Raw genomic sequence first — 57509 nt, 5'->3', positions numbered from 1 at the left:
GCCGCCGTAGGAGTAGAGCAGGATGCCGGCATGTCCGTCGTAGGTGGCGTCGGAGAGATAGCCGTAGAGCGTGCGGGCCTGTGCGGCGGACCAACCCTGGCGCAGATAGGCGCCCTTGGACTTCGTGCGGTTGTAAAGACCGGTGTCGTAGGGGTCCTTGAGGGTGGTCTTGAGCCAGGGCCAGGAGGAGCGGGCGTCGGTGTACGGGACTCCGATGCCGCCGGTCACCGCCGTGACGTAGGCGTCGAGGAGAGCAGAGGCGTCCGAACGGGTGCCGTCCATCTGGGTGTTGAGGACGAGGCTGCCCTGGATCCGGTTGTAGAGGATCAGGACGCTGTGCAGGCTGTCGTAGGACGAACCGGCGACGCTGTTGCGGGCGTGCCAGGCGCCGTGGTTGGCGATCAGCGCGGTGAAGGCGGCCTCCGTCAGGTCGCTCCACTTGATGGCGACCGTCGACTTCAGCAGGGTCTTCGGCGGTCTGGGAAGCAGGGTCGAGGGGTCACTGCCGGTGGCGTCGGGGGCGCGGAACCAGTAGCGGGTGACGATGCCGAAGGTGCCTCCGCCGCCGCCCGTGTGGGCCCACCACAGGTCGCGGTGCGGGTCGTCGGCCTCGCGGGTGGCGACCACGGCACGGGCGGTGCCGGAGGCGTCGACCACGACGACCTCCACGGCGTGGAGGTGGTCGACGACGGCACCGTACTGGCGGCACATCGCGCCGTAGCCACCGCCGGTGACATGGCCGCCGACGCCGACGGTCGGGCAGGTCCCGCCGGGCAGGGACACGCCCCACTCCAGGTACAGGGTGCGGTAGACGTGGCCGAGTGTGGCGCCGCCCTCGACGAGGAAGGCGCGGCGGGCGGGGTCGTAGCGGACCGTGTCCATCTCGGACATGTCGACGAGTGTCCGTACGTCCGGGTCGTCGACGAGTCCGTCCAGGCAGTGCCCGCCGCCGCGCACCCCGATGCGCCTGCCGGCGTCGACCGCCTCCTGGACGACGGACACCACCTGCGCGGTGGTGTGGACGAGCCGTATCGAGTCGGGGGCGGCGGTGAATCTCGCGTTGTAGCCGCGGGAGGTGAGGTCGAGATAGCGGGCGTCCGACGGTCCTACGGTGACCGCGGCGGGAGTGGTGGTGACCGTGTTGTCGGCGGCCAGGGCGCGGGTGGGGACCACGGCCGCGCCGATCCCCACGGCGGTCGCGGTGCCGAGGAGGCCGCGCCGGGTGAGGCCGGCGGCCGGGCGCCGGTCGGGTTGTCGTTGTGTCACTGCTGTCTCCTTCGTCTTCTGGTGGCTGGACGAAAAACTGCCGCCCAGGAGGCCGGGAGCCTTCTGGGCGGCAGGAGTTGAGGGGGCGTCAGACGACGTCGTGTCCGCTGACCGTGGTCTCCGGGATCTCGTCGCGGACGTCCCAGTGCTCGACGATGAGTCCGCCTTCGAGCCGGAAGATCTCCACGACGACGGAGCCCCGGTCCGTCGCGGTGGCGCGGAAGTGGGTGTGCACGAAGACCAGGTCGCCCGAGCCCGCCGCGCGCTTGATCTCGAACCGTGCGTCGGGGAGCTGCTTGCGGAAGCCCTTGATGAACTCGACCAGCGGCTCCCGTCCGTCGGGCAGGTTCGGGTTGTGCTGGATGAGGTCCGCGGCCAGGTACTTGTCGGCCAGCTCGACCTCCCCCTGGTTCCAGACGGTCTCCAGGTATTCGCGCACGAAGTGCACCTGGTGGCTGCTCATGAGTTCTCCTTGGCTAACTGATGTGTACAGGTGTGGCGGGCTGCTCGGCGGCCTTGGCCGCCGACACCTGCCGGACGGACAGCAGATGGGCCAGCGCGGCGAGGACGAGCACGCCCAGGGCCGCGGCCGGGATGGGGCCCGCGCCCACGCCCGGCAGCAGGGAGCTGCCGATGAAGCTGCCGAGGCTCATCCCGAGGTAGAGCGCGGCGGCGTTGAGGGCGAGGATCAACCCCGGTTGCAGGGGCACCAGTTCGACCAGCCGGGCCTGTTGCGGGGCCTGGTAGAGCTGGCTGAAGAAGGCCCAGAACGCGAAGAAGACGAGCCCCGCACGGGAGTGCGGGGCGACCAGCAACAGGGCGAAGCCCACCGCGAGTCCGGTGACGGCGAGGCCCACGGTGCGGTCGCCGCCGATCCGTTCGGCGATCCTCGGCGCGGACGCGTTGCCCGCGACCCCGATGACGCCGAAGGCGAGCAGGGTCACGGAGATCAGTCCGGACGACGCGTCGAAGCGGTCCTTCAGATAGGCGCCCGCGATGCCGTAGACGGTGAACTGGGCGGCCATGAACAGCAGGGTCGTCGAGACGGTGGCCACGGTGGCTGGGGTGTGCAGCGCACCCCGGTAGGCCTGCACGGTGGGGGGTTCGCCGGCCGGGATCTCGGGGACGAACACGAACACCGTGACGAAGGCGATCGCGGAGAGCGCGGCCACGCCGAGCAGGGCCGGACGCCAGCCGAGGCTGCCGCCGAGGAACGAGGCCAGCGGCACCCCGAGCACGGCGGCGGCCGTCATCCCGCCGAAGACGGTGGCCAGCGCCCGCTGCCGGCGCTCCGGCGGGACGATGAGCGCGCCGGCCGCCGAGGCGCCGGGTCCGAAGACGGCGGCGCCCATCGCGGCGAGGACCCGAGTGACCGTGAGGAAGCCGTAGTTGGGGGCCACGGCCCCGAGCACGGCGCCGACGGTGAGCAGCCCGATGCCGACGAGGAGGACGCGCTTGCGGTTCCAGCGGCGCAGCAGGATGGGGGCGCTGGGCGCGAACACGGCGAAGGTCAGCGCGAAGACGGTGACGAGGATGCCCACCGAGGCGGGCTGGACGTGCAGATCGTCCCCGATCGGACCGTTGAGGCCGACGACCGCCAGCGAGATCGTCCCCAGGCTGAAGTAGCCGAGTGACAGCGACAGCAAGGCCGGTAAGGCGTTGCGGTTCGGCATCACGCCACCTCCTCTTCCGAACGGGAAAGTTGCATACGGCGACCGTAGGAGCGCCCTGAGCCCCCTCGCGCGCGTCGCGAGGAGGACCCCGGCACTGCCCGGGGTCCGGCCCCGCACTACGTCAGGTCGTGCCGAACGAGCGTGCGCGCAGCACCAGCGGCACCCTGCGGCCGGAGCTGATCAGCCAGTGCTCCACGCCGTTGACCAGCAGGAGCAGCAGGGAGGTGAGGGCCAGTACGGCGAGGGCCGGCAGGAGGGGTGCCACGGCGGCCGCGGCCAGGAGCACGAGGCCGCAGTAGAAGCGGGTGGCGGACGCGGCGCCGAACATCCGGCGGCGCGTGTAGCAGAACGTCAGCAGGATCAGGGCGGCGCCGACGGGCAGCAGTCCGGCGGCACCGGAGTGCGGGGTCCGCAGCGGCTCGTGGACGGTCCGTACGGCGCCGACGGAGACCAGCAACAGCCCTGCCACCAGGACGAGATGGCCGTAGCTGAGGACATCGCGGACGACGACGGCGGGGGTGGGGTGGGTGCGCAGGGCGTGGGCGACGGCCGAGGCGACGAGATGGAAGTAAAGCCACCACAGGGCGCAGCCGATGAGGAAGGCGAGGACGAGCGCGGTCAGACTGACCGGGTCGAGCGGGCCTTTGGCGACTCCGGCGCCGACGGAGAAGATGTTCTCGCCGAGGGCGATGATGATGAACAGGCCGAATCTTTCCGGGAGATGGTTGACGCCGAAGGCCAGCCGCCGCAGATGGCCGCTGAGCAGGACGGGTGCCGCGAGCTCGGCGACCACCGCGACCGCCCAGCACACCTCGCGCCAGGGGACGGGGAGGTTGGCGGCGGCGAACAGCACGAGCGCGAAGGCGAGTCCGGCCCGGTAGGGGTGGATGGTGTAGAGGGCGCACTCCCGGCGGATGGCCTCGCCGATGAGCAGGCGCAGGGCGAGGTAACTGCCCGCGTACAGCAGGGCCTGTTCCCGGTCGTCGAGGGCCTGCGGGGCGGCGACGGCCATGCCGTAGACGGCGAGCGCGGTCAGCATCAGGAACACCCGCTGCAGACTGGTCTCCTGTACGGCGTTCATCGCCATGACGACGTCCACCCAGGCCCACCACAGCGGGACGAGTACGAGCAGGCACTGTCCCAGCACGGGCCAGGTGGCGTGTCCGGCGAGCAGGTGCGCGATCTGGCCCACGCCGAACGCGAGGACCAGATCGAAGAAGAGCTCCGCCCAGGTGGCCCGGTCGCGCACCTGAACGGCCGGGACGGTCGTTGTCGTGGTTGCGTCGGTCATCGTCGTATCGGGACACGGGAGGGCCCGAGGAGCGCGGAATGTGTGAAGTGGGCGCCTACTGCGGCAGGTTGAGCGCCCGGTTGTCCGAACTCAGCGCCCGGAGAGCATCACCCGCACCGGCCCACCGGCCGTGTCGACGAGCCGGGTCCAGCCCGCTGCCAGGGTCAGCGTGCGATTCGGCACGGCCGTCCGCAGACGTTCCTGATGCAGTGGCCGCCCGTCCTGGACAACGCGCAGCACCGGCCGGTCGACCAGGGCCGAGGTCCGCAGGACGTACGGTCGGTCGTCGCCCGGGGCGACCCGGTTCGGGGCGATCCAGCGCAGGGGCGCCTCGACGAGCAGGGGAACGGTGGCGCGGGACCACTCGGCACCGGCGAGCAACTCCATAACACCGGCAGCGACTTGGGCCCCCTCGCGGGCGGCGGTGGCCGCGCCCTCCACGGGGTGCAGCACACTGCCGGCGGCGAACACCCCGGGCCGGGAGGTGCGCAGGTTCCCGTCGACGGCGGGCCCCCGGGTGCCATGGTCCAGGTCGAGGCGTCCCCGCCGGGCGAGTTCGTGCTCGGGCACGAAGTCACCGGTGAACACGACGGTGTCACAGACCAGTCGGACGCTACGGCCGTCCCGGTGCCGGACGCGGACGCCGGACAGCCGTCCGTGGCCGAGGAGTTCGCTGACCGTGGTGTCGGTGAGGAGCGGGATGCGGTGGCGGAGGCGGGCGTCGTGGGCCCGGGTGGCTGTCGTCTGGGGGACGGGCAACTCGGTGACCATGGCGACGACTTGGGCCCCGGCGGCCCGTACGGCGTCGGCGGCGGCGTAGGAGACGCTCTCCGCTCCGACCACGACGGCCCGGGTCCCGATCCGCTGCCCGTGGAGATGCACCGCCTGCTGCAACTCCCCTGTGGTGTACACCCCGTCGGGGCGCGTGCCCGGCACCAGCCGGGCCGCGCGCGGCCGTTCGCGGGCACCGGTGGCGAGCACGACGGCCTGCGCGCGGACGGTCTCCGGGCCCTGCGGACCCGCGGTGTCGAGGGCAAGGGGTCCCGACCAGTCGAGGGCCGTGGTCCCGGTACGGACAACGGCACCGGACCGTACGGCGGCGGTGTGGAGCAGGCGGGCGTACGCGGGTCCGGTGAGCGGATGCGTCCAGGTGCCGAAGCCGCCGTGGTGGGAGTGCCGGGGCACTCCCCCTGCGTGCTGTTCCCGGTCCAGGACTTCGACCCTGGCAACTCCGGCCGTGGCGAGGCGTGCGGCGGTGGCGAGTCCGGCGGGTCCCGCACCGACGACGAGGACGTCGACTTCGCGCGTCGGGCGGGTCACGCACCTGCCCCTTCGAACAACTCCCGTACGGCCGCGCCGCAGTAGAACCCCTGACAGCGCCCCGCCCGGGCCCGGGTCCGCCGCCGCAGTCCGTCGAGGTTGCGCGGTGGCACCGTACTGGCGAGCGCGTCCCGTATCTCGCCGCGTGAGACGCGCTCGCAGTGGCAGACGAGGGTGCCGTACTCCGGGTCGGCGGCGACGAGTCGGGCGTTCCGGTGGGGGCGCGGGTGGGTCTCACCGAGGTTCGGCATACGGACCGGTGCCAGGGCCCGCGACGGGCCGAGATCGAGGCCCGTGTCGGCCAGCAGCGCGGTGACATGGGAGGCGATGGCGAGGGATGCGGTCAGTCCGGTGGAGCGGATGCCGCCGACCGTGACGTAAGCCTGCTCGGGGTGGGCGGTGATGCGGTAGTCGTCCTGTTCGGTGGCGGCGCGCAGGCCGGCGTAGACGGCGGTTACCTCCTCGTCGAGGAGCGCGGGGAGGATGCGCGCGCCCAACTCCCGCAGCAGGGCGAGGCCTTCGGCGGTCGAACCGGTCGCGCGCTTGTCGTCCAGGTCCTCGGCGGTGGGCCCGAGGAGCAGGTTGCCGTAGACGGTCGGGGCGACGAGGACCCCTTTTCCGCGCGCCGTGGGGACGGGCAGGAGGATGTGGTGGAGCAGATCGCGGGCGAACCTGTCGAAGACGATGAGCTGGCCCCGGCGCGGGGTGACGGTGAAGTCGTGGTGCCCCAGGTGGCGGTCGAGGGTGTCGGCGTGCAGTCCGGCCGCGTTGACGAGCCGGCGGGTGCGGAGGGTTCCCCGGGCGGTGCTGAGGAGGTGCCCGCCCTCGCGGTAACTGACCCCGTTGACCGGCGAGTTGAGGTGCAGGTCGACGCCGTGCCGGACGGCCTGGGTCGCGTACGCCAGAGTCGTCGTCCAGGGGCAGATGACGCTCTCGCCGGGCACGTGCAGGGCGCCGAGCGCGCCCGGGCCGAGGTGCGGTTCGCGTTCGTAGAGTTCGGAAGGGTCGATCAGGCGGGCGTGGGCGTATTCATTTCGTGCGGCCTTCTCCGCCAAGTGCGGTAGCACGGCGAGTTGTTCCTCGTCCCAGGCGACGAGCAGCGCGCCCACCGGCTCGACGGCAATGCCCGACTCGGCGGCGTACGCGGCGAGTTGGCGTGCCCCCTCCCGGACGAGGCGTGCTTCCAGGGAGCCCGGTACCGCGTCGAAGCCGGTGTGCAGGATCGCGGTGTTCGCCTTCGAGGTGCCCTGGCCGACGTCGTCCTGTGCCTCGACGAGGGCCACGCGCAGGTGTGGACGGCGGGCGAGTTCGCGGGCGATCGCGCAGCCGACCACACCTGCGCCGACCACCGCCACGTCGTAACTCCCCGACGGCAGCGGTCCGTTGAGCGTGACCGTCATACGGGTGCCCGGTCGAGCAGGGCGGTGACCTCGGTGCGGAAGGCGGCGAGGCGTTCGGCCGCGTGGTCGGGGGTGATGCGTGGTTCGTAGACGGCGGCGGGTTTCCAGTCGGGGAGGGCGTCGGCGAGTGTCAGCCCCGGTTCCGCGCCGAGTCGGGCCAGGGCGCCCACGCCGAGGGCGGTCGCGTCGGGCAGCGCGGACACCTCGACGGGGCGTTGCAGGAGGTCGGCCTGGGTCTGCATGAGCAGGGCCGAGCGGGTCAGACCGCCGTCGACGCGCAGCACGTCCAGAGGCGTGCCGAGGTCGGTCGCGGCGGCTTCGGCGAGTTCGACGACCTGCGCGGCGAGGCCCTCGCAGAGGGCGCGTACGAGGTGTCCGGAGGTGGTGTCGAGGGCGAGTCCGGTGAGGGAGCCGCGCAGGTCGCCGCGCCACCAGGGGGCGGCGAGCCCGGCGAGGGCGGGGACGAAGGTGACACCGCCGTTGTCGGGGACGGTGCTTCCGACGCGGTCGAGGTCGGCGGGGCCGGTGATGACGCCGAGGTCGGTGAGCCAGCGGACGGCGGACGCGGCCGTGTACACCTGCCCGTCGAGGCAGTAACTGGTCCGCCCGCCGAGCCGCCACGCGACACAGCTCACCAGTCCGGAGTCCCCGCGCCGGGGGGTGTCACCGGTATGCGCGAGGAGGAACGCCCCGGTGCCGTAGGTGCACTTGGCGGCGCCGGGCGCGGTGACGCGCTGGGCGAGCAGCGCGGCCTGCTGGTCCACGACGAGTCCGGTGAGGGGTATCTCCGCGCCGAACGCGGTGGTCGTACCGATGAGTCGGGCGCAGTCGACGACTCCCGGGAGACGTTCGTCCACGAGTCCGTAGAGGTCGAGGGCGCGGGGCGACCAAGCGGCCTTGTCCAGGTCGAGGAGTTGGGTGCGGCCGGCGGTGGCGGCGTCGGTTACGTGGGTGCCGGTGAGGCGGTGGACGAGCCAGGAGTCGCTGGTGGTGACCATGCCGTCGCGGGTGAGGTGGCGGCGGATCCAGGCCATCTTGGGTGCGGCGAAATACGGGTCGAGCGGCAGACCGGTGATCCGGCGCAACTCGTCGGCGTGCTCGGCGAGTTCGGCGCAGACGCTCTCGGCCCGCCGGTCCTGCCAGACGATGGCGTCGGTGAGCGGCATCCCCGTGTCGGGGTCCCAGGCGAGGACCGTCTCGCCCTGGTTGGCGAGGCCCAGCGCCGTCACGGGTTCGTCGGCCTCGGCGAGCGCGCGACGCCCGGCGACGATCACCGACTCGTACAGTTCCTCGGGGTCGGCCTCGACCAGGCCGCCCGGCAGCCGACGGGTCCCCACCGAGACGAACCCGGTGCCGATCACTCCACGTTCGGGACAGATCACCAGGGCCTTCGTGCCGGATGTTCCCTGGTCGACGGCGAGTACCGGTCCCGTCATACCACCCCTCTCGTAGATCAACGCCCGACAGCCTGCCGCCGGGTCGCACACCGCGTCAAGCGTTTCTGATCATCGATCAACTCGTAGATATATCTGCCCAGTTGGGGATGACTCGCCTCCTCGGGTAGCAACTCGACGATTTCGGCGTGCCCTCGGGCGACGGCCGGGGGACCCGTGTCCTGATGCTCACCGAGTCACTCGTCCGAAAGCCGTGCTCACAGCCCCGGACCAGGTACGAACCCCCCGTCCGGATACGGCAGGATGAGTGGTCGCGTCGACGCGAGGCAACGTCTCGGCCGGCGCGACGGCAGTACCCGCAATGCCCGCACTTCGAGCAGGTGGACAACGTGACGACACTTCACATCCGGCCATCGGCGGCGCCCTTCGCCACCGTTTCCCTTCCCGGAGGTGACCGATGAACCGCACGCCGACCCTGGACGACTTCATGCTCGCCGGAATAGCGCTGGCCTCGGGCCTGTTGGCGGCGTTTCTGCTGCGGGTGCTGCTGCGCTGGCTCGGCAAGCACGCCGACCGTACGCGGTGGAGCGGCGACGACGTGATGGTGGACGCGCTGCGGACCGCGCTGCCGTGGTCGGCGATCGCCGGTGGCGCGGCGGTCGCGGGGGCGGCGCTGCCGTTGACGCACACGGTCCAGCACCAGGTCAACCAGAGCCTCAAGGTGCTGATCATCCTCGCCGTGACGGTGTCGGCGGCCCGGGTGATAGCGGGGCTCGTCCGGGCGGTCACCAACTCCCGCTCCGGGGTGGCCGGTTCGGCCACGATCTTCGTCAACATCACCCGGATACTGGTCCTGGCCATCGGCTTCCTGGTGATGCTCCAGACCCTGGGCATCTCGATAGCGCCGATGCTCACCGCCCTCGGCGTCGGCGGTCTCGCCGTGGCGCTCGCTCTTCAGGACACCCTCGCCAACCTGTTCGCGGGCATCCACATCCTCGCCTCCAAGACCGTCCAGCCCGGCGACTACATCAAGTTGAGCAGCGGCGAGGAGGGCTACGTCGAGGACATCAACTGGCGCCAGACGACCGTACGGGCGCTCTCCAACAACCTCGTCGTGATACCGAACGGCCAGCTCGCCAAGACGAACATGACCAACTTCATGCGTCCTGAGCAGGAGTTGACGATCCTGGTCCAGGTGGGCGTCGGCTACGACAGCGACCTGGAGCATGTCGAGGAGGTGACCATGGAGGTCATCGCCGAGGTCATGACCGACATCACCGGCGCGATCCCGGAGCACGAACCGGCCATCCGCTTCCACACGTTCGGCGACTCGCGGATCGGCTTCACGGTGATCCTGGGGGTGGGCGAGTTCAGCGACCAGTTCCGTATCAAGCACGAGTTCATCAAGCGCCTGCACAGGCGGTACCGGGAGGAGGGCATCCGCATTCCGGCACCGACCCGGACGGTGGCGCTCCAGCAGGGGTCCATCGCCATACCGCAGCAGCGGATCCCGGAGGACGAGCCGGGCGAAGTCCCCTCCACCCGGCTCGACTGACGGGTCAAGGCCGGCTCGGCCCGCCCTGATCGGTCAACTCCCTCACAGCGTCGCCGAGTTGTCGCGGTAGTGCCCGCCGGTCCGGCTGTGCGGGGCGGCGAGGGACGGGTTCACCGGCGTCACCGTCCAGTCCGGATGACCGGGCATGCGCGGCGTCGCCGTACCGTAGAGCCAGTCCCGCAGGAAGCCGGACAGGTTCTGGCCGGAGACCTTCGACGCGACGGCGATGTAGTCCTCCGTCGTCGCCGAGGAGTCGCGGTACCGGGCGAGGAAGGCGCGCTCCACGGCGTGGAAGGTGCCCTCGCCGATCAACTCACGCAGGGCGTACAGGACCAGGACACCGCCCAGGTAGCGCTGGTTGTCGAAGAGGTTGGCCTCGTTGGGGGCGGCGACCGGGCCGGAGTCGTGGCGCCACTGGTCGCCGCGCGCGTAGGTGTTCTTCATGCGGGCCTCCATCGTGGTGAGGCCGAGGGAGTCGGGCCAGCCGCGCTCGTAGCGGTAGAGCAGGCCGTAGAAGTCCGCGTGGCCCTCGTTCAGCCAGAGGTCGGCCCAGGTGGCGGGGCTGACGCTGTTGCCGAACCAGGAGTGGACCAGCTCGTGCATCATGTGCGAGCCGATCTTGCTCTCCTCCTGGAGCAGGAAGTTCGGCTTGTAGAGGGTGAGGGTCTGGGTCTCGAGTCCCGTGAAATCAAAGGCGGTCGGGCTGTCGGAGTTGCAGGGCAGCAGTCCGTACGTCTCGAACGGGAACGCCCCGAGCCGCTGCTCCAGCCAGTCCACCTGGCCCGGCGTCAGCGCGCGCGCCGGTTCCAGGGCGGCGGCGCGCGCGGTGGGCACGATGTCCCGCAGCGCCAGCCCGTGCGGGCCGCGGCGCTCCTTGACGACGTAGTCGCCGACGGTGAGCTGCACCAGCTCGGTCGCCATCGGCGAGCGCGAGCGGTAGCCGAACGCGGTCCGGTCGCCGTCCAGCCGCTCGGTGCAGACCAGTTGACCGTTCGCGACCCCGCGCAGCCCGTCCGGGACGGTGATCCGGAACGTGAAGTCGGCCTTGTCGCTGGGGTGGTCGTTGCAGGGGAAGACGGTGTGCGCCAGGTTCGGCTGACCGCACACCGCGAAACCGTCGGGGGTGAGGACCCAGCCGCCGGTGGGCGCGGCGGCGCGGGCCGGGTCGGCGGAGTACTCCACGCGGACGGTGACCCGGGCCTTGGCCGGGAGCGTCCTGGCGGGCGTGATCCGCAGCTTCGCGCCGGCCTGCTCGAAATCGGTTCTACGGCCCTGGACGCGGACCTCGTGGATGTCGAGGCCGAGGGCGTCGAGGGAGAACCGGGTCAGGGCCTCGGTGGTGCGCAGTTCTATCGTGACCGTGCCGTCGACGAGCTTCGTCGTCGCGTCGTAGGCGAGGTCGAGGTCGTAGGACCGGACGCGGTAGCCGTCGTTGCCGAGGCTCGGGTACACCGGGTCGCCGAGGGTCTCGGCGCCCTCGTCGCCCGTCTCCCGTCCGGTCGCGGTGTCGCCGTTCCCCCCTCCGATCACCGCGTCGCCGCTCCCCCGTCCGGCCGCGAAGGCCGGGGAACCCACGGTCAGTGCCGTGGCCGTACCGATGATCGCGGCCACCGGGGCCGTCACTCTGGTGCGATTTCTCATGATCCGCTTTCGCTCGGGCGGCCGGGTGGTCGGCTCCGGCCGTCGGTCAGTGAAGGTGATCCACCCGTTACTGACCACGGGATCGGCCGAACGGTTGCCCTTGATCGTCGGACTGGTGTTCGCGCAGTGCGGACGGACCGCTGTCGAGCGGTACCGCATCACGAGATATCTTGATGTCGAGCAATGTTGCAGACGTGGAGCGGAGCACCGGTGACTGACTCGACCATCATCTATACGCACACTGACGAGGCCCCGGCCCTGGCGACGTATTCCTTCCTGCCGGTGGTCCAGGCGTACGCCTCGCAGGCGGGTGTCGCCGTGACCACGCGGGACATCTCGCTGGCCGGGCGCATCATCGCCGTGTTCCCGGAGTACCTGACCGAGGACCAGCGGATCCCGGACGCCCTGCACGAGCTGGGCGAACTGGCGAAGACGCCCGAGGCCAACATCATCAAGCTGCCGAACATCTCGGCGTCCATCCCGCAGCTCAAGGCCGCCGTGGCCGAGCTGCAGGAGCAGGGCTACGCGCTGCCGAACTACCCGGACGACCCGAAGACCGACGAGGAGCGGGACATCCAGTCGCGCTACGACAAGATCAAGGGCTCGGCCGTGAACCCGGTCCTGCGCGAGGGCAACTCCGACCGGCGCGCCCCCGCCTCGGTCAAGAACTACGCGAAGACCCACCCGCACCGCATGGGCGCCTGGTCGGCCGACTCCAAGACCAATGTCGCGACCATGGGCGAGAACGACTTCCGCTCCACCGAGAAGTCCGTGACGATCGCCGAGGCCGGCTCGCTGAAGATCGAGCTGGTCGCCGAGGACGGCACCACCACGGTGCTGCGCGAGTCCGTACCCGTCCTGAAGGACGAGGTCGTCGACGCCTCCGTGCTGCACGTGGCCGAGCTGCGGGAGTTCCTCACCGCGCAGATCGCCCGCGCCAAGGCCGAAAACATCCTGTTCTCCGTGCACCTCAAGGCCACGATGATGAAGGTCTCCGACCCGATCATCTTCGGCCACGTGGTCCGCGCCTTCTTCCCGAAGACCTTCGAGCAGTACGGCGCCACGCTCGCGGCCGCCGGTCTCTCCCCGAACGACGGTCTCGGCGGCATCCTCAAGGGCCTGGCCGCGCTGCCCGAGGGCGACGCGATCAAGGCGTCCTTCGACGCGGAGATCGCCGAGGGCCCCGCGCTCGCGATGGTCGACTCCGACAAGGGCATCACCAACCTGCACGTGCCGTCCGACGTCATCGTCGACGCCTCGATGCCGGCCATGATCCGCACCTCCGGCCACATGTGGGGCCCGGACGGCGCGGAGGCGGACACCCTCGCGGTGCTCCCGGACTCCTCCTACTCCGGCGTCTACCAGGCCGTCCTCGACGACTGCCGCGCGAACGGCGCCTACGACCCGTCCACCATGGGCTCGGTGCCGAACGTCGGCCTGATGGCGCAGAAGGCCGAGGAGTACGGCTCCCACGACAAGACCTTCGAGGTCCCGGCGGCCGGTACGGTCCGCCTCGTCGACCAGGCCGGCACCGTCGTCCTGGAGCAGTCGGCCGCCAAGGGCGACATCTTCCGCGCCTGCCAGACCAAGGACGCCCCGATCAAGGACTGGGTGAAGCTGGCCGTCACGCGGGCCCGCGCCACCGGCAACCCGGCGGTGTTCTGGCTGGACGAGACCCGCGCGCACGACGCCCAGCTGATCAAGAAGATCGAGGCGTACCTGCCGGAGCACGACACCGAGGGCCTGGACATCCGTGTGCTCGCCCCGGTCGAGGCCACCAAGCTGTCGGTGGAGCGCATCCGCCGCGGCGAGGACACCATCTCGGTGACCGGCAACGTGCTGCGCGACTACCTCACCGACCTCTTCCCCATCCTGGAGCTGGGCACCAGCGCCAAGATGCTGTCGGTCGTCCCGCTGATGGCGGGCGGCGGTCTCTTCGAGACGGGCGCCGGCGGCTCCGCGCCGAAGCACGTGCAGCAGCTCGTCAAGGAGAACTACCTGCGCTGGGACTCGCTCGGTGAGTTCTTCGCGCTGGTTCCCTCCCTGGAGCAGTACGCGACGTTCACCGGCAACACCCGCGCCAAGGTCCTCGCCGACACCCTCGACCGCGCCACGGCGACCTTCCTCAACGAGGACAAGTCCCCGACCCGGCGCGTCGGCGGCATCGACAACCGCGGCAGCCACTTCTTCCTGTCCCTGTACTGGGCGCAGGAGTTGGCCGCGCAGACCGAGGACGCGGACCTCGCGAAGGCCTTCGCGCCGCTCGCCGAGACCCTCGCGGACGCCCAGCAGCAGATCGTCGAGGAGCTCGGCGCGGTGCAGGGCAGCCCGGCCGACATCGGCGGCTACTACCAGCCCGACCCGGCCAAGGCCGCGAAGATCATGCGCCCGTCGACGACGTGGAACGACGCGCTGGCATCCCTGAGCTGACGCACGAAGCCTGAAGGGACACCTGTCCCTCCGCCCCGGCCGGGGTCTTCTCCGGCCGGGGCGGCCGCGTTCCGGGGAACGGTCGGGCGCTCACCCGTGCCGGAACCTCAGCCGGCCGCCGACGCCGGGCAGAGCACCGCTCACCGGCCCCGACCGGCGCAGCTCACCAGTCCCGCACCGCGATCAGCTCTTCCACATCCGCATCGGCGAAGCCGTACGTCTTGGCCACGAACCAGAAGTCCTCGGCTATCTCCTCGCGGGCGACGGTCTCGATCTCGCTGTCGGCCGCCTCGAAGTCGTCCTGGAGCGCGTTGAACTCCTCGGTGGCGACCTCGGTGAGCGCGTACAGCGCGGGCAGGTCGGCGGGGCACTCGGTCTCGATGCGCTCGCACAGGCGCAGCAGGATCGTCGTGCCGAGGTCCACGACGTGGTCGGGGTAGTAGGCGTCCCGGTACAGCCCGCGCAGAAAGGCGTGCTCGGTGATCTGCTCGTTGCTGACGGGCATGGTGGTGCTCCCCCCGGTCCGTGATCGTCGCTGCGGATACCTTGATCCTGCACCACGCCACTGACAACGCCCCCGGGAGCCGCCCGTGTCCCCACCCTCCGCGCCGTCCTCGCCCTCCTCGCCGTCCTTCGAGCTGCTGCCCGGCGCCGCCGACTCGCCCGTGATCCTCCATGTGCCGCACTCCGCGCGGGAGATACCGGCCGACGTCCGCGCGGACCTCCTCCTGGACGACCCGGCGCTCGAGCGCGAACTGGACCACATCACCGACAGCCACACCGCCCGGATCGCCGCCGAGGCAGTACGCGCGTGTGCCGTCGCGCCGTGGCGGTTCGTCAACCGGCTCTCACGCCTGGTCGTCGATCCGGAACGCTTCCCGGACGAGCGGGAGGAGATGCTCTCCGTGGGCATGGGCGCGGTCTACACCCGCACCACGCACCACGCCGACCTACGGCCCGCCGACCACGACCCCGAGCCGCTGGTCGAGCGCTACTTCCGCCCGTACGCCCGCGCGATGACGGAGGCCGTCGCCGACCGGCTGGCCGCGACCGGCCGGGCCGTCCTCGTCGACCTGCACTCCTACCCCACCGCCGCGCTCCCCTACGAACTGCACGGCACCGACCCCCGCCCGGCCGTCTGCCTGGGCACCGACCCCTTCCACACCCCGCCCGCACTGCTGTCGGCGGCCCGGGAAGCGTTCGCGGAATGCGGGGAGACCGGGCTCGACAGCCCGTTCCGGGGGGTCTACGTCCCGCTGGAGTTCTACGGCACGGAGCCGGCCGTCGGCGCCCTGATGGTGGAGATCCGCCGGGACACCTACATGACGGAGCCCGGCGGCCCGGCCGACGGCCCCGGCGTGGCCCGGCTCGCCGCCGCGCTGGCGGCGCTGGTGACCACCGTGAGCGACTGACCTCCGGCTGGAGCAGCCCCGCAGGACAGGCGGCCGGAAGCGTACGAGGGTGGACGGCATGACCGAGGAGACCACCACGCTGACCGGCCAGGCCCCGCCCCCCGTCCGGGACTGGCCCCCGCTCGACCTGACCGGGACGGAGTTCGACCCGGTCCTCGCGGAACTGATGCGCGAGGGCCCGCTGAACCGGATCCGGCTGCCGCACGGCGAGGGCTGGGCGTGGCTGGCCACCCGCTACGACGACGTGAAGATGATCACCAACGATCCACGGTTCGGCCGCGCGGAGGTCACCACGCGTCAAGTGACGCGCATGGCCCCGCACTTCAAGCCGCGCCCGGGGTCACTGGCGTTCGCCGACCAGCCGGACCACAACCGGCTGCGCAAGGCGATCGCGGGCGCGTTCACGGTCGGCGCGATGAAGCGGCTGCGGCCCCGGGCGCAGTCACTGCTCGACGCGCTGGTGGACGGCGTCGTGGCGGACGGGCCCCCGGCCGATCTGATCGAGCGGGTCCTGGAGCCCTTCCCGATCACCGTGGTCAGCGAGGTCATGGGGGTGCCCGCCGAGGACCGGGACCAGGTGCACGCCTGGACGCGGCAGATCATCTCCACGTCCGGCGGCGCCGAGGCCGCCGACCGCGCCAAGAACGGCATGTACGCGTGGATCACCGACACCATCCGCGCCCGCGCCGACAGCGACGGCACCGATGTGTACTCCCTGCTCGGCAACGCCGTGGCCCGGGGCGACATCAGTGAGCCGGAGGCGGCCGGGGTGGCGGGCCCGCTGCAGATCGGCGGCGAGGCGGTCACCCACAACTGCGGCCAGATGCTCTACCTGATGCTCACCCGCCCCGAACTGCTGGAGCGACTGCGCGGCCAACCCGAGTGCAGGGACGCCGCGTTGGACGAACTCCTGCGCTACATCCCGCACCGCTCCTCGGTCGGCCTGGCCCGGATCGCCCTGGAGGACGTCGAGTTGCACGGTCTGCGCATCAGCGCGGGCGACCCGGTCTACGTCTCCTATCTCGCCGCGAACCGCGACCCGGCCGTGTTCCCGGACCCGGAGCGCATCGACGTCGACCGCGATCCCAACCCGCACCTGGCCCTCGGCAACGGCGCGCACTACTGCACCGGCGCCGTACTGGCCCGGCTCCAGACCGAACTCCTCGTCGACACCCTGCTGGACCGTCTCCCGGGGCTCCAACTCGCCGTGCCCGCCGAGGAGATCGTCTGGCGCCGGAAGACCATGATCCGGGGGCCGCAGACCTTGCCGGTGACCTGGTAGCGGCTCACGCGCGAGGACGGAGGTGTTGTCGACTCCGTCCTCGCGCACCGGTGTTCAGGCCCGCAGCCACTCCGTGACGACGACCTCCCCGCCGGCCCGCAGCCGTAGCGCGAAGGGGCCGGTCGGTGGCGTGTCGCCGGTGAAGCGACCCATGGCGTCGGCCGTGAGGGTGGGGGGACGCAGCGCCTGGGAGCCGCCGAGGATCTCGATGCCGGCCGGTTGGGGCGGCATCACCTGGCCCATCAGGCCCTCGCTGGTCACCTCCACGTCGATGCTGAGGGCGCCCGCGGTGAAGGTGAGCATGCGGGGGACGTCCGTGGCTCCTCTGATCGGGATCGCGTCGACCAGGGAGTCGAAGGTGAGCTCCGCGAGCCGGCCGTCCAGGTCGTGGAACGCGTAGGCGTCCATGGCGAGTTGGCGCAGCTCGGCGGGGACCGGGTCCAGGACGGCGGCCGCCTGGCGCAGCTCCTCCTCCAGGAGCGCGTCGTCGAACTCCCCGCCGTCGTCGCCCTGTTCGCCCTCCTGGTCGTCGAACTCCTCGTCGTCGAAGGGGTCCTGGCCGAAGGCGTCGAACGCGTCGGGTCCGTCGTCGTGCATGCCGTTCACACCGCCCCCCGGGCGTCGAGTCGGGCCCGCAGCCGGCGCAGGCAGCGCTGGCGCATCGGGCCGATGCTGCCGACGGCGATCCCCAGACCGGCGGACACCTCCTGATAGCTGGGCGGCGGCGAGGCCATCAGCACCCGCAGCAACTGCCTGCACCGCTCGCCCAGTTCCTCGAACTCCTGCCACAGCCGCCGGATGCGCTCGGCGTCGGAGGCCGCCTCCTCCGAGTCGATCAGCGACTGCTCGGGGGTGCGCTCCTCGCTGACGCGGTCGAGGAGTTGGGGATCGTCCGTGGGCATCAGCCGCCGTAGGCTCTTGATCACCTTCAGGCATTCGTTGCGCGCGGTGGACGCCAGCCAGGAGCCGGCCTTCTCCGGTTCCCGGATGCGCCGCAAGTGCTGGGAGAAGCGCAACCACACGGTCTGGTACACCTCGTGGCCGTCGGCGTCGGAGAGCCGGTGGGCGCGCACCACGGACCAGACCAGGGGGCTCAGACCCTCCACGAGCGCCTTCCAGGCCGCAGCGTCGCCGTCGACGGCGGACTGGACGAGCGCGCCGACCTCTGCACGGTCCACTGTGCCACCCCTCGTGTACGGCATGTCATCGTACGCCGTGGAGGGGAGGGTTCCGGCCCTCATGCCGGAGGGGAGAGCGGTACGACGGGGACCGGGCGCCAGGTGGGCGGGCGCAGCGCCGGTACGTGCGCCCCGCGCACTTCGGCGTACTCCGCGTTGGCCGCGAGGAGTTGGCCGCGGGCGGCACGCGCGTCGGTCTCCTTGTTCGCCGTCATGAAGGCGGCGACCATGCCGGCGGCGACGGGAGCGGCGAACGAGGTGCCGCTCCAGTGCGCGAACCCGTCGAAGGTCACCTGGTCCGGGCTGCCCGGCTCGGCGTCCCCGGCCTGGCTCAACACACCCTTGTGGGCGGGCGATTGGCAGGTGCAGGTGTAGGTGAACCCGAACCGGCACGCGTCGTAGGTGGTGTGCTGGTAGGCGTACGGCGTGGGGGTGTCGAAGCCGGTGAGGGGGCCGATGAGCCGCTCGCCGGGGGCGTAGGCCTTGACCCAGGCGCCGTGGTTGCTGAAGCAGGCGCCGAACTCGCCGTCGCTGCGCAGCGCGCCGACCGAGAGGACGACGTCCTGGTAGTCGGGCAGGTCGGCGTAGGCGGCGGGCCAGAAGGGGGTGGCGCTGGCGTTGTTGCCCGCGGCGGCGACGAGGAGGGTGCGCTGTCCGCGCAGGGCCTGCATGAAGCCCTCGACGCCGAGGAGTCCGTCGGTGCGGCCGTTGGAGGTGCCGGCGGAGAGGCTGATGACGTCGGGCCAGCCGTGCTGGTCGACGGCGGCGAACAGGGCCTCGCCGAAGTCCGATTCGAGGATGGCGCCCGCGTCGTTGAGGGTGTTGCGGACCGTCACCTCGGTGTTGGGCGAGACGGCCGCGACGATGCCGGCGATGAACGTGCCGTGTCCTACGTACTGTTGGAGCACTCCCGCGTCGTCGGTCTCCCTGATCTGCGGGTCGCCCTGGACGTGGGCCAGCAGCGGGTAGGACCGGTAGTCGTGCATGAGCCCGGTGTCGATGACGAGGACGCCGACGGCGGTGTCGGGGTCGTAACCGGCCTCCGCGGGCGCCGGGTTGGCCCCTTCGGAGCGCGGGGCGGGGACGGGTTCGTCGCCGGGACAGGCGTTCACGGCGATCGACACCACGTGGTTGCGACTGACGAGTCGGCGGCCGGTGCGGCCCTCCGGTTCACGCAGGGCGCGCAGCGCGTTCGCCACGGCGTGGTCGCCGCGCCGGTCGCCCTGGCCCGGGTCGCCGACCTGGATGCGGGTGATGCCGGACCGGTTGGTCTCGGGGCCCGCCCGGCGCACGGAGTCCGGGGTGAGGTCGGGGGCGGCGGTGAAGTGCGTGCGGACGGTGTCCTCGACGAGGCGGGCCTCCTCGCCGTCGCGGGCGAGCACGACGCCCTTCTCGTAGAAGAACTCGGCTGAGTCGTCCGGCCCCATCGCCAGGGGGATGTCGGGCATCGAGCGTTGGATCTGGTCGAACTGCTCGTGGAATCGCTGTGGTGCCATGGCGTGTCCTCCCACTACGGCGGCGGTCGTCAATCAGAGCCGCCGGACCGCTACTTGATACAGCACCAAACCTGTGAGGTCCGCACCCGGGACCACTAGCATGGGAGGAGTGACAGCGGGAAGCGACTCGGTTCTCGACCTCCTGCCGATGGTGTTCGCGGCTCCGAGCGAGGCGCTGGCCGGTGCGCGGGAGGTCCTCGACGGCGATCCGACGCCGTTCCAGGCCTCCGTGGCCCACCATGTGATCGGCATCTGGCAGCGGGACTTCGGCGATCTCCGGCTCGCCCTGCGTCATCTGCGGCGCGCCCGTGACCTGGCGGCCCGCGCGGATTCGGCGGACCGGGAGGCGGACGTCCTCGGCACACTGGGCGTGGCGTTGGTGCACGCCGGCCGTACCCGGCAGGGCCTGGCCGCCTTCGAGCGGGGCATCGCCCGGGGCACGGGGCAGACCCGGGCGCGGGTGCTGTACCGGCGGGCGTACGTCTGGTGGGTACTGGGCCATCACTCCGAGGCGCTGGACGACGTACGGCGGGCGATTCCCGTGCTGCGGCAGGTGGACGACACGATCTGGACGGCGCGGGCGCTCACCCTGCGGGCGACCGTGCACCTGGCGCTCGGTGCGGTGGACCGGGCCGAAGCGGACTTCACGGCGGCCGAGTCGCTGTGGGAGACCACCGGCCAGGAGCACGACAAGGCGGACGCGGTGGAGAGCCGGGGGCTGGCCGCGTTCCGCTCGGGGGACATCCCGGTGGCGCTCCAACTGCTCGACGAGGCAGAGGAGATGTACGCCAAGCTGGCCACCCCGACGTTCATGCTGACCATCCGCCGCTGCGAGGTGCTGATGAGCGCGGGTCTTGCTGGGGAGGCGCTGGCGCACGCGGACACGGCGGTCGGGCTGCTCGACGGCATCGGCGGCCAGTCCACGCGCAAGGCGGAGTTGCTGCTCGTGGCCGCCCGGGCCGCGCGGCTCGCGGACGATCCGCAGCGGGCGATCGCGCGCGCGGCCGTGGCGGTACGGCTGTTCGCCGCGCAGCGGCGCACCTGGTGGCAGACGCATGCCCAACTGGTGCTGATCGAGGCCCGGTTGGCGGCCGGGCGGGCGTCGGGGCGGCTGGTGGCGGACGCCGCGGCGGTGGCCGACCGGCTGGCGGGCTTCGGTTCGCCGTCCGCTCCGGAGGCCTCGCTGCTCGCGGGCCGGATCGCGCTGGAACTGGGCTGGACGGCGGACGCGGAGCGGCACTTGGCGGTGGCCGCCCGCAGCAGGCGCGGCGGCCCGCCGCTGGCCCGGATGACCGGCTGGGCGGCACAGGCGTTGCGCGCGCAGGCGGCGGGTTCCGGGCGCGGGGTGCTGGAGGCGTGCCGGCGCGGGCTCGACGTCCTGGACGATCACCGTACGACCCTGGGCGCCTCGGAGTTGCGGGCGCGGGCGACCGCGCAGGGCGCCGAGCTGGCGGCGCTGGCCCAGCGCGCGAGCCTCGTCTCCGGCGGCCCGCGGCGGCTGTTGGTGTGGAGCGAGCGCTGGCGGGCGACCGCGCTGTCCACTCCGCCCACCCGGCCGCCCGCCGACCCGGTGCTGCTCACCGATCTGACGGCGTTCCGCGAGATCGCCGCCCGCGCGGAGCAGGCCCGCATGGACGGCCGCCCGGTACCGGCCCTGGAACGCGAACAGCGGCGCCTGGAACGGGAGATCCGCTCCCGCACCCTCCATATGCGCGGGGACGCCCCCGGCGAGGGCGACCGCTTCGATCCGACCCGCCTGCTGGCCCGCCTCGGCGAGGGGCGGCTGGTCGAACTCGCCGTCGTGGACGGCCGGGTGCACGCCCTGCTGTGCGGGGCGGGCCGGGTCCGCCGCTTCGAGGCGGGCCTGCTCGCGGAGGCGATGGCCGAGGCGGAACACGTACAGGCGGGGCTACGGCGGCTCGCGCATCCGGGGGCGGAGGCAAGGCTCCCGGTGGTGGAGGCGGCGGGCCGGCGCCTGGAGGAGCTGCTCCTCGGCGAGGCCGCTCAACACCTCGGCTCCGGGCCGGTGGTGGTGGTCCCGCCGGGCCGACTCCACCGCGTTCCCTGGGCGTTGCTGCCCTCGCTGCGCGAGCGGGTGCTCAGTGTGTCGCCGTCGGCGGGCAGTTGGCTGCGCTCCCTGGACACCGAACCGCCGTCCGGCGGCCGGCACGTCCTGGTCCGCGGGCCCGGCCTCGCGACCGGCGGCGCCGAGGTCCCCGACCTGGCCGGCCGCTACGGCAGGCCCACGGTCCTGGAGCACGACGGCGCCGAAGTCCCCCGGGTACTGGCCGAGTTGGACGGTGCGACCCTGGCCCACATCGCGGCCCACGGCACGTTCCGCGCGGACAGCCCCCTGTTCTCGTCCCTCCGCATGGCCGACGGCCCGCTCATCGTCCACGACTTCGAACGCCTCGCCCGCAGCCCGTACCGCATCATCCTCTCCAGCTGCGACACCGCCCGTCTGGCCTCGGTCGGAGCCGATGAACTCCTGGGCCTGGTCACGGCGTTGCTCCCCCTGGGCACGGCAGGCGTGGTGGCGAGCAGCGCCCCGGTCAACGACGCGGCAGTGGTCCCCCTGATGCTCACCCTGCACAAGGGCCTCAGCACAGGCCTCTCCTTGGCGGAGGCCCTGCGAGACGCGCGGGCGGCTCTGCCGGTGGACGCGATGCACCAGGCGACGGGGTGGGCTTTCACGGCGTTCGGGGCGGCGTGACCTGTCGGGTGAGCGGATCGGGTTGTTGAACGTCCCGCCGTGTAGGCAGGCCAGGCCATAAATCGTTCCCGCCAGGCAGGCAAACCCGGCCGCCGGTCATCGCGCCGTGCGGGCGACCCGGCCGACGGCCGTCCCCGTCGCTCAGGCTGACCGCGTCGTCGGCAGTTCCACCAGCCACGGCAACGCGCCGCGGTCGCTTGCGCCGAGGCGGGTGTAGGCGCTGTAGAGGTGGTTGCCGACGGTGCGGACGGAGAGGGTGAGGCGGTCGGCGATCTGGCGGTTGCTGAGGCCTGCGGCGGCGAGGGTGACGATCTGGCGCTGGCGGGCGGTGAGTTCGCCCAGGACCAGGCCGGACAGGGCCGGGGTGCGGGCGCCCTGGCAGCGGCGGGCGAGGGCGACCGCGCGGGTGCGGGACATGCGGGCGGCGCGCGGGTCGCGGTGCGCGCGTACGGCCTGGGCGTGCGCCTCGGCCGCGAACAGCAGGAAGCCGCGCTGCTCCAGTTCCCCGGCCACCCGGTCCAGCGCGGGACCGTCCCCGTCGACCAGGGCCTCCGCGTGCCGGGCGAGGACGGCCGGTCCGTCGCCGGGCAGTCGGGCGAGCCGTCCGGCGACCTGTTCGGGAGCACCGAGGCGTACGGCGTCGTAGAGGACGTACGCGGCGGGCCTGCCGTCCTCGGCGGTGGGGCCGCTGCTCCCCTCACCCTCTTTCCAGCGGTCGGCCGCGGCCTCGCGCGCCGTCTCCACATCGCCCCGTGCCGCCGCGAGCCAGCCGCCCGCGTCGTCCGACGCGGGGCGGGCCAGCGCCTCGTCGGTGGCCGGGACGTCGCCCGACTGGGCGGCGGCCAGGGCGAGTTCGACCGCGCAGGCCTGGTCTCCCGGGGACTCCCGCAAGCCCTCCCGCGCCCAGGCCGCCGCCTCGCGCAGCTCCCCGCGCAGCCTTGCGAACCGGGCGCGGACGGCGGCGTACCCGGCCGGTACGGGTGCGCCCTCCGCCACCAGCCACTCCCCCACGGGCGTCGGCAGCGGGCGTACGTCGGTGCGGTCGATGCGATCGGTCAGCGCGGCCCGTTCGGCCGCCAGGGCCGGGGCGCACTGGTCCGGGGTGCGGGCCAGTCGGCGGGCCCGGAGCCGGCCGGCCGCGGCGCGCAGCGCGGGACCGTGCAGCGGGTGGGCGAGGCGGACGGCGCCCCGGTCGTCGACGTGGATCAGGGCCTCGGTCTCCAGGCGCTCGAGGACGTCGAGGTCGAAGTCGTCCAGCGGCGCCGCCAACGGCTCGGCGAACGCGAGGCGTTCGAGGTTCTCGCGCTCCTCGGGGCCGGTGCGGGCGAGGACGTGCGCGGTGCGTTCACGGACCGTCGCGGTGACCGGTACCGGGCCGCGCCAGGTCCACTCGTCGGAGTCGGTCGCCCGGGTCAGCAGCCCGCGTTCGCGCACCGCGCCGAACAGGTCGCGCAGCAGCCGCAGATCACCCTGGCAGAGGCCGTCCAGGCGGTTCACGGTGAGGGGTTCCAGCGGCCCGCCGGCGCCCAGGGCCAGCAACTGCGCCGTCTCCTCCCGGGGCAGCGGCTCCAGCGCGAGGCGCGGCAGCAGTTCGCCCGTCCACAGACGCGACACCGCACCGGGTACCGGGTCGCCGTCGGTCACCACGACCACCAGACGGGTCCGCCCGTGCACGGCGAGCTGGTGGACCAGGGCGGCCGAGGAGCCGTCGAGCAGATGGGCGTCGTCGACGAGCAACAGCCGGACGCAGGACAGGAGTTGGACCGCGCGGTGCAGGGTGACGCTCTCGGGGAGCAGGTGCGCGAACGCGGCGAAGGCGATCCCGCGCGTCTCGGGCGTCCCGGTGACCTTGGCGCAGTCGCTGCCCCGGACGGCCTCGGTGACCAGCCGGGTCTTGCCCCGGCCGGCCGGGCCGGTCACCACGATGCCGGGCCGGCCGGCCGTCAACGAGCCGCGGATGAGCTCGAGTTCGTCCGCCCGGCCGGTGAACGGCCAGGGCAGTTCGAGGGTCTTCGCGTCCTGTTCGAAAGTCATCACGCAGATATGACTCCGGCTACTCACGCTTGATACAGGGTGACTTGAGTAGCCCTCGACTCAGGCGCCGGGGAACGGTCGACGGCAATCTGGTCGCATGACCGCTCGCTACTGCTCCCTCGCGCAGCAGCCGGCCCCGGAGTTCCGACCGGGACTGGCCGCCGAGCGGCGCGGTGCGCTCATCGGCGGCAGCCGGATGTGGGTCAACGGCACGGTCCTGCACTACTACTTCTTCGACACCGACAACCCCGAGAACACGGCCGCGACCGACACCTCCGTCATCCCGGTGCCCGGGACCGGCGAGCTGCGGCGGGTGCCGTGGGGCGGTGCCAAGGAGCAGCAGGACGTCGTACGCGAGTGCTTCCGTGAGTGGCAGGGCCTCGGCATCGGGCTCGGCTTCGCCGAGGTCGGCGACCGGTCGGAGGCGGAGCTGCGCATCGGGTTCCAGTCCGGTGACGGCTCCTGGTCGACGGTGGGTCGCGACGCTCTCACGGTCGGTCTGTCCGACCGCACCATGAACTTCGGCTGGGACCTGACCGTGCCCGGGCAGCGCTGCACGGCTCTGCACGAGATCGGGCACGCGCTGGGTCTGCTGCACGAGCACCAGAGCCCGTTCGCCGGTATCCACTGGGACGACGAGGCCGTGTACGCCGAGCTGGCGGGCCCGCCGAACTTCTGGAGCCGGGACAGGACGCGGTTCAACATCCTGCGCAAGCTCGACCCGGACGAGGTCAACGGCTCCGTCTGGGACCCGCAGTCGATCATGGAGTACCCGTTCGCGTCGGGACTGATCCTGGAGCCGGAGGAGTACCGCACGGGTCTGCACCCGCACGGCAGCCTCTCCCCCTCCGACAAGGAGTTCGTCCTGCGCTGGTACCCGCCCGCCGGCCCTCCCCGGCCGGCCGAGCTGGTGCCGTTCCGGTCGGCGCCGCTGCGTCTGGGACCGGGTGAGCAGGCCGACTTCGCCATCGAGCCGACGCAGACGCGCGAGTACGCCGTCGGCACCTTCGGGGACAGCGACACGGTCGTCGTGGTCTTCGAGGAACGGGACGGCGAACCGCGCTTCCTCGCCGGTCAGGACGACGGGGGAACGCCCCACAACGCCACACTCAAGGTCCGGCTCGTCAAGGGCCGCCGCTACTTCGTCCGTGTGCGCCTGTACTCCACGTGGGGTTCGGGGGAAACCGCGGTGATGTGCTGGTAACAGCATGTGTACAGCGCACGCGGACGAACGGACCCACCAGTCCGGCGCCGGGGGAATGGTCGCGGATGTCGCCTTCGGGGGAGGGAGACATCCGCGACCACGCCGTTCTGGGGGTGGTCGCTCAGACCCCCGACTCCAGTGGCCTGACAGGGTCCTTGGACCACTCCTCCAGTGAGCCGTCGTAGACGGATATGTCCGTACGGCCGAGCAGCGTGAGCGCGAGTGCGGCGCCCGCCGCCGAGATGCCGCCGCCGCAGTACAGGACGACCGGCGAGTCCTCGGCGTCGAGGACCGCGCCGACCCGCGCCGCGAGTTCGTCGAGGGGCAGGACGTGCCCGGAGTCGTCGAGGAGACTCCGGCCCGGGAGGCTGCGGCTGGCGGGGATGTGGCCGCGGCGGCTGTAGCGGGTGGGCGCGGAGCCGTCGTAGCCGCCGGTGGGCAGCGCGCACACGAGGGTGCCGGGGCGCTCGCCGCGACTGATGGCGGCCACGTCCTCGATGCCGGACCACAGATCCGGTCGTACGACGGGTGTCACGGGGCGGACGGCCGGCACCGGACCGCTGTCGTCGCCGGAGGCGAGCGCACGCCCGGCTGCCTCCCACCCTTCGAGACCGCCGTCCAGAACTGCCGCCGGTACGCCGATCGCCCGGAGCATCCACCACAGGCGGGCCGCCCAGATCCCACCGCCGCCGTCGTACGTGACCACCTCGACGCCCTCCCCCACGCCCAGCTCGGCCAGGGCGGCGGCGAGGGCCTCGGGGGACGGTACGGCGAAGTGGTACGGCGCGTCGTGGTCGGAGAGGTCGCCGGTCAGGTCGGCGTGTCGCGATCCGGGGACATGCCGTTCGACCCAGGTCCCGCGCCCGCTCGCGGAGCGGTGGTCACCGTCCTCGCGGGGTGAGGGCAGGAGCGTGGTGGCGTCGAGGACGACCAGCCGGGGATCGTCGAGACGCGCGGCGAGCCAGGTGTCGTCGACCAGCGGGCCGGGCAGCAGGGAGGTGGTCATGGCCGCCGATCGTACGCCCGCGACCTGGGCGTCTCATTCCTCGGGCAGGCACGTCCCATATTCCGGACCACGCTTGCACAGAATCCGGGTGGTCCGGTTATCGTTCGGCCATCTACGCGGGAGCCCCTACCCGGTTGGGCTGAGAGGGCGTCTGGGACCGGCTCGTCGAGAGTCCGGCCCCCACGGGGACGCCGACCGCACCACTCGCGCCTCAGCGCCCGCGTAGGAGTTCACGTGTCTTCAGCAGTCGAGCCCCAGCACCCGGTGGTCAACTCCCCGGCGCGCCGCTCCTGTTGTTGTCGCATGCACTGATCCACCGCCTTCGCGCACCCCCTCCCCTCCCTTCAGGCGCCGTCACGCCTGCGCACGTTTCGGAGTACCCCCATGCCGCACATACGGGTCATGCTCGACTATTTCCACCCGTGGCCCAATTCGGCCGGTCTGTACGTCGCCCGCGCCCGCCGCTGGTACGCCGAGGCCGGTCTGGATGTCGAGCTGGTGGTCCAGGATCCGGGACGCGGGGACACCCTCGAATATCTGGCGCGGGGCGAGGTGGACTTCGGGATCTTCCCGCCGAACCGGCTGCTGGCCCGGCGGGCGGAGCACGGCCAGCCGCTGATCGCCGTGGCCGCGATCAACCATCGGGGACTGGAGGCGATCCAGACCACCACCTCGACCGGCATCACCCGCCCCCGCGAGCTGGCCGGCCGCCGTATCGCCTTCAATCCGACCCCGCGCGGCCGGGCCATGGTGCGCCATCTGGTGGCCGCCGACGGCGGCGACCCGGACGCCGTGATCGGGATCGACGCCGGCGCGCGGGAGCTGACCGTCGACGACATCGTGGCGGGCGAGGCGGACGCGACCTTCGGCAACTACTGGTCCTGGGACGCGCTGCGCGGCGATCTGCCCGAGGAGCAGCGGCTGACCTGGCCGGTCGACGAGATCGGCGCCCCGAGCTACCACAGCTATCTGCTCGGCACGAGCGAGACGCTGCTCGACCAACACCCCTCCCTCGTACGGGACTTCCTCGCCGTCACGGCCCGCGGCTACGCGGCCGCCGCCCAAGAGACCGACGCCACACTGGAGTTGCTGGAACGGGTCATCCCGTACTTCCCGCGCCCCCTGATCGCCCGTTCCCTGGCACTGATCGCGCCCACCTGGACGGACAGGGACGGCCGTTGGGGTGTCATCGACGAGGGCCGGATGGGCCCGTACGCGCACTGGCTCGCCGAGAACGGCGCGATCCCGGACGACCGGGACTGGGCGAAGTCGTTCACCAACGGCCTGCTGGACGTGGCCACATGAGAGCCCTGGCCTGCCAGGCGCGGACGCTGACCCGGCGTCTCGCCGTCGACTTCATGCGGGTGGGCAGCGCGCTGTGTCGGCCCTGACCGGACCGACCCGCCAGCCCTCCCACCCCTCGAAGGACCCGACATGCAGCGCCGTACCACCCTGACCGCCATCGCCGCGACCGCCCTCCTCGCCGTCACCGGCTGCTCCGCCGACTCCACGGCCGCCGCGAAGGACGGCACCACGACCGTCACCCTCGCCCTGGACTGGACGCCCAACACCAACCACACCGGGATCTACGTCGCCCAGGCCAAGGGCTGGTTCAAGGCCGCCGGGATCGACGTGAAGATCGTGCCGTACGGCTCGACCGCGCCCGAGACCCTGATCGCCAACCACAAGGCGGACTTCGGGATCTCGTACCAGGAGGGCATCACCACGGCCCGGGCGGCCGGCCAGGACATCACCTCCGTCTACGCGGTGACGCAGAAGACGGACGTGACGATCGCCGTGCGCGCCGACCGCAGCGACATCAGCTCACCGAAGGACCTGGACGGCAAGACGTACGCCGGTTTCGGCGCGCCGTACGAGAAGCCGCTGCTGCGGAAGGTGATCCAGAACGCGGGCGGCAAGGGCGACTTCAAGCAGATCACCCTCAACACCTCGGCGTACGCGGCGCTTTACGCGGGCAAGGCGGACTTCGCGATGCCGATGCCGACCTGGGAGGGCCTGGAGGCGAAGCTGAGCGGCAAGCCGCTGAAGAACTTCCAGCTCTCCGACTACGGCTTCCCGGCGATCTACTCGACGCTCGTCGCGTCCTCGGACCAGTTCCTGAAGAAGAACCCGGAGACCGCGAGGAAGTTCCTGGCGGCCGTCGACAAGGGCTACCGCTATGCCGCCGAACACCCGTCCCAGGCGGCCGACTTGCTGATCTCCGCGAACAAGAGCGTCCTGACCAACACCAAGCTGGTGCAGGAGAGCGAGGCGCTGCTGGCCAAGGAGTACTACAAGGGCGCGGACGGTTCGATCGGCACGCAGAGCGCGGAGCGCTGGCAGGCCTTCGCGGACTTCGAGTACAAGGCGGGCCTGCTGGTCGACGCCGACGGCAAGAAGCTCACGTCCGCTCCGAAGGCGTCGACGTTCTTCACCAACGCCTACCTCCCGGACGCCAAGTGAGGCCGCTGCTGCGGTCGTTGTGGCCGCCGCTCCTCGTCCTGACCGTGGTCCTCGGCGGCTGGCAGCTCTACGTCACCGCCGCCAGCGTCGATCCGACGACGCTCCCCTCCCCAGCCCGGGTGGTGGAGCAGGGCTGGCTGAACCGCCAGGACCTGTGGGACCAGACGCTGCCCACCCTCCAGGAGACGCTGCTCGGCTTCGCGCTGTCGTTCGCGGCGGCCTGGCTGGTCGCCGTCCTCCTCGACTTCTCCCCGGCGGCCCGCCGGGGCCTGTACCCGCTGCTCGTCGCCTCGCAGACCATCCCGATCGTGGCCGTCGCGCCGCTGTTGATCATCTGGTTCGGTTTCGGGCTGCTGCCGAAGATGCTGGTGGTGACGCTGACGACGTTCTTCCCGCTCGCCGCGAACCTCGCGGCGGGCTTCGCGGCGACCGACCGCGAGGCGATGAGGCTGCTGCGCTCGCTCGGCGCGGGCCGCTGGCGGACCTTCCGGCTGGTCCGGGTGCCGAGCGCGATGCCGTACTTCTTCGCCGGGCTGCGGGTCAGCATCACCTACGCCGTCGTCGGCGCCGTGTTCGCGGAGTACGCGGGCGCGGAGGCGGGCCTCGGGATCTATATGCAGGCGCAGAAGAGCGCGTTCCGCACGGACCTGGTGTTCGCGGCGGTCGCGGTGACGGCCGCGCTGAGCATCGCCCTGTTCGGAGCCACCTATCTGCTGCAACGGCTGGTACTCCCGTGGGAACGGGCGTTGAAGGAGGACAGGTCGTCATGAGCAGTCTGCGCATCGAGAACGTCGGCAAGTCCTTCGGTGAGTTGGAAGTGCTGCGGGACCTCCAACTCATCGTGGAGCCTGGCGAGTTCGCGGCCGTCATCGGACCGAGCGGCAGCGGCAAGAGCACGTTGTTCAATCTCGTCTCCGGCCTCGACCGGCCCACGTCGGGCCAGGTACTGGTGGAGGGCGAGGCGGCAGGAGTGGAGTCCGGCAAGGTCGCCTACATGCCGCAGAAGGACCTTCTCTTCCCCTGGCGGACCGTGCTCGACAACACGGCACTGGGCCTGGAGGCGCAGGGAGTCAGAAAGAAGGAGGCACGGCAGCGGGCCGACGCGCTCTTCGCGGACTTCGGCCTCGACGGCTTCCAGAAGGCGTACCCGGCCCAACTCAGCGGCGGTATGCGGCAACGCGCGGCCCTGTTGCGCACGGTGGTCCTGGAACGCCCGGTCCTCCTGCTCGACGAGCCGTTCGGCGCGCTCGACTCCCTCACCCGCACCGAGATGCAGCTGTGGCTGGCCGGCATGTGGCAACGCCACCGCTGGACCGTCGTGTTGGTCACCCACGACATCCGCGAGGCGGTCCTGCTCGCGGACACGGTCCACGTCCTGTCCCCCCGCCCGGCCACGATCGTCGACCGCGTCGAGGTCCCCCTGCCCCGCCCACGCGGCGCGGACGACTTCACGAACCCGGACTTCGCGTCGACCGAACGCCGCGTCCTGGACGCCCTGCGCGGCACAACGGCGGTGAGGACAGCGTGAGTTCACACCTCGCCCACGGCCTGGGCACCGACCCGGTCGAACCCGACTGGCCACCCCTGACGGACACCGAGGTCACGGACATCGTGGGCCCGGCCCGGGTGATCTGGCGCAGCCCACGCCCCTTGTCGGCGGCGGCCGTGGTGGAACGGGACGGACGCCACCTGTTCGTGAAGCGCCACCACGTCTCCGTCCGCACGGTGGAGGGCCTGACCGAGGAGCACGCCTTCCTACGACACCTGCGGCGCCAAGGGGCCCCGGTCGTCGAGGTGTTGGACGCGGCGACGCGTGGCGAGTGGACGTACGAGGTGCACTCGACCGGCACCGGCACGGACCTCTACCGCGACGCTCTGTCCTGGTCCCCGTTCCACACCTCAGCCCACGCGAGGGCGGCCGGCGAAGCGCTGGCCCGCCTGCACCTGGCGGCGGAGGGCTTCGACGCCCCGCGCCGTCAAGTGCAGCCGCTGGTCGCGTCGTTCACGGTGTTCGCCTCACCCGACCCGCAGGCGGAGCTGGAGCGATACGTGGCCGAACGCCCCCAACTGGCAAACGGCCTGGCGGACTTCCCATGGCGGGAGGACACGCAACGCGCCCTGCTCCCCCTGCACGAGGAACTGGCCCCGCACCTCCCCGGGCTCGCCCCCCTGTGGACCCACAACGACTGGCACGCCTCCAACCTCCTCTGGAACGAGGACGGTTCGGTCGCCACGGCCCTCGACTTCGGCATGAGCGACCGCACGACAGCCGTGCACGACCTCGCCACAGCCATCGAACGCAACACGGTCCAGTGGCTCCAGCCCGGCTTCCCGGTCCGCGAGGCCGACGCGCTGGAACTTCTGGACGGCTATCAGTCCCTACGCCCACTCACCCCGCCCGAGTCGAAGGCACTCCCCGCGCTACTCCCCCTGGTGCACGCCGAGTTCGCCCTCTCCGAGCTGGGCTACTTCCACGGCGTCACGCACTCGGCGGAGAACACCCGGCTGGCGTACGAGTACTACGTGGGCCACGCGGAGTGGTTCGCCGGGGAGAGCGGACGGCGACTGCTGGATCTGCTGCGGCGCCGGGTACCCGCATGCTGATCAGCATCGGCGGCCTCCCTGCCACCGGCAAGACCACGCTGGCGCGTCTCCTCGCGGCCCGCATCGGTGCCGTCCACCTCCGGGTCGACACCATCGAGCAGGCCATCGTCCGCTCCGGGGTGGCCCGTCATCCGGTGGGTCCGGTGGGCTATCTCGTGGGATACGCCCTGGCCGAGGAACATCTGCGCCAGGGGCTGACCGTGCTCGCCGAGTCCGTCAATCCGCTGACCGTCACGCGGGACGCCTGGCGCGACACGGCTGTGCGGGCGGGTGTGCCCGCCGTGGAGATCGAGATCGTCTGCTCCGACCCGGAAGAGCACCGGCGGCGCGTGGCCTCGCGGTCGGTCGACATCCCGGACCTGCCGTTGCCCGACTGGGAGCAGGTCGTCGGCCGGGAGTACGAGTCGTGGAACCGCGACCGCATCGTGGTCGACACCGCGGGTCAGGGCCCGGAGGACTCACTGGCTTCGCTTCTCGAAGCCCTGACCGGACGGTAGTTCGCGGGTGAAGACGACACGAGGCCGGCCCGGCCCGTCGTAGTCCTCGACGACACGCGCGTCGAAACCGAGGGTGCGGTGGAAGGCGATCGACCCCTCGTTGGTGACCGAGGTGATGGCCTTGAGGCGGACCGCGCCCTGGCGTCCGGCGGCCTCGATGAAGGCCGTGTACAGGCTGCGGCCGAGACCGGTGCCGCGTGCGTCGTCCCGGGTCGCGATCAGGTGCACGTATCCGGTGTGGTCGGGCGTGACGAACCCGAAGAGGTAGCCACGGATGCCGTCGGCGGCGCGGGCGACCAGACAGGTGGACCCGAACTCCTGCACCAGCGCGGTGAGATGGAGCGCGCGGAGGTCACGCTCTCCCCAGTAGCGGGGGTGGTCCTCCAGGACCTGGTGGAGGTCGGTGACATCGGCGGACTCGATGCGGACGGTCATGGTATCGATCATGGCAGAGAGCCGTACGAAGTCGAGAAGGAGACGGGTCATGATCACGGGTTACGTTCTCGGTGAGAGCCTGCGCCCTGGTGCCGTGTTCGCGCCGCACGGGCTGCGCATCCGCAAGGTCGAGCGGGTCGACAACTCGGCGAGTGCGACGGCCGGGCAGCCCGACGCCTGGACGTTCGTCGAGTGGGAGACCGACGACGACAGTGTCTCAGGGCAGATCGCGGACGCGCTCGCCGCCGCTCTGGAGCCGGCCAACGGCTGGTACGCCGACTTCACGGTCGGCGATGAGCACGTGGTCGTCTTCGCCCGGAAGGTGTTCCGCTATCGGCGCGGCGACGAAGCGGGCCGCGCCGAAGCGGTTGCGTACGGGCGTTCCGTGGGGACCCCGGAGCATCAGCTCGACTGGGCGGAGTGACCCCGGCGGCGCCATTCCTGGGCGAGGAGTTCGTACGAGCGGACTCGGTCCGTATGGGCGTGGGTGATGGTGGTGATGAGCAACTCGTCGGCGTCCGTTGCCTCTTGGAGTTGTTCCAGTTGGTCGGCGACTCGGGCGGGTGAGCCGACGAACTGGGTGTCGATGCGGTCTTGGACCAACGCGCGGTCCTCGTCCGTCCACACGTGGGCGCGTGCCTCGGCGGGGGTCGGGAACTGGATGGCGCCTCGCGCCGTACGGATGGAGCGCACCCACAGGCCGTAGCCGGTGGCGAGTTCGCGGGCCGTCGAGTCGTCCTCGGCGACTACGACGTCCACAGACACGCTGACGTACGGCTTGTCGAGGACGTCGGAGGGCTGGAAGGCGGCACGGTAACCGTCCGCCGCCTCAAGGACGGTGGCGGGGCTGACGTGGTAATTCGCCGCGAAGCGGAGGCCGTTGCGGCCCGCAACCTCGGCGCTGGTGCCACCGCTGCTGCCCAGGATCCACAGCTCGACGTCGGCGCCCTCGCCGGGTACGACGTGCGCCTCGACGCCGTCCGGGGAGCGGTAGGTGCCGGCCAGCAGCGCGAGGACGTCGTCGATCTGCTCGCCGTACTCCTGGGACTCGGCGTTGGGCAGCAGGAGCAGCTTGCGTTGGAGGGCGATCCTGGGTGAGCCGAGGAGGAACTCGAAGGAGAAACGGGGCGGGATGCGCAGCCCGTTGGGGGCCCGGCCGTCGACGACCGGGGTCGCCGACGGGAGCGGAGGCGAGGGTCGGCCCCCGGATCGGCCCAGACCCAGGTCGAAGCGGCCGGGGTGCAGCGCGTCGAGCAGGCCGAACTCCTCCACCGTGGACAGCGCGGTGCGGTGGCCGAGTTGGACGGCGCCGGAGCCGAGCCGGATGGTGGAGGTCGCGGCGGCCGTCAGCGCGAGGACGACCGCGGGGGACGTGCCCGCCACGCCCGGGTTGAGGTGGTGCTCGGCGAACCAGTAGCGGGCGTAGCCGAACTCCTCGGCCCGCTGGGCGAGTTGGATGGAGTTGCGCAGCGCCTGGGGCGCGCTGGAGCCGGAGGAGATCGGGACCAGGTCGAGGACACCGAGAGGGATGTCAGGCATGCGCGGGCTCCTCACTGGTGGACGCCTCCGGCAATACCGGGCCCCAGGCGAACGGCGGGTCCGGGATGTCCTTGCGCAGCACTGGAGTCACCGCCGACTGGAACAGCTCCAGCGAGTCCCGGTGCTGACGGTCCGTCAAGCCACTGGCGTCCGCGTGGAGATGGAGGACCGTGTGGCCGAACTGCTCGTGATAGCGGTGCACTTTGTCGATGACCTGCTGCGGGCTGCCGATCAGCGCGGAGCTGCGCTCGACGTAGTCCTCCAGGGTCTCGAAGACGATGGGCAGGCCCACCTGCTTCTGGAAGGCGAGGTTGCTCTCGAAGACCGGACGGTAGGCGGTCACCGCCTCCTGGGTCGTGGGAGCTACGTAGAGGCCCGCCGTGCCGGCGCCGACCGCGATGTCCGCCGGGTCGTGGCCGTAGTGCTCCCAGCGCTCCCGGTAGTAGCGGATCAACTCGGCATAGGGCTCTATGGGGTTGGTGACGTTCGCGGAGAACAGCGGGTCGCCGTAGCGGGCGGCCAGGTCGACGCTCTCCTTGCTCGTCGCACTGCCGTGCCAGACCCGGATGGGTTGTTGGTACGGCTTCGGCCACACCTCCGCGTCCTTCAGTTCCGGACGGAAGCGCGTCTTCGCCGTCACCTTGTCCTGGCGCCAGAGCTGCCGGAACACCTCGTAGCTCTCGGCGTTGCGCTCCCACTGGTCCTCGGGCGTGACGTGGAACAGCTCGCGCTGGGCCGTGCCGTTGCCCTTCCCGATGATCAGGTCGAGGCGTCCGCCGGAGAGGTGGTCGAGCGTGGCGTAGTCCTCGTAGGCGCGCACCGGGTCGAGGAGGCTCAGCGTGGTGACCGCCGTGAAGAGGCGGATGCGGCGGGTGAGCGCGGCGACGTGGCTGAGGACGACGGTCGGCGAGGAGGAGATGAAGGGGCGCTCGTGCCGCTCCCCCACGCCGAAGCCGTCGAAGCCCAACTCCTCGGCCAGCACCGCGTTGTCGAGGACCTCACGGAAGCGCTCGTGGGTCGACTTCTGTACACCCGTGATCGGGTCGGGGCGGTGGACGATGAGGGTGATCGCGAGGAACTTCACGAGGCCGCCCGTTCCTCGCGCACCTCGTCGGGGTGAGCCAGGCCGAGGTGGTCGCGCAGGGTCGGGCCCTCGTACTCGGTGCGGAAGACGCCCTGTTCCTGAAGCAGCGGGACGACCTTGTCGGCGAACGGATCGAGTCCGGTCGGCGTGATGTGCGGGACGAGGATGAAGCCGTCGCTGGCGTCGGCCTGCACGAAGTCGTTGATGGTCTTCGCGACCGTCGACGGGGAGCCGATGAAGGCCTGCCGGTTGCCGGTCTCGATGACCAGGTCGCGGATGGACCAGTTGTTGGCGGCGGCCCGCTCGCGCCACTCGCGGGCGGTGGCCAACGGGTCGCGGTACATGCGTACTTGGGCGCGGCCCTTGGAGATGTGGTTCTCGCTGACGTCCGGGTCGATGTCGGGCAGCGGGCCCTCCGGGTCGTAGCCGGACAGGTCCCGGTTCCAGACGAACTCGAGGTGCTTGATGGCCGTGGCACCGCTGACCTGCTGGCGGCGCACCTCCTTCGCGAGGTCCTCCGCCTCGGCGTCGGTGTCGCCGAGCACGAAGGTCGCGGCCGGGAGGATCAGCAACTGGTCCGACCTGCGGCCGTACTTGGCGAGGCGGGACTTGACGTCGGTGTAGAAGGCCTGGCCCTCGGTGAGGGTGCTGTACCGGCTGAAGATGGCGTCGGCGCTCGACGCGGCGAACTCACGGCCCTCGTCGGAGTCTCCCGCCTGGAAGATCACCGGGCGGCCCTGCGGGGAGCGCGGGACGTTGAACTGGCCCTGGATGTCGAAGTGTTGGCCCTGGTGGACGAAGGCCCCGGCCTTGGCGTCGGTCAGGAAGGCGCCACTCGCCTGGTCGGCCACGATCTCGTCGCCGTGCCAGGAGTCGAAGAGTTCGTTGGTGGTGGCGAGGAACTCCTTGGCCCGGGAGTAGCGCTCGTCCTGCGGCAGGAAGCCGCCGCGGCGGAAGTTCTCGCCGGTGAACGCGTCCCAGGAGGTGACGACGTTCCAGGCCGCGCGGCCGTCGGAGAGATGGTCGAGACTGGCGAACTGGCGGGCCACCTCGTAGGGCTCGTTGAAGGTGGAGTTGATGGTGCCGGTCAGGCCGAGGTGCTCGGTGACGGCGGCGAGCGCGGCAAGGATCGTGAAGGTGTCGGGGCGGCCGACCACGTCCAAGTCGTAGATCTTTCCGCCCTGTTCGCGCAGCCGCAGGCCTTCGGCGAGGAAGAGGAAGTCGAACTTGGCGCGTTCGGCGGTCTTCGCGAAGTGCGCGAAGGAGCTGAACTCGATGTGGCTGCCGGCCGCGGGGTCGCTCCAGACCGTGGTGTTGTTGACACCGGGGAAGTGGGCGGCCAGGTGGATCTGCTTCAGGGGCTTGCTCATGTCGTACGGTCCTCCGGCTCAGGCGGTGGCTGCGGCAGCGGCGTAGCGGTTGGCGGGGCGGGCGAGCCCCAGCAGTCCGCGCAGGGTGTCGGCCTCGTAGGCGCGGCGGAAGGCGTTCCGGCGCTGGAGTTCGGGGACCAGGCCCTGGGTGATCGCCGGGAGGTCGTGTCCGGCGACGGCGGGCCGCAGCCGGAAGCCGGTCAGCCCGGTCGACTGCAACTCCTGGAGCAGATCGGCGAGTTGGGCGGGCGTACCGGCGAAGATCCGGGCGTCGCTGGTGTACGGCTCCCCCGCGAGGGCGTCGAGGCGCTCGCGGCGGGCAACCGCTGTTGCCTCGTCGTCGTCGAGGAAGACCACCAGGTCGCCGAAGATGTGCAGCGGCTCGTCGGCGCGGCCCGCCGCGTCCTGCTCGGCGCGGATCTCGGCGACGATCGCGCGTGCGTCGTCGGTGTCGTGCGGGGTGACGTAGCCGATGTCGGTGGCGCGGGCCACCAGCCGGTACGGGACCGTCTGGTGGGCCAGGGAGCTGACGATCGGCTGGCCCTGCGGCGGCCGGGGCGTGATGGAGGGGCCCTTGACGCTGAAGTGCCGGCCCTCGAAGTCGATGTAGTGCAGCTTGTCGCGGTCGACGAAGCGGCCGGTGGCGATGTCCCGGATCTCGGCGTCGTCCTCCCAGCTGTCCCAGAGGCGGCGCACGACCTCGATGTAGTCGGCGGCCTCGTCGAAGTGCTCGGTGAGCCGCTGCTGTCCGGCCTCGGTCCGCAGGCTCTCCAGGCTGATCGGCTCGAAGGTGCGGCGGCCGAAGTGGTCGGCCTCGTGCGGCCGGGCGGAGAGCTGCACCCGTACACCGGCTCGGCCGGTGCTGACGTAGTCGAGGGTGGCGATCGCCTTGGATATGTGGAACGGCTCCGTGTGCGTGGACACCACCGTCGGGATCAGGCCTATGTGGCTGGTGAGCGGTGCGATGCGGGCCGCGACGAGTACGGCGTCGAGGCGGCCGCGGACCTGGTCGGTACGGCCGTCCAGTTCGCCGTAGTACGAGGACTGGAGGCCGAGGCCGTCCTCGAAGGTCACGAAGTCGAGCAGACCGCGCTCGGCCTCGGCGACCTGGTCGGCCCAGTACCCGGCGGTGAACAGGTCCCGGGGCCGGGCCCCCGGCTCACGCCAGGAGGCCGGGTGCCAGCCGGTGCCGTCGAGGGCGACGGCGAGATGCAGCGGAGAAGGGGAGGTCGATGACACGAGTGGTGCCTTCCTGGAGGTCCGTACGAGATCGCCGGCCCGAGGAAGCGGGCGCACGGCGGCTGGGGCAACGGGTCAGGGGCGACAGAGCGCGCCGGCGACACGCAGCAGATCTATGTGCTGCCGTGTGGTGAGTCGCACATGGAGAACGTGGGCGCCACACATGTGCTCCACCTCCACGGAATCCGGCTTCTTTAGGGGCAACGGCACGGCTACACCGTTTCTTCCGGATCGGCGGCGGCAGTCGGACCGATGTACCGGACGAGTGAGAAGACCGTACGGGCGCGCAGTGTGAAGCCGATCGACTCGTACAGGCGGATCGCGTTGGTGTTGTTGGCCGCCGCGTGCAGGAAGGGGCGCTCGCCGCGTTCCTTGATGCCGGCGGCCACGGCGCGGACCAGGCGGGTGGCGAGGCCCCGGCCGCGGTGGTCGGGGTCGGTGCACACCGCGCTGATCTCGGTCCAGCCGGGCGGGTGGAGGCGCTCACCGGCGAGCGCGATGAGCCGGCCGTCGTGGCGGATGCCGAGGTAGGTGCCCAGTTCGACGGTGCGGGGCAGGTAGGGACCGGGTTCGGTGCGGGCGACCAGGTCGAGGATCTCGGGGACGTCGTCGGGGCCGAGGAGGACGGCCTCGGGGTCGGGTTCAGCGCGCAGCCCGGTGTCCACGAGCTGGACACCCTGTCCGGAACGGACGATCTCCCAGCCGTCCGGGGTATCGCTCACCCCGCGCACCGCGGCCGAGCCGCCGGGACCGACGAGGGCGGCAAGGTCCGCCCAGGCGCGTGGGTCGTCGTTGTCGGTGATGGCGTTGAAGCCGGCGACGTCGACGGGGTAGCGGGCGGCGCGGCCGACGCGCTCGGCGAAGTGGGCGTGCGGGCCGGTGAGCGCGGCCCAGGCGGGGTTGTCCAGGACATGGGACGTGGTGGTTTCGATACTGGCGGTGGAAGACATCGGGTGACGGCTCCAGTACTGGTCGCGCGGGTGGGGACCCCGTCGTGACGCGGCGGGGTCCCCTGGCCGAGAGGGTGGGTCAGGAGTCGCTGAGGGGCAGTCCGGGCGGGTTGACCTCGGACTTGGCGACGGCCTCGTTGGAGAGGTTCCAGGCGGCCAGCCACTTGGCGTACTGGCCGTTCTTGATCAGGTAGTTGATGGCGTCCGCGAGCGGCTTGGCCAGGCCGCTGTCCTTCTTCGCGGTGGCCGCGATCAGGCCCTGGAGGGAGGATCCGGCGCCGGAGTAGGTGCCCGCGTTGCGGACCGCCTTGGCCGTGCCCTTGGTCGAGGAGACCTGGTAGGCGACCGAGGGGTTCGGGGCGAGGTAGGCGTCGATCTTTCCGGAGGCCAGCGCGAGGTAGGTGCTGTTGTTGTCCTGGAAGTACTTGACCGTGAGCGCCTTCTTGCCCTCGGCGGCCAGCTTCTTCTTCCACTCCAGGAGGATCCGCTCCTGGTTGGTGCCGGCGCCCACGGCGACGGTCTTGCCGGCGAGGTTCTCGTAATTGCCGTCGAAGTTCCAGGAGTTGTCGGCCTTCACCGCGAAGCCGAGGTTGTCCTCGCGGTAGGAGGCGAACTCGTACTTCGCCTTGCGCTCCTCGGTGTCGGTGACGTTGGAGAAGGCGACATTGACCTTGCCGCTGTCGAGGCCGATGAAGAGGTTCTCCCACGTGGAGTTCTTCAGCTCGGGCTTGAGGCCGAGGACGGCGGCGACCAGGCGGGCGATGTCGGTCTCCGAACCGGTGAGGGTCTTCTGGTCCGAGCCGACGTAGCCGAGCGGCGGGGAGCCGGCGGGCAGGAAGCCGACGCCGATCTCCAGCTTGCCGCTCTTCGCTATCGCCTTGGGCAACTCGGCGCTGATCGACTTCACTTCGGCGACCTTGAGCGTCGCTTCCTTGGCGGCGCCGAGGGAGAGCGCGCCCACGGTGACCGTGCCGGAGGCGGCGTTGCCGGACGTGGTGGCCGCGTCACTGTCGCCGCCGCAGGCCGCGAGACCACCGGCGAGGGAGGCGAGGACGGTTCCCGCGGTGAGTCCGCGAGTGATTCTGCTGCGAAGGCTGGGCGTAGACATGGCTGTTCCTAGGCTCGGTGTTCAGGGTTGTCGAAACTGCGGGTCGGGCTCAGAGGACCTTGCTGAGGAAGTCCCTGGTCCGTTCGTGCTGTGGCTTGTCGAGGACCTCGTGCGGCGGGCCCTGCTCGACGATCTTTCCGCCGTCGATGAAGACCACCCGGTCGGCGACCTCGCGGGCGAAGCCGATCTCGTGGGTGACGATGACGAGGGTGGTGCCGCTGGTCGCCAAGTCCTTGATGACGGCGAGGACTTCGCCGACGAGTTCGGGGTCGAGGGCGGAGGTCGGCTCGTCGAAGAGGATCACGCCGGGGCGCAGGGCGAGGGCGCGCGCGATGGCGACGCGCTGCTGCTGGCCGCCGGAGAGCTGCCTGGGGTAGGCGCCGGTCTTCTCGGCGAGACCGACGCGGCCGAGCAACTCCCTTGCCAGTTCCTGGGCTTCGGGCTTGCCGAGCCTGCCGGTGGCGACGGGGGCGGCGGCCACGTTGTCGAGGACGGTCAGGTGCGGGAAGAGGTTGAAGTTCTGGAAGACGAACCCGATCCGGGCGCGCTGGGTGAGGATGGCGCGCTCGCTCAACTCCTTGAGCCTTCCGCCCTGTTGCTTCACTCCGATCAGTTCGCCGTTGACGCTGACGTAGCCGATCTCGGGCTTCTCCAGGTGGTTGATGACCCGCAGCAGCGTGGACTTGCCGGAGCCGGACGGGCCGAGGATCACGGTGACCTCGCCGGGCCGCACGGTGAGGTCGACGCCGTCCAGGACCCGGTGGGCGCCGTACCACTTGTGCACGTCGTGCACTTCCACGGCGGCGGGGGTGATGTCCGCGAGCGGTTCGGCGGTCTTCGCGGTCATATCGCGGTCTCCCTGCGGATGCGGGCCCGCAGATCGGTGACACCGGCGCGGAGTTTCTGGATCGGGGTGGGCGGCAGGTTGCGGGTGGCGCCCCGGGCGTAGTGCCGTTCGACGTAGAACTGGATGACGGACACGACGCTGGTCAGGATCAGGTACCAGACGGTGACGACCAGGAGCAGCGGCACGATGTCGCCGGGGTAGGTCGAGCCCATCGTCTGCGCGGAGCCGAACAGGTCGAGCAGCGAGACGTAGAAGACCAGTGAGGTGCTCTTGATCAGGCCGATCAGCTGGTTGACGTAGTTCGGGGTGATGGAGCGCAGTGCCTGCGGGAAGACGATCCTGCGGAACTGGTAGCTCTTCGGCAGGCCGAGGGCGGAGGCCGCCTCGTGCTGGCCCTGGTCGACGGAGAGGATGCCGCCGCGGACCACTTCGGCCGCGTACGCCGCCTCGTTGAGGCTGAGGCCGACCACAGCCACGGCCATGTCGGTGGCGAGCTTCGACTCGTCGAAGGAGAAGAAGGCGGGGCCGAAGGGGACGCCGATGCTGAGCGTCTGGTACAGGGCGCTGAAGTTGTAGAGGAAGATCAGCACCACGATGAGCGGGATGGAGCGCAGGGCCCATACGTAGGTCCAGCTCGCCGCGCGCAGTACCGGGCTCTTCGAGAGTCGGGCCAGGGCGAGCAGGATGCCGCCGAGGAGGCCCAACACCGCGCTGAGCGCCGCCACTTCGAGGGTTATGACGAGTCCGTCGAGGATCGTCGGGCGCAGGAACCAGTAGCCGAAGCGGTCCCACTGGTAGAAGGAGTTGGTGACCAGTCCGTGGACGAACTGGGCGACCACCACCAGCACGACCAGCGTGACGATCCACCGGCCGGGCCGGCGCAGCGGCTGAACCCGCTGTGCGGTGAGGGGTTTTGACGGGGCGTCGGCTGCGGGGGCGTCGGCCAGGGACACGGTGGTGCCTGGGGGTTCACTCATGGAGGGCTCCGGCGGAAGTCGGACACCCCGGGTCGCGACACCTGGGCGTGGCTGGCGCGACGCACACGGCGGGAAACGCACGGGACCGGGGGCTGGGCGGACAACGGCACACCGCACGGGCGGTGTTCGTCAGGAACGCGGGACGCGAGGACTACGAGGAGGAGTCGTCAGCCTCGACAGCGGGCGAAGCCCGAAGCGGTACACGTGCTACACAGTGCGCTGTTGACGCGGAGCAGGTCGACGGCGCGGTCGGCGACCAGCGGGTTCGTGCACAGCTGTACGCAGCCCGGGGAGCGGCGTGTCGCCGTCCGGAGAGCTGCGTACATGTCCGTCACCCGTCACTGTTCCGGCCCCGCAGGGCCTCGCGCTTACCGAAACGTCATCCGGTCCGGTCGTCACCTGGGGCACCCCACCGCGTGCGAGGGTTGCCGGTCAGCAAGCCAGGGCTTGTCGCTGACACTCATGACCGTTCTGGTTCGCAAGTTAAGACAATTGTCCGAACGGATGTCAATGCCTGTCCAGCACTCGGACGGCCGAGACCCCGCTCAACTGCGGCAAGCTCCCGTTTCGTCCGCCGCGTGCGCTGCCCAGTCCAGGATCTGGACAGCGGCGCCGGCGGCCTCCAGGCCCCGGCAACGGGCGTGGTGGCGGCGGGCGATGCCGTCGAGGTCGAGGTGGGCGCCGAAGGCCGGGTGGGCGGCCAGCCGGCGCGCGTAGGCCCACAGGTGGGGGTGGTCGGCGATGCGCTGCACTGCGGCGGCGTCCAGGTGATAGCGGTGCACGGTGTCGAGTTGGACCAGGGACACCCACAACTCGACGTCGGCGGCGGTGAGTTCGTCCCGGATCATGTGCTCGCGGCCGTCCAGCCAGCGGTCCAGCGAGCCCAGCGTCTCCAGCAGTCGACCGAGCGCCTCCTCGTGCTCCTCCTGCTCGCCACCGGCCGCGCCGGCGCGCTGCGCGGCGTCCTCGATGCCCTGCGCGCAGAGCCGCTCGACGGCCTCGATCTCCGACTCGGCGCCGCACGGGTACAGCTGGGGCCCGCACTCGCCGAAGTGCCGGGCGAGGTCGCGCATGATGTCGGGGGCGTGGGTGCTGACGATCCGGCCGGACCAGTCGTCGCTGAGCACCGGCGCGGCGGCCGGTCCGGAGTAGCGGTGCGCGCTCGCCTCGTAGAGCGGACGCAGCGCGGAGTGTCCACCACTCGGACAGTCGGGTACGGCGGACAGGAACACGGCCGGACAGCTCTCGTCGAGGCCGAGCAGGCTGTGGGTGACGGCGATGCGCAGGCCGTCGGCGCAGGCGGTGGACAGATGGAGGCGGTAGCGGCGCGGCACGGCGTAGTGCCCGCTGCGCGCGTCGCTCCCGATCCGGCCCCGGAACTGAGGCGCGGATCGGGGTGAGGGGACGGCGGCGAGAGGCGTTACGGACATGGGACTCCCCGGGTACGGGCGCGTGGACGTACGCGCGGCGGAAGCGTCGTCGAGCGGTGGAGGGGCTCAGCGCAGTGGGTTCATGGCGCTGCAGACCCGCAGCAGATCGATGTGACGGCGGGAGGTCAGAAGGGGCGAACGGTCCACGCGAGTGGTGGTGACCGGCTCAAGGCGCCCCATGTTTCCCTACCTGTTCACTAGGATTCCCTACTGGAGTGTCGATCCGGCGCCGCTGGAGGTCAAGAGGGCGTCCACGGACCGGGCACCACAGGCCCGGTCCGTGGACGCCTCGCGCCACTACTTCGCGTACATCAGCGTGCCGAAACCGAGCTGGTCGTAGCCGCCGCTGTCGGAGCCGTAGTCACCTCCCCCGCCCTCGGGCGCGACGAGGTCGTAGTACATGGCCGAGATGTACTTGTCGTCGAGGCCGATCCGCCGGTTGTAGTGGAAATGGAGCATCGCCCACACCGGCCGGATCTGGCCGCGCGAGGCGGCGGAGATCACCGTCTGGGAGGACGAGGCGCAGCTCTGCCCGGTGCCCCAGGTGTAGGTGGTGAAGGGCACGTCGCCGCCGCTGTTGTACTTCGCGACGTACTGGGCGGCCTTCATGAAGCGGCGGCTGTCGTAGGAGTACACGTCGTCGCCCTGGTTCCACGCCATCTCGCAGATCGCGCCCATCTGGCCCATGCCGAGGACGGTGTGCCCCTGGTCGCGGCCGGATTCCTGCCACTGGCCGAGCGCGTAGCCGTCCGAGTCGGTGTACAGGTACGGCACGGCGTGCGCGATCGAGCCGTTGCCCGCACCGGACTTGAAGTACGTGACGGCCTGGTCGTACTTGGCGCTGTCCTCGTTGAGGATGCCGATGGCCAGGATCGAGGCCATGGTGCAGAGGTCCCAGTTGGCCCAGTAGTTGGTGATGCAGGCGTCGTTGTGGTTGGTGAGGAAGCTGTTGTTGAGCGGGTAGAAGACGTTCGCCAGCATCTGCTGGGCAGCAGACAGGTTGAACCCGCTGTAGTCCCGCATGAGTTCGCAGGCGTTGGCGAACTGCCAGCCGTAGAGGCCGGCCGCGAGGAACCGGTCGGCGTTGCCGGTGACCGTAGTCAGCGTGGTCGACCAGGCGTTGAGGATGTTCGCGGCGCACACGGCGTTCGCCTCGGTGCCGCCGACCTTCCAGCGCAGGGCGTTCTGGTAGGCGGCGGCGATGTCGTTGTAGAGCAGGCTGTAGTTCTGGCCGTCGCCGCCCCGGACGATCGTGGCCGTCGCCCGGTTCGTCCAGGTGGACTGCGCATGGGAGTTGGCAATCAGCCTGTTCCAGCCGGACAGCCAGGGGTCGGTTCCCGCCGCGACCCTGACCTTGGCCCGGTTGATGTCTCCGGCGTTGTGCAGCATGCCGGGGTGGGTGAAGGTGGCCGGGGCCGCGTGCGCGGTCGTGGCCACGGTGGCGCCGCCGAGGGCGACGGCCGCGGTGAGCCCGCCGGCGGTCCTCAACAGACCGCGGCGGCTCAACTCTGTGCTGCGGAGGTGCTCGTGGGGGGAAGTGCGGCTCATTGCTGTGCATCTCCAATCCGTGGAGGATCAGGTGGGCGTGATGCTCACCTCGTCGAACTCCGTGGTGCAGCGGACCGGTTGACTGCGCGAGCAGACCACCAGGCCGACGTGATAAGGGGCGTCACCGAAGCCGGGGATCTCTCCGTCGGCGAGGGGGGTCCAGGTGACACCGTCATCGGTGGACAGGGCTGCGCTGAACGCGGTCCCGACGCGCTTCAGCCGCAGCAGGGCGGGGAGGGTGACGGTGGCGCCACCGGTGAAGGCGGAGGCACCGGCCACGGTCCTGCGGAGCAGGAGCTGGCCGGTGGTCCCGCCGGTGACGATCAAGCCCGCCGCCTGGTCGAACGGCGACAGCGACTTCGCCATGAGCAGCCCGACCCGGTCGGTGGTGACACCGGTCCGGGAGACGAGCCGGGCGACGACCTCGCAGTCACCGCTGACCGGCCGCCGTACGAACTGCCCTGTCATTCCCTGGCCGTTGGCGTTCAGGTCGACGCCCGCGCCGCGCACGGTGAAGGTCCCGCCGTCGTACGACGTGCTGCCCGGCGTGGTGATCGCCACCACGCCCAGCGTCCCGAAGGCACGGTCGTCGAGCACGGTGTCACCGAGATCGCCGTACGTCCACGGCGCGGGCGGGGCGGTGCCCACCGTGAGGGCGAGGGTGCCGGTCGCGGTGCCGGAGGCGTTGGAGGCGGTCGTCGCGACCGTGAACTCCCCTGTCTCCGTGGGGATTCCGGAGACCAGCCCGGTGCGCCGGTCGATACGCAGACCGGTGGGGAGCCCGTCCGCGGTGAACCGCACGGGCTCGTGCGAGGCACGCAGCAGATACCGGAGGTCGGCACCCTGGTTGGTGAACACGGCGGTGGCGGAGGTGAGTTGGGGAGCGGAAGGGGTCGGCATCTCGGCCCGCGCCGGTGCCGAACGCGGCCCGTGTCCACCGGCGTTGGTCTTCGCGACCGTGTAGTGGTACGTCGTTCCGGGCGTCCCTGTTGCGTCGGTGTACCGGACGCGGGTGCCGAAGCCGACCGGGCCGACGCGGGTGGCGAGGGTCCGGTACGGCCCGGTCGCGCGGGTGGCGCGCAGGACCGTGTACTCGGCGGACAGGTCCGGGTCGCTCCAGGCCAACTCGACGGCGTCGGCCCCGGATTCGGCCCGCAGGTCGGTGGCGGTGCGGGCCGGGCGGGGCACCTGCCAGACCGTGCCTTTCACGGACGTCACGCTGACGTTGTCGAAGGCGCCGGTGCCGGTCTCGGCGTAGTCCTCGTCGACTCCGAGGCAGGAGGTGAGGGCGAGTCCCGCGTACGCGGTGCGCCCCAACTCGACGTCGGACACGCCGACTTCGGTCCAGTGGTCGCCGTCCGGCGAGATGGCGCCGGTGCAGCGCGCGCCCTTCCGGGTCACCCGCACCCAGTAGGGCTTCCGCAGCCGGTAGCCGTCGCCCGCGCCCTCGACGTACGGGGCCTCCAGCGGGGTCGCCGACTCGGGCAGGGTGCCGAGGCTGGAGATCGGGAAGGCGGCCGACGTCGTGATCGCCTGTTGCTGCGAGGGCGGTACGGGCGTGCTGCCGGTCGCGGAGACCTCGGCGCCGGCAGCGGGCCGGGTGGAGAACACCCCGCTCCAGGTGTGCAGCGGCAGCCCCTGGATGAGCATCGAGGCGTGTGCCGCGTCCGCGTCGAGGGAGGCCCGGACGGTGACGCCGATCTTGGAGTACTGCGAGCTGACCGGCCACACGATCCGCGCGGTCACCGTGCCGTCGCCGCGCAGCGGGAGGTGGACGAGCCGGTAGGTGTCGGCGGTGCCGCTCGCCTCCAGGACGAAGCGCTCGCCGTCGAAGGTGGTGGAACCGGGGATCTTCATGTCCCCCACGTCCTGGGTCGACCAGGGTCCGGGGAGACCTGCGGCGGCTGCCGCCCATGCCGAACTACCGCTCTCCCCAAGGGTGTTGGAGGCGGTGACCGTGTAGTAGTACGCCCGTCCGGCGTGTACGTCCCGGTCGCTGTACGTCGGTTGGCCGACCCCGGCCGCGATCTTCTCGTAGCGGCCGTCCACGTCGGTCGCCCGCAGGACCGTGTAGGAGTCGGCCCAGGTAGAGGGCAACCAACTCACCTGCACGGAACGGTCGTTGCCCACGGCCGTGACACCGGCCGGTGGTGTCGGCACAGTCGGCTTCAATGCGATGGCCCCGGCGTAGGCGAAGGTGCCCCAGCTCGGCAGGTCGTCGTTGCTGCCCTCGACGATCCGGGTGCCGCCGGTGCCGCGGAAGACGGCATTTTTCGTGTACGGGGTGTCCAGGCCGCGCACACCGGAGTAATGCGCGTACGCCATCTCGTAGATGGGTGGCAGGGTGCCGCGCGAGGTGGCCGAGACGGTCAGTTTGATGTACTTGCCGGTGCGGTCGAGGTCGGGGACGAAGGGGACGTCGCCGCCGAGGTTGTAGCGGGCGGCGTACTCGACGTTGGCGAGGATGCGGTTGTCGTCGAAGCCCCAGAGGTCGATGCCCTGGTTCCAGGCGACCTGCGCCGCGTCCGCGAGGAGGCCGACGGCGAGTTGTTCGTGGCCCTGGTCCCGGCCGCTCTCCTGGCCCTGGCCGGCGGCGGTGACGATGCGGTGGAGGACGCTGCCGTTGCCGGCGCCGGCCGCGGCGAAGCGGAGCGCGTCGTGGAAGAGGGTGGGTTCCTCGCAGAACACGCCTATGGCCAGGAGGGATTGAAGGGACGTCAGGTCCCAGTTGCCGTTGGCGTAGAGGGTGTAGCCGGAGAGCGCCGGGTACCAGACGCGGAGGAAGGAGTCCTCGCAGCGGGCGATGTCGGCGGCGCTCCAGCCGTCGTAGCCGGTGTGGCGCAGGAGTTCGGCCGCGTTGACGAACTTGAAGGCCTGGAGGCCCGCGCCGAGCGGGCCGTCGGCTCCGGTGACGGCGGTGAGCGAGGCGGACCAGGCATTGAGGATGTCGCGGGCCTTGTCGGCGTGTGCGGTGTCGCCGGTGACGGACCAGATGAGGGCGTTCTGGTAGGCGGCGGCCGAGTCGGCGACGGCCTGGTTCTGGTAGTTGGCGGGGCCTCGGCCCCAGGTGGTGATCTGGCCGGTGTTCTGCACGGCGTACGACGCGGAGGAGCGGGCGTGGGCCGCGAGCGCCAAGTAGCCGTCGTAGACCGGGGATTGCTTGGTGGTGACCGCCGCTTTCATGCGGGCGAGGTCGTCGGTGGTGTGCAGCAGGCCGGGGTGGGTGAAGGTCACCTCGGTGGCGTCCTGGGCGGCGGCCCGGCCGGGCACGAGCAGTCCGCTCGCGCCGGAGGCCAGCAGCAGGGCCGCGGTGCCGCCGAGGAAGCCCCGGCGGCTCGGTGCGGGGGCACTCATGACGCGGCGGCCGCCTCGGCCTCGGCGGTGGTGAGGAACTTCAGGTTGGTGACGTGCTCGTTGTAGAACCACTGGATGGCGTCGGTGGTGTAGTACCAACTCGGCTTCTTCATCGAGTCGGCGACGACCAGCCCGTTGATCACCAGGTTCTCGAACGTGACGTTGGTGATGGCGTGTTCGGCGTCGTAGCCGAGGAAGAGCGACGGGTTGGCGTGGGTGCCCGTGTAGCTGAGGTTCTTGACGTAGACGCCGTCGATGCCGCGGCCGACCGAGGTGTTGTACTTCGGGTTGAACATCACCTTCATGTAGATGACCTGGCCCCAGCGGAAGTCCTCGATCCGCACGTCCTCGATGCGGACGTTCTTGATCAGGTTGGAGTCGCCGGGGTTGAGGGCGATGCAGCCCTGGTAGTTCATCTGGGGTTCGCGGTGGTCGAGGATGTCGATGTTCTTGATGACGAGGTTCTCGATCGTCTCGGGCGCGTCGGTGTTGCCGTGCGTGCCGACGTTGATCGGGTGCGCCACGTCCGCCCACAGGGTGCAGTTCTTGACGGTGATGTCGCGGGTGTCGCCGTAGTAGTTCCAGCGGTGGCAGTAAATGGCGATGCAGTCGTCCGAGTTGCGCATGAAGCAGCCGTCGAAGGTGATCCCGGTCGAGGAGAAGACGTCGAATCCGTCGCCGTTGCCCTTCGAACTGAACGCGCGCGCCTTCTTGATGTGGACGTTGTCGCTCTCCGCGAACGTGCCCGCGTAGCCGGACGGGTTGAGGATGATGACGTTCTCGACGCGGATGTTCTTGCTGCCCTCGCAGAGGATCGCGCCGCCGGGGTTGTTGTAGAGCACTCCGTGGCCGGTGAGGCGGGACCTCTCCACGTCCTTGAAGTAGACCTGTGCGGTCAGGACGGCGCCGCCCGCGAGGTGGACGGTCTTGCCGCTGGGGACCAGGAGGACGTTGCCGGTGACGGTGTGGACGCCGGGGCCGAAGTAGATGACGTCCGGGTCGTCGGGGGACGGGGCGTGGTGCTCGACGCGGTTGGTGATCAGATGCAGGGCGTCGAAGATCTCGTCGTTGATCTGGACGACGACGTCCTTGGGCTCGTCGAGGGTGAACCGCAGGGTGTCGCCGAGGAGTTCGGGCTTGATGCCCAGCACGTCCGGTCTCACCCGGGCCTTGGTGGTGCCGCCCTTGAGGTACGTCACCTCGATCTCCACCGAGCCGTTGAAGTCGAAGTACGCCATCGACGAGCTGTAGACCTTGCCCGACCCGGTGGTGGCGTTGATCTCCTCGAACTGCGGCCGGTAGATGTCGAGGGTCTGCCACGCGCCGTCGGGGGCGGTGCGCACCCGTACCTGGAAGCTGGTGTTCGTCGGCATGGTCGCGGGGCGCGGGTAAGTGACCAGCTCGGGGCGGGAGTTGTGGCCGCCACCGGCGTGCGCCGCCGTGGCGGTCAGCCCGGTCAGACCGGCGGCGAGCGCGGTGGCACCGGCGGCCTGGAGGGCCGTACGACGGGACAGGGGCGTGTTCATGGTGCGACTCCTTGCAACAGGGCGAAAAGAGGGGCTACTTGAGGCCGCTCGTCGACATCCCGGCGACGAACCCGCGCTGGGCGACGAGGAAGATCAGGAGGATCGGTACGACGTACATCACGGAGGCCGCGGCCTGGAGGTCGGCGACGGGGGTGCCGGCCGAGGTGACGTAGGTGGACATGACGGCGACCGCGAGGGTGGTGCGGTCGGTGGACAGCAGGAGTTGCGGGGCTATGTAGTCACCCCAGGTCCAGGTGAACGCGATCACGAAACTGGCGCTGAGGACCGGCCAGGACTGCGGCAGGAAGATCCGCCAGAAGATGGTGGCGTAGCCGCACCCGTCGACGATCGCGGCCTCCTCCAGCTCGCGGGGCAGTCCGGCGAAGAACTGCCGGAAGAGGAAGACGAGATACGGCGTCGCGGCCAGCCCCCACAGCACCCACGGCCAGTAGGTGTCGACCATGCCGAGCTTGGCGAAGATCAGGTAGGTCGGCAGCAGGGTGATCATCTGGGGCAGCATCATCGAGCCGAGCAGGATGCCGAAGAGGGTCTTCTTGCCGGGCGCGGAGAGGCGGGCGAATCCGAAGCCGACCCAGGCCGCGCTGAGGGTGACGAGAGTCGCGTAAATGGTCGCGATGATCAGGGAGTTGCGGGCGTAGCCGAGGAAGTCGATGAGCCGGTAGGCGTCGGCGAAGTTGTGCCACTGGACGGGGTGGGGCAGCCAGTGCACAGGCGAGGCGGCGAGTTCGGCCGGGGTCTTCAGACCGGCCAGGACGAGCCAGCCGAAGGGGCCGAGGAACAGGCCCGTGATCGCGACCAGGGCGGTGTAGAGGACGAGGCGGTTGACCCGCACGCGGACCGGTGACTTCGTGAACGGGCTGGTGGCGCTCACTTCTTGGCCTCCGGGTCGACGTTGTAGAAGACCACGCCGGACGTGAACCTGAAGATGAGTCCGGTCACGACGAGGATCAGGACGAAGAGCACCCACAGCAGTGCGGAGGCGTAGCCGTAGCGACCGAGCGCGAAGTACTCCGCGAACACGTGCATCATGTAGAGGTAGGTGGACTGCGGGATCGCGGTGACACCGCCCGTGGTGCCGTCGGGTGCCAGCAGCAGGGGCATGATGGTCTGCACCGAGGCGATCACGCCGGTCACGGTCTGGAAGAGCAGCACCGGCGACAGCAGCGGCACGGTGATGCTGCGGAAGGTCCGCCAGGCGCTCGCCCCGTCGATCCGGGCAGCCTCATGGAGTTCACGAGGCACGTCCTGGAGTCCGGCCAGCGAGATGATCATGACGTTTCCGGCGGTCCACAGCACGCTCATCAGCAGCACGTAGCGGGCGTACGGATCCGCCAGCCAGCCAAGGGCGTTGACGCCGAAGATGTTCAACACCCCGTTGGCGGCACCGGAGTTCTGGTCGAAGAGCTGCTTGAAGGCGATGCCCGCGCCGACCGGCGGCACCACAGCGGGCAGATAGAGCAGGGTGCGGAACAGACCACGCGCCTTCAACGGCCGGTTGACCAGGACCGCGAGTCCGAGTCCGGCCGCGATCGACAGCGGGACCGAGGTCACCGCGAACAGTCCGGTGCGGCCCAGGGCGTGCCAGGTCACCGCGTCGGAGAACAGTTCGCGGTAGTTGCCGAGGCCGACGTAGTGCCAGTGCGGGGAGATGCCGTCGTATGTGGTGAAGCTCAGCCACAGCGCGTACGCCATGGGGACGACCGTCAGCAGCAGGAACCCGGCGATCCAGGGCGAGGTGAACAGGTAGAACGCCCGGTGTCTGCGCCCGGTCGCGGTGGTCCGGGGCTGCCGGGTCGCCCGGGCCCGCTCGGCGCGCGCGGCCGGTCCCGGCCGGTCCGTGGCCGAGGTGATCTGATCGACCGTCATGCCACCTGCTCCTTACCGCGTTCGAGCTGCTCGTTCATGGACGAGTTCAGCCGGCCCGCGAGGGTGTCGACGGAGATCCCGCCCGACATCGCCGCGGGGGCGGCCTGGTTGAAGAGGGCGGCGAGAGCGTCCACCGTTGCGTAGGGCGTGAACGCTGTCACCGAGAAGTGCCTCAGTTCGGCCTTCTGCACTCTCAACGCCTTTTTCTGGTACGGCTCCTGAGTGGGCATCAGTGATCTCAGAGACTTCAGGCTCGGGATGCCCCAGCCGCTCGACGCGCGCGCCTTGGCCGGCTCCTCGCCGAAGAACCACTCGAAGACCCGCCAGGCGGCGTCCTTGTTGCGGGCCTTCTTCGGCATCCACAGGCCGGTGCCGCCCTGGCAGGGGCTGAGCCGTGGGCCACCCGCGAAGACCGGGGCCGGGGCGAGCCGCGACACCCGGGCCAGCTTCCTGTCGGTGTCGATCATGCCGCCGAGCCAGTAGCCGTCACCCGCCATGGCCATCCGGCCGGCCTGGTAGGTGGGCCCGTCCCACCCGTTGGGGTCGGGCTGGATCAGACTCGGGCCGACCCTGGCCCGGCAGTAGTCGATGTACCAGGCCAGCGCCCTGCGGGCCTCGGGGGTGGTGAAGTCGACCCGGGAGAAGTCGTCGCTGAAGAGGCTGCCGCCCGCGGCGGCCGTCAGGCCGACGAGCAGACCCGGGGCGCTGAGCCCGTTGTAGCTGCCGCCGAAGACGGTCGTCTGCCCGTTGCTGCGCCGCGTGAGCCGTTCGGCGTCCGCCAACCACTGTTCATAGGTGACCGGTTCGGTCTCCGGCGGGTGCGCGACGCCCGCCTTGTCGAAGTGCTCGGTGTTGTACCAGTACATGGAGTCCTGGGAGAAGTCCTTCGCCATGCCGTAGCGCGGGCCCTTGCCCTGGGTGCGGCCGTCGTAGCGCCACAGGTCGTTGACCGGATCCAGGTCGCCGGCCCTGAGAACGCCGCTCGCGGCGAAGTACGGATCGAGGTTCTCCGCCACGTCCCGGGCGGCGAAGTACGGGGCGTCCACGGCGCCGACACCGCGCACGAGGTCCGGTGGGGCGCCGGTGGTCATCATCGCGATGAGCTTGGTGAGGTCGTAGCGCACCAGGTGGATCTTGATGCCGATGTCCTTGTAGGCCTGCGTGACCTGGTCGGTGGTGATGTCCCCGTCCTTGACCATCACCGTCACGGTCTCCCCCGCTCCGCTCACCCCGGTCGAGACCTGGAGGGCGCAGCCGTTCAGAGCCGCCGCGCCGAGACCCGCACCGGTTGCCGAGAGGGCGAGAAATCGTCGGCGGCTCAGGGGAGCACCAGCACGTGGGTGCATGACCGCACCACCTCCAATAGAAACCGGTTGTCACGCGTTGGGGCAGAGCTTCTTCCGGCTTGGAAACGGCGTCAAGACCTTGGGCGAACTTTCGAAAAGACTGGGTAACCTCGATGAGACGGCGCTGGAACGCGGTGTGCTAGAAACCGGTTGTCCAGCGGGCCGGGCCGAAGTCCCGGGAACCGGGACCGTGTTCGGGCCGTCAGTGCAGGTCGGCGGCCTGCTCCGGGCTCTCGTCGAGGAAGCCGCCCGACTGGTGCAGCCACAGCTTCGCGTAGGCGCCCTCGGCCGCCAACAGCTCCTGGTGCGTGCCCTGTTCGACGATCCGGCCGCGGTCGAGGACGACGAGGCGGTCCATGCCGGCGACGGTGCTCAGCCGGTGTGCGACGACGAGTGCGGTGCGGCCCTCCATGAGCCGCCACAGCGCCTCCTGGACGAGGATCTCGCTCTCGGAGTCGAGGGCGCTGGTGGCCTCGTCGAGCAGCAGGATCGGGGCGTCGCGCAGGATCGCCCGGGCGAGGGCGACGCGTTGGCGCTGGCCGCCGGAGAGCTTCACCCCCCGCTCCCCCACCATCGTCTCGAAGCCGTCCGGCAGCGCGTCGGCGAACTCGGTGACGTGCGCGGCCTCGGCCGCCCGGCGGACCTCGGCCTCGGTGGCGTCGGGGCGGGCGAAGGTGAGGTTCTCGCGCAGGGTGCGGTGGAACATCGCCGGGTCCTGCGGCACGTAGGCGATCAGGCTGCGCAGGTCGGTCTGGCGCAGTCTGCTGATGTCCTGGCCGCCGATCATGATGCGGCCGGCGTCGATGTCGGTCATCCGCAGCAGCAGTCGGCTGAGGGTGGTCTTGCCGCCGCCGGACCGGCCGACGAGGCCGACCTTCGTGCCGCCGGGGACGGTCAGCTCGAGTCCGTCGAAGAGGGTGTCCGCGCCCGCGTGGGCGAAGGTCACGTTCTCGAAGCGGACGTCGGTGGCCCGGGTCCGCAGGGGCTCGGGCGAGACCGGGTCGACGACGGTGGGCGGTGCCATCAACAGCTCGGTGAACTGGGCGGCTTCGGTCATCGAGCTTTCCAGGCGCCGGTAGATCTGGTTGAACTCGAACATGATCCGGGTCGCGTTCGTGTAGTACGTGAAGGCCACAACCACCGCCTCCACGCCGTGAGTTCCGCCGCCGAGGGCCACCGCGAGCAGCAGTCCGAGCGCGTTGGTGAGCACGGAGAGCGGTGCGACCAGGGTGTCGATGCGGAGGTTGCCGTAGTCCCAGGAGCGCAGCGTGAGCCGCCTCGACTGGGCTACGCGGGACCGGTGTTCGGCGGCCTCGCGTTCCTCGGCGGCGAACGCGCGGACCGTGTCCATGTTCATCAGGCTGTCGGCGACATGGCCGGAGACCCGGGCGATGGCCTCCTCGCGCAGGTCGACGAGTGCCTGGCGGCGCCGGATGAGGGGCGCGACGACCAGGGCGGTGAGCGCGATCATCGCCAACAGGCCCACGACGAGCAGCGGTTCGTAGCGCCACAGCACGACGGAACCGAACAGCAGCGGCACCAGGCTGCCCACCACCTGGAACGTCATCGTGTCGACGAACTCCTCGAAGCGGGAGGCGAAGCTCAACACCCGCTTGGTGAGGGACCCGGCGAAGTTGTCGTGGAAGAACGCGGCGTCCTTGGCGAAGAGTTCGTCCATGCCGATCACGTAGAGGTGCTCGATGCCGAGCGCGTCCAGCCGGTTCAGACAGTGCAGTCCCAGGCGCCACAACACCTCGGCGAGCAGCAGGACTCCGGCGAACCCGAGGACGTACGGCAGTGTCGTACGGACGCTGATGTCCGCGTCGCCCGCGATCCGGCCGACCAGCTTGGCGACGATCAGCGGTGCGATGTAGTTGATTCCGATGTTGCCCAGCGCGGGCAGCAGTGTGGCGGGCGCGGTCCACCGGCGCAGCCGGAGCGACTCCCGTCCGTAGTAGCGAAGAGCGAGTAACACCGAGCCCTTGCGCGGCCCGACGTCCCGCGATTCAGGCGATCCCATCCCCACCCCGTGATATCGATGACGGCCCGGTATGTGCACAGGCCAGAAGTGGCAGTGTCCCGCGCCGACGCCCGTGCGGTCCAAGCGTTTTTCGCCCGACAGCGGTGATGCGCACGGGGTTCATGGGACCTACGGTGACTCCATGGCGACCGATCCCGTGGGCGAGCCGATGCTGCTTCCCGACATGCCGTTGCACGATCCGTTCGTCGTGGCCGACGACACGACCCGCACCTATCACCTCTACACGTCCAACGACCCGTCCGTGTCGGGTGTGGAGGGCGTCGGCACGATGGTCTACCGCAGCCGTGACCTGCGGGAGTGGACGCGTCCGGTCGTGGTGTTCCGGGCGGCGGAGCAGCCCAATCCGTGGGCGAGCGACGGGGGTTGGGCGCCGGAGGTGCACGCGTGGGGCGGCCGGTACTACCTGTTCACCACGCTGCACGACGAGGACAGCCCGCTTCCGGTGCCTCCAACCGGCCGGTGGGGCACGCCGTTCCGGCTCGCGAACCATCGGCGCGGCACGATCACGGCCGTGTCCGAATCACTGCTGGGCCCCTTCACGTCGGTCGACCCCGCACGCCCCACCCCGCCCGGGCACCTCATGACCCTGGACGGCACGCTGTACGTCGACCCGTCCGGGCAGCCGTGGATGGTGTACGCGCACGAGTGGCTGCAGACCGTCGACGGCACGATGGAGGCGATCCGGCTGGCCCCGGACCTCACCGGCACGATCGGCGACCCCGTCTTCCTGTTCAAGGCCTCGGACGCGCCCTGGATCGGCGAGGAGATCCCGGCCGGCGTGCCGCACCAACTCCCGCCCTACGTCACGGACGGACCGCAGGTGTACCGCACCCCCGACGGGTCGCTGCTCATGCTGTGGTCGACGTACGAGAAGAACGTGCCCGGCGCGGACGGCACCCTCACCGGTGGGTACGTCCAGACCTACGCCGTCTCCAAGTCCGGTGCGATAGAAGGGCCTTGGCAACAGCGGCGGCCGCTGGTGCGGGAGGACAGCGGGCACGGGATGCTGTTCCGCACGTTCGAGGGGCAGTTGACGATGATCCTGCACCGTCCGTTCGAGAACGCGCGCGGCAAGGTGTACGAGATGGAACTCGACGGCCACGAACTGCGGGTGCTGCGGCAGCGGACCGATCTGGACGGCGGCGGCTGACGGCGGCGGGCGGAGGGCGATCCGCCGGACGCTCGCACGTCCCGTACGGCGGGCACGTTCCGTAAGGCGCACACCAAGAGCCGTACAACTAATCCCCAACAACAAGTGTCTCGTAGGGAAACCGCACTTGTCCCGGGGGGGATGTTTTGATCAAGGTAAGCGTTGTCGTGCCCGTGTACAACGCCGGTTCCTACATTGACCGTTGTGCGCCGTCGCTCGTCAACCAGAGCCTGGGGGCGGACGCGTACGAGGTGGTGTATGTCGACGACGGGTCGACGGACGACTCCGCCGAGCGGCTCGGGCGGCTGGCCGAGGAACACGCGCATGTCCGGGTCTTCCGGCAGGAGAACTCCGGCTGGCCGGGCAAGCCGCGGAACGTGGGGGTGGACCGGGCCAAGGGGAAGTACGTCCAATTCGTCGACCAGGACGACGAGTTGTCGTACGAGGCGCTGGAGCGGCTGTACGCCCTGGCGGAGCGGAACGGGTCGGACATCGTGCTGGGCAAGGTGCACGGGACGATGCAGGGGCCCAGCAACGTGTTCAAGCGGACGGTCGAGCGGTGCACCGCCGCCGACGCGCCGCTCTTCGAGAGTCTGACGCCGCACAAGATGTTCCGCCGGGAGTTCCTGCGGGAGCACGGGATCCGTTTCCCGGAGGGGCGGGTCCGGCTGGAGGACCAGTTGTTCATGGCGCGCACCTACGTACGGGCCAGGACGGTGTCGATACTCGGCAACTACCCCTGTTACCAATGGAATCGGCGGGAGGACGGCGGCAACAACAGCAGTCGCCGGATCACCGCCGACGACTACTACGGCCACCTGGGCAATGTGGTCGAGGCGATCAAGGAGGGCACCCCGCCCGGCGATCTCCAGGACCGGCTGCTGCGCCGTTCGTACCGGGTGGAGCTGTTGCGGCCGGTGAGCGAGCCGCGGGTGCTGCGGCGTACCGGGAAGGATCTGGAGGAGTACTTCACCACCGTCCGCAGGATGGCGATGACGAGTTATCCGCCGGGGGTGAGCGAGGGACTTCCGGCGATCAGCCGGCTGCGGGCGGAGCTGCTCGTGCGGGGGCGGCTGGACTCCCTGGTCGAACTCGCCCGCCGCACCGAGCAGATCAGGGCGCGGGTCGAGGTGGAGGACATGCGCTGGCGGAACGGCAGGCTGGTGATCCGGAGCCGGGTCGGCATGGTCCGGGCCGACGGCGAGCCGCTGACCGTCGTGGAGCGCGGCGGGCGGATGCTGCTGGACCCCGAACTCCTGGACGGCATCAGGGGAGCCGAGGACTGGGAGGTCCCGGACCCCTTCTCGTACGCGTACGGGGAACTCGTCGTGCACGACACCGCCGACAACCACTGGTGGTACCCCGACGGGGAGTTGACCCCGGCGCTGGAACCGCTCGGCGGCGGTCGGCACCGGGTCGTGGTCGCCGGTGAGACGGTCATCGACCCGCTGACCCTCTCCGGTGACGCGCCCATGGGACCCGGCGCCTATCAAGTCTGGGCCAGCGCGCAGCTGTTGGGCGTCGGCCGCCGTCCCCGGCTGGCCGCCACCCCGGGCAGCGCCCGCATCCTCCTCGGCACCGTCGCCGTGGGCGCGCCCGCGCGCCTCGTCTCGCCCACCTGGGCCGGCCCCGGCGGCCAACTCCGGCTCGCCGTCGGCACTCCCGGCCGGATCGGCACCACCCGCCGACTCCTGCTGCGCACCACCGCCGACCACCGCCTGCGCCACGGCGTCCGCGAGGTCATGCGCCGCCTGCCGCCCGGCGCGCGCCGCGGCATCCGGGCGGCAGGCGGCGCATGACCTCGCGGACGCCGTGGCGC

At 70.8% G+C, this 57509-nt stretch carries 48 protein-coding genes and 1 riboswitch (1 of these 49 running past the window's edge); of the genes, 15 read left to right on the top strand and 33 right to left on the bottom strand.

Going from position 1 to position 57509, the window contains the following annotated elements:
* From JHN63_RS02770 to JHN63_RS02740, 7 genes are all read right to left on the bottom strand, one after another.
* Window positions 1–1266, bottom strand: the 5' portion of a protein-coding gene (locus JHN63_RS02770; protein WP_200677033.1) for an FAD-dependent oxidoreductase. Its footprint begins 360 nt before the window's first position; only the first 1266 of its 1626 coding nucleotides appear in the window; its start codon is at window positions 1264–1266; its stop codon lies beyond the left edge, outside the window.
* An 88-nt stretch (window positions 1267–1354) separates the two neighbouring features.
* The gene (locus JHN63_RS02765; RefSeq protein WP_200677032.1) at window positions 1355–1729 is read right to left on the bottom strand and encodes a nuclear transport factor 2 family protein; all 375 of its coding nucleotides are present in this window, start codon (window positions 1727–1729) and stop codon (window positions 1355–1357) included.
* Window positions 1730–1742: 13 nt separating this feature from the next.
* Window positions 1743–2939 carry an MFS transporter gene (locus JHN63_RS02760; RefSeq protein WP_200677031.1) on the bottom strand — a complete coding sequence of 399 codons (1197 nt, stop codon included), beginning with the start codon at window positions 2937–2939 and terminating at the stop codon, window positions 1743–1745.
* Between the two features lie 121 nt (window positions 2940–3060).
* Window positions 3061–4230, bottom strand: coding sequence for a low temperature requirement protein A (locus tag JHN63_RS02755; protein ID WP_200677030.1), 1170 nt, complete (start codon window positions 4228–4230; stop codon window positions 3061–3063).
* Window positions 4231–4320: 90 nt separating this feature from the next.
* Complete coding sequence (locus JHN63_RS02750; protein ID WP_200677029.1) at window positions 4321–5550, bottom strand: NAD(P)/FAD-dependent oxidoreductase; 1230 nt, start codon at window positions 5548–5550, stop codon at window positions 4321–4323.
* Window positions 5547–6950 carry an FAD-dependent oxidoreductase gene (locus tag JHN63_RS02745; RefSeq protein ID WP_200677028.1) on the bottom strand — a complete coding sequence of 468 codons (1404 nt, stop codon included), beginning with the start codon at window positions 6948–6950 and terminating at the stop codon, window positions 5547–5549. The genes JHN63_RS02750 and JHN63_RS02745 overlap by 4 nt, the downstream gene beginning before the upstream one ends.
* Window positions 6947–8386, bottom strand: coding sequence for an FGGY family carbohydrate kinase (locus JHN63_RS02740; protein WP_200677027.1), 1440 nt, complete (start codon window positions 8384–8386; stop codon window positions 6947–6949). Before JHN63_RS02740 ends, JHN63_RS02745 begins: the two co-directional genes overlap by 4 nt.
* Window positions 8387–8801: 415 nt before the next feature.
* Here JHN63_RS02740 and JHN63_RS02735 point away from each other — a divergent pair, with 415 nt between their 5' ends.
* A complete protein-coding gene (locus JHN63_RS02735; protein WP_200677026.1) occupies window positions 8802–9899 on the top strand; it encodes a mechanosensitive ion channel family protein in 1098 nt (365 codons plus the stop codon).
* 42 nt (window positions 9900–9941) lie between these two features.
* On the opposite strand, the gene JHN63_RS02730 is transcribed toward JHN63_RS02735, so the two are convergent.
* Complete coding sequence (locus JHN63_RS02730; RefSeq protein WP_200677025.1) at window positions 9942–11540, bottom strand: M1 family metallopeptidase; 1599 nt, start codon at window positions 11538–11540, stop codon at window positions 9942–9944.
* 210 nt (window positions 11541–11750) lie between these two features.
* Here JHN63_RS02730 and JHN63_RS02725 point away from each other — a divergent pair, with 210 nt between their 5' ends.
* Window positions 11751–13970: an NADP-dependent isocitrate dehydrogenase gene (locus JHN63_RS02725; RefSeq protein ID WP_200677024.1), complete on the top strand. Its 2220-nt coding sequence runs from the start codon at window positions 11751–11753 to the stop codon at window positions 13968–13970.
* 163 nt (window positions 13971–14133) lie between these two features.
* On the opposite strand, the gene JHN63_RS02720 is transcribed toward JHN63_RS02725, so the two are convergent.
* Entirely contained in the window at window positions 14134–14475 is a 342-nt protein-coding gene (locus tag JHN63_RS02720; protein ID WP_200677023.1) for a DUF5713 family protein, read from the bottom strand.
* Window positions 14476–14560: 85 nt separating this feature from the next.
* Here JHN63_RS02720 and JHN63_RS02715 point away from each other — a divergent pair, with 85 nt between their 5' ends.
* A complete protein-coding gene (locus JHN63_RS02715; protein WP_200677022.1) occupies window positions 14561–15382 on the top strand; it encodes an N-formylglutamate amidohydrolase in 822 nt (273 codons plus the stop codon).
* A 58-nt stretch (window positions 15383–15440) separates the two neighbouring features.
* Window positions 15441–16664 carry a cytochrome P450 gene (locus JHN63_RS02710; protein ID WP_200677021.1) on the top strand — a complete coding sequence of 408 codons (1224 nt, stop codon included), beginning with the start codon at window positions 15441–15443 and terminating at the stop codon, window positions 16662–16664.
* Window positions 16665–16718: 54 nt separating this feature from the next.
* Here JHN63_RS02710 and JHN63_RS02705 read toward each other — a convergent pair whose 3' ends face one another.
* The 3 genes from JHN63_RS02705 to JHN63_RS02695 are packed head-to-tail and all read right to left on the bottom strand — an operon-like array spanning window position 16719 to window position 19338.
* Entirely contained in the window at window positions 16719–17261 is a 543-nt protein-coding gene (locus tag JHN63_RS02705) for a hypothetical protein (RefSeq protein WP_234476011.1), read from the bottom strand.
* 5 nt (window positions 17262–17266) lie between these two features.
* Window positions 17267–17905 carry an RNA polymerase sigma factor gene (locus tag JHN63_RS02700; RefSeq protein WP_200677019.1) on the bottom strand — a complete coding sequence of 213 codons (639 nt, stop codon included), beginning with the start codon at window positions 17903–17905 and terminating at the stop codon, window positions 17267–17269.
* On the bottom strand, window positions 17902–19338 hold the full coding sequence (locus JHN63_RS02695; RefSeq protein WP_200677018.1) for a S8/S53 family peptidase: 1437 nt from the start codon (window positions 19336–19338) through the stop codon (window positions 17902–17904). Before JHN63_RS02695 ends, JHN63_RS02700 begins: the two co-directional genes overlap by 4 nt.
* A gap of 109 nt (window positions 19339–19447) precedes the next feature.
* On the opposite strand from JHN63_RS02695, the gene JHN63_RS02690 reads away from it, so the two are divergent.
* Entirely contained in the window at window positions 19448–22051 is a 2604-nt protein-coding gene (locus JHN63_RS02690) for a CHAT domain-containing protein (RefSeq protein ID WP_200677017.1), read from the top strand.
* A 141-nt stretch (window positions 22052–22192) separates the two neighbouring features.
* On the opposite strand, the gene JHN63_RS02685 is transcribed toward JHN63_RS02690, so the two are convergent.
* Window positions 22193–24085 (bottom strand): LuxR C-terminal-related transcriptional regulator, encoded by a 1893-nt coding sequence (locus tag JHN63_RS02685; RefSeq protein WP_200677016.1) that lies wholly within the window; start codon window positions 24083–24085, stop codon window positions 22193–22195.
* 97 nt (window positions 24086–24182) lie between these two features.
* Between JHN63_RS02685 and JHN63_RS02680 the strand changes: the two genes are divergently transcribed.
* Entirely contained in the window at window positions 24183–25289 is a 1107-nt protein-coding gene (locus tag JHN63_RS02680; RefSeq protein ID WP_200677015.1) for a M12 family metallopeptidase, read from the top strand.
* Between the two features lie 121 nt (window positions 25290–25410).
* Here JHN63_RS02680 and JHN63_RS02675 read toward each other — a convergent pair whose 3' ends face one another.
* Window positions 25411–26295, bottom strand: a complete 885-nt coding sequence (locus JHN63_RS02675) for a sulfurtransferase (RefSeq protein WP_200677014.1) — start codon at window positions 26293–26295, stop codon at window positions 25411–25413.
* Between the two features lie 384 nt (window positions 26296–26679).
* On the opposite strand from JHN63_RS02675, the gene JHN63_RS02670 reads away from it, so the two are divergent.
* The 6 genes from JHN63_RS02670 (at window position 26680) to JHN63_RS02645 (ending at window position 31859) form a co-directional block, all read left to right on the top strand.
* Window positions 26680–27600 (top strand): ABC transporter substrate-binding protein, encoded by a 921-nt coding sequence (locus JHN63_RS02670; RefSeq protein ID WP_200677013.1) that lies wholly within the window; start codon window positions 26680–26682, stop codon window positions 27598–27600.
* Between the two features lie 129 nt (window positions 27601–27729).
* Complete coding sequence (locus JHN63_RS02665) at window positions 27730–28758, top strand: ABC transporter substrate-binding protein (protein ID WP_200677012.1); 1029 nt, start codon at window positions 27730–27732, stop codon at window positions 28756–28758.
* The gene (locus tag JHN63_RS02660; RefSeq protein ID WP_200677011.1) at window positions 28755–29528 is read left to right on the top strand and encodes an ABC transporter permease; all 774 of its coding nucleotides are present in this window, start codon (window positions 28755–28757) and stop codon (window positions 29526–29528) included. The genes JHN63_RS02665 and JHN63_RS02660 overlap by 4 nt, the downstream gene beginning before the upstream one ends.
* Complete coding sequence (locus JHN63_RS02655) at window positions 29525–30286, top strand: ABC transporter ATP-binding protein (RefSeq protein ID WP_200677010.1); 762 nt, start codon at window positions 29525–29527, stop codon at window positions 30284–30286. Before JHN63_RS02660 ends, JHN63_RS02655 begins: the two co-directional genes overlap by 4 nt.
* Complete coding sequence (locus JHN63_RS02650) at window positions 30283–31362, top strand: phosphotransferase enzyme family protein (RefSeq protein WP_200677009.1); 1080 nt, start codon at window positions 30283–30285, stop codon at window positions 31360–31362. Before JHN63_RS02655 ends, JHN63_RS02650 begins: the two co-directional genes overlap by 4 nt.
* The gene (locus tag JHN63_RS02645) at window positions 31356–31859 is read left to right on the top strand and encodes an AAA family ATPase (protein ID WP_200677008.1); all 504 of its coding nucleotides are present in this window, start codon (window positions 31356–31358) and stop codon (window positions 31857–31859) included. The genes JHN63_RS02650 and JHN63_RS02645 overlap by 7 nt, the downstream gene beginning before the upstream one ends.
* On the opposite strand, the gene JHN63_RS02640 is transcribed toward JHN63_RS02645, so the two are convergent.
* Window positions 31821–32294, bottom strand: coding sequence for an N-acetyltransferase family protein (locus JHN63_RS02640; RefSeq protein WP_374222883.1), 474 nt, complete (start codon window positions 32292–32294; stop codon window positions 31821–31823). The two genes, JHN63_RS02645 and JHN63_RS02640, sit on opposite strands and share 39 nt — an antisense overlap.
* 49 nt (window positions 32295–32343) lie before the next feature.
* Between JHN63_RS02640 and JHN63_RS02635 the strand changes: the two genes are divergently transcribed.
* Entirely contained in the window at window positions 32344–32718 is a 375-nt protein-coding gene (locus JHN63_RS02635; protein WP_200677007.1) for a hypothetical protein, read from the top strand.
* On the opposite strand, the gene JHN63_RS02630 is transcribed toward JHN63_RS02635, so the two are convergent.
* The 18 genes from JHN63_RS02630 to JHN63_RS02555 form a co-directional block, all read right to left on the bottom strand.
* A complete protein-coding gene (locus tag JHN63_RS02630; protein ID WP_200677006.1) occupies window positions 32697–33833 on the bottom strand; it encodes an LLM class flavin-dependent oxidoreductase in 1137 nt (378 codons plus the stop codon). The genes JHN63_RS02635 and JHN63_RS02630 overlap by 22 nt on opposite strands.
* The gene (locus JHN63_RS02625) at window positions 33826–34917 is read right to left on the bottom strand and encodes an LLM class flavin-dependent oxidoreductase (RefSeq protein WP_200677005.1); all 1092 of its coding nucleotides are present in this window, start codon (window positions 34915–34917) and stop codon (window positions 33826–33828) included. Before JHN63_RS02625 ends, JHN63_RS02630 begins: the two co-directional genes overlap by 8 nt.
* Window positions 34914–36287, bottom strand: coding sequence for an NtaA/DmoA family FMN-dependent monooxygenase (locus JHN63_RS02620; protein WP_200677004.1), 1374 nt, complete (start codon window positions 36285–36287; stop codon window positions 34914–34916). The genes JHN63_RS02625 and JHN63_RS02620 overlap by 4 nt, the downstream gene beginning before the upstream one ends.
* An 18-nt stretch (window positions 36288–36305) precedes the next feature.
* Window positions 36306–37526, bottom strand: coding sequence for an LLM class flavin-dependent oxidoreductase (locus JHN63_RS02615; RefSeq protein ID WP_200677003.1), 1221 nt, complete (start codon window positions 37524–37526; stop codon window positions 36306–36308).
* Between the two features lie 75 nt (window positions 37527–37601).
* Window positions 37602–37691 carry a putative leader peptide gene (locus JHN63_RS54560; RefSeq protein ID WP_374222884.1) on the bottom strand — a complete coding sequence of 30 codons (90 nt, stop codon included), beginning with the start codon at window positions 37689–37691 and terminating at the stop codon, window positions 37602–37604.
* A gap of 47 nt (window positions 37692–37738) precedes the next feature.
* Window positions 37739–38476, bottom strand: coding sequence for a GNAT family N-acetyltransferase (locus JHN63_RS02610; RefSeq protein ID WP_200677002.1), 738 nt, complete (start codon window positions 38474–38476; stop codon window positions 37739–37741).
* Between the two features lie 79 nt (window positions 38477–38555).
* A complete protein-coding gene (locus tag JHN63_RS02605) occupies window positions 38556–39584 on the bottom strand; it encodes an ABC transporter substrate-binding protein (RefSeq protein WP_200677001.1) in 1029 nt (342 codons plus the stop codon).
* Between the two features lie 49 nt (window positions 39585–39633).
* A complete protein-coding gene (locus JHN63_RS02600) occupies window positions 39634–40431 on the bottom strand; it encodes an amino acid ABC transporter ATP-binding protein (protein WP_200677000.1) in 798 nt (265 codons plus the stop codon).
* On the bottom strand, window positions 40428–41408 hold the full coding sequence (locus JHN63_RS02595; protein ID WP_200676999.1) for an amino acid ABC transporter permease: 981 nt from the start codon (window positions 41406–41408) through the stop codon (window positions 40428–40430). Before JHN63_RS02595 ends, JHN63_RS02600 begins: the two co-directional genes overlap by 4 nt.
* Window positions 41409–41767: 359 nt before the next feature.
* Window positions 41768–41876, bottom strand: a riboswitch (SAM riboswitch).
* A gap of 77 nt (window positions 41877–41953) precedes the next feature.
* On the bottom strand, window positions 41954–42838 hold the full coding sequence (locus tag JHN63_RS02590) for a glutathione S-transferase C-terminal domain-containing protein (protein WP_200676998.1): 885 nt from the start codon (window positions 42836–42838) through the stop codon (window positions 41954–41956).
* 66 nt (window positions 42839–42904) lie between these two features.
* Complete coding sequence (locus JHN63_RS54555) at window positions 42905–43018, bottom strand: putative leader peptide (protein WP_374222882.1); 114 nt, start codon at window positions 43016–43018, stop codon at window positions 42905–42907.
* Window positions 43019–43135: 117 nt separating this feature from the next.
* On the bottom strand, window positions 43136–44386 hold the full coding sequence (locus tag JHN63_RS02585; RefSeq protein ID WP_200676997.1) for an alginate lyase family protein: 1251 nt from the start codon (window positions 44384–44386) through the stop codon (window positions 43136–43138).
* 27 nt (window positions 44387–44413) lie between these two features.
* Window positions 44414–47740, bottom strand: a complete 3327-nt coding sequence (locus tag JHN63_RS02580) for an alginate lyase family protein (protein ID WP_200676996.1) — start codon at window positions 47738–47740, stop codon at window positions 44414–44416.
* Window positions 47737–49266: a glycosyl hydrolase family 28 protein gene (locus JHN63_RS02575; protein ID WP_200676995.1), complete on the bottom strand. Its 1530-nt coding sequence runs from the start codon at window positions 49264–49266 to the stop codon at window positions 47737–47739. The genes JHN63_RS02580 and JHN63_RS02575 overlap by 4 nt, the downstream gene beginning before the upstream one ends.
* A 34-nt stretch (window positions 49267–49300) precedes the next feature.
* Complete coding sequence (locus JHN63_RS02570) at window positions 49301–50158, bottom strand: carbohydrate ABC transporter permease (RefSeq protein WP_200676994.1); 858 nt, start codon at window positions 50156–50158, stop codon at window positions 49301–49303.
* Window positions 50155–51153, bottom strand: a complete 999-nt coding sequence (locus JHN63_RS02565; RefSeq protein WP_200676993.1) for a carbohydrate ABC transporter permease — start codon at window positions 51151–51153, stop codon at window positions 50155–50157. Before JHN63_RS02565 ends, JHN63_RS02570 begins: the two co-directional genes overlap by 4 nt.
* On the bottom strand, window positions 51150–52499 hold the full coding sequence (locus JHN63_RS02560) for an extracellular solute-binding protein (RefSeq protein WP_200676992.1): 1350 nt from the start codon (window positions 52497–52499) through the stop codon (window positions 51150–51152). Before JHN63_RS02560 ends, JHN63_RS02565 begins: the two co-directional genes overlap by 4 nt.
* 202 nt (window positions 52500–52701) lie before the next feature.
* Complete coding sequence (locus JHN63_RS02555) at window positions 52702–54519, bottom strand: ABC transporter ATP-binding protein (RefSeq protein WP_200676991.1); 1818 nt, start codon at window positions 54517–54519, stop codon at window positions 52702–52704.
* Between the two features lie 142 nt (window positions 54520–54661).
* Between JHN63_RS02555 and JHN63_RS02550 the strand changes: the two genes are divergently transcribed.
* Together JHN63_RS02550 and JHN63_RS02545 are read left to right on the top strand one after the other, a co-directional pair.
* Window positions 54662–55690 (top strand): glycoside hydrolase family 43 protein, encoded by a 1029-nt coding sequence (locus JHN63_RS02550; protein WP_200676990.1) that lies wholly within the window; start codon window positions 54662–54664, stop codon window positions 55688–55690.
* 167 nt (window positions 55691–55857) lie between these two features.
* Window positions 55858–57489 carry a glycosyltransferase family A protein gene (locus JHN63_RS02545; protein ID WP_200676989.1) on the top strand — a complete coding sequence of 544 codons (1632 nt, stop codon included), beginning with the start codon at window positions 55858–55860 and terminating at the stop codon, window positions 57487–57489.
* The last annotated feature ends 20 nt before the right edge of the window (window positions 57490–57509 follow it).

It is taken from the genome of Streptomyces sp. MBT65, from assembly GCF_016612545.1.
Lineage (GTDB): Bacteria > Actinomycetota > Actinomycetes > Streptomycetales > Streptomycetaceae > Streptomyces.
Note: the sequence above shows the minus strand (reverse complement) of the source record. Positions and strands in the feature narration are given on the sequence as shown.

Coding starts and splice junctions, on each gene's coding strand:
- JHN63_RS02635 (WP_200677007.1), top strand. CDS start 32,344: ATGATCACGGGTTACGTTCTCGGTGAGAGCCTGCGCCCTGGTGCCGTG.
- JHN63_RS02675 (WP_200677014.1), bottom strand. CDS start 26,295: ATGACCACCTCCCTGCTGCCCGGCCCGCTGGTCGACGACACCTGGCTC.
- JHN63_RS02695 (WP_200677018.1), bottom strand. CDS start 19,338: ATGGCACCACAGCGATTCCACGAGCAGTTCGACCAGATCCAACGCTCG.
- JHN63_RS02730 (WP_200677025.1), bottom strand. CDS start 11,540: ATGAGAAATCGCACCAGAGTGACGGCCCCGGTGGCCGCGATCATCGGT.
- JHN63_RS02550 (WP_200676990.1), top strand. CDS start 54,662: ATGGCGACCGATCCCGTGGGCGAGCCGATGCTGCTTCCCGACATGCCG.
- JHN63_RS02670 (WP_200677013.1), top strand. CDS start 26,680: ATGCCGCACATACGGGTCATGCTCGACTATTTCCACCCGTGGCCCAAT.
- JHN63_RS02740 (WP_200677027.1), bottom strand. CDS start 8,386: ATGACGGGACCGGTACTCGCCGTCGACCAGGGAACATCCGGCACGAAG.
- JHN63_RS02580 (WP_200676996.1), bottom strand. CDS start 47,740: ATGAGTGCCCCCGCACCGAGCCGCCGGGGCTTCCTCGGCGGCACCGCG.
- JHN63_RS54560 (WP_374222884.1), bottom strand. CDS start 37,691: ATGTGTGGCGCCCACGTTCTCCATGTGCGACTCACCACACGGCAGCAC.
- JHN63_RS02585 (WP_200676997.1), bottom strand. CDS start 44,386: ATGAGCCGCACTTCCCCCCACGAGCACCTCCGCAGCACAGAGTTGAGC.
- JHN63_RS02680 (WP_200677015.1), top strand. CDS start 24,183: ATGACCGCTCGCTACTGCTCCCTCGCGCAGCAGCCGGCCCCGGAGTTC.
- JHN63_RS02555 (WP_200676991.1), bottom strand. CDS start 54,519: ATGGGATCGCCTGAATCGCGGGACGTCGGGCCGCGCAAGGGCTCGGTG.
- JHN63_RS02630 (WP_200677006.1), bottom strand. CDS start 33,833: ATGCCTGACATCCCTCTCGGTGTCCTCGACCTGGTCCCGATCTCCTCC.
- JHN63_RS02590 (WP_200676998.1), bottom strand. CDS start 42,838: ATGTCCGTAACGCCTCTCGCCGCCGTCCCCTCACCCCGATCCGCGCCT.
- JHN63_RS02755 (WP_200677030.1), bottom strand. CDS start 4,230: ATGACCGACGCAACCACGACAACGACCGTCCCGGCCGTTCAGGTGCGC.
- JHN63_RS54555 (WP_374222882.1), bottom strand. CDS start 43,018: ATGGGGCGCCTTGAGCCGGTCACCACCACTCGCGTGGACCGTTCGCCC.
- JHN63_RS02765 (WP_200677032.1), bottom strand. CDS start 1,729: ATGAGCAGCCACCAGGTGCACTTCGTGCGCGAATACCTGGAGACCGTC.
- JHN63_RS02705 (WP_234476011.1), bottom strand. CDS start 17,261: ATGCACGACGACGGACCCGACGCGTTCGACGCCTTCGGCCAGGACCCC.
- JHN63_RS02720 (WP_200677023.1), bottom strand. CDS start 14,475: ATGCCCGTCAGCAACGAGCAGATCACCGAGCACGCCTTTCTGCGCGGG.
- JHN63_RS02560 (WP_200676992.1), bottom strand. CDS start 52,499: ATGCACCCACGTGCTGGTGCTCCCCTGAGCCGCCGACGATTTCTCGCC.
- JHN63_RS02700 (WP_200677019.1), bottom strand. CDS start 17,905: ATGAGGGCCGGAACCCTCCCCTCCACGGCGTACGATGACATGCCGTAC.
- JHN63_RS02745 (WP_200677028.1), bottom strand. CDS start 6,950: ATGACGGTCACGCTCAACGGACCGCTGCCGTCGGGGAGTTACGACGTG.
- JHN63_RS02620 (WP_200677004.1), bottom strand. CDS start 36,287: ATGAGCAAGCCCCTGAAGCAGATCCACCTGGCCGCCCACTTCCCCGGT.
- JHN63_RS02645 (WP_200677008.1), top strand. CDS start 31,356: ATGCTGATCAGCATCGGCGGCCTCCCTGCCACCGGCAAGACCACGCTG.
- JHN63_RS02600 (WP_200677000.1), bottom strand. CDS start 40,431: ATGACCGCGAAGACCGCCGAACCGCTCGCGGACATCACCCCCGCCGCC.
- JHN63_RS02735 (WP_200677026.1), top strand. CDS start 8,802: ATGAACCGCACGCCGACCCTGGACGACTTCATGCTCGCCGGAATAGCG.
- JHN63_RS02640 (WP_374222883.1), bottom strand. CDS start 32,294: ATGACCGTCCGCATCGAGTCCGCCGATGTCACCGACCTCCACCAGGTC.
- JHN63_RS02655 (WP_200677010.1), top strand. CDS start 29,525: ATGAGCAGTCTGCGCATCGAGAACGTCGGCAAGTCCTTCGGTGAGTTG.
- JHN63_RS02710 (WP_200677021.1), top strand. CDS start 15,441: ATGACCGAGGAGACCACCACGCTGACCGGCCAGGCCCCGCCCCCCGTC.
- JHN63_RS02760 (WP_200677031.1), bottom strand. CDS start 2,939: ATGCCGAACCGCAACGCCTTACCGGCCTTGCTGTCGCTGTCACTCGGC.
- JHN63_RS02610 (WP_200677002.1), bottom strand. CDS start 38,476: ATGTCTTCCACCGCCAGTATCGAAACCACCACGTCCCATGTCCTGGAC.
- JHN63_RS02595 (WP_200676999.1), bottom strand. CDS start 41,408: ATGAGTGAACCCCCAGGCACCACCGTGTCCCTGGCCGACGCCCCCGCA.
- JHN63_RS02665 (WP_200677012.1), top strand. CDS start 27,730: ATGCAGCGCCGTACCACCCTGACCGCCATCGCCGCGACCGCCCTCCTC.
- JHN63_RS02605 (WP_200677001.1), bottom strand. CDS start 39,584: ATGTCTACGCCCAGCCTTCGCAGCAGAATCACTCGCGGACTCACCGCG.
- JHN63_RS02575 (WP_200676995.1), bottom strand. CDS start 49,266: ATGAACACGCCCCTGTCCCGTCGTACGGCCCTCCAGGCCGCCGGTGCC.
- JHN63_RS02685 (WP_200677016.1), bottom strand. CDS start 24,085: ATGACTTTCGAACAGGACGCGAAGACCCTCGAACTGCCCTGGCCGTTC.
- JHN63_RS02565 (WP_200676993.1), bottom strand. CDS start 51,153: ATGACGGTCGATCAGATCACCTCGGCCACGGACCGGCCGGGACCGGCC.